Genomic DNA, 56,915 nt, shown 5'->3' with positions numbered 1-56,915 from the left:
GGAAACTGGCGTGACACCTGCAGTGATCCAACTGGCCGCCGAGGCCGCCGAACGACAGTCGGCGGAGGTGACCAACGTAGGCGCCCGCATCGCATGGGTGATCGGCCTGGTCGTCTTCATCGCGTTCGTGTACTGGCTGATGCGGCAGGGCTGGAAATGGCGGGGGGCCCTGCAGAACGATCTGCCCGAGCTCCCCGCCGCCCCCGACGGCCTCCCCGAGCACCGGCTGGCACTCACCGGCCGGTACCACGGGTCCACCACCGCCGGGCAGTGGCTCGACCGGATCGTCGCCCACGGCCTGGGCGTCCGCAGCCGCGTCGAGCTCACCCTCACCGACGCGGGCCTCGACGTGGTCCGACCGGGTGCGGGCGACTTCTTCGTACCGGCCGCGCAGCTGCGCGGCGCCCGCCTCGACAAGGGAATCGCGGGCAAGGTACTCACCGAGGGCGGTCTGCTCGTCGTCACATGGGCGCACGGCGACAAGCTGATCGACTCCGGATTCCGCTCCGACCGCGCGGCCGAACACGCCGCATGGGTCGAAGCGATCAACCTCATGAACCCATCCATCACGACGGAAGGCGCCGAACGATGACGACCTCCACCAGGGGAGCAGCCAAAGCTCCCGCCGTACTCGTCCTGGAGGACGGCCGCATCTTCCGCGGCCGCGCCTACGGCGCAGTGGGGGAGACCTTCGGCGAGGCCGTGTTCTCCACCGGCATGACCGGATACCAGGAGACCCTCACCGACCCGTCGTACCACCGCCAGGTCGTCGTCATGACCGCCCCGCACGTGGGCAACACCGGCGTCAACGACGAGGACCCCGAGTCCTCCCGCATCTGGGTCTCCGGCTACGTCGTGCGCGACCCCGCACGCGTCCCCTCCAACTGGCGCTCCCGCCGCACGCTGGACGAGGAGCTCGTCAAGCAGGGCGTCGTCGGCATCTGCGGCGTCGACACCCGCGCCCTGACCCGCCACCTGCGCGAGCGCGGCGCCATGCGCGTCGGCATCTTCTCCGGCGAGGCCTGGGTCGGCATCCGCGACGAGGCCCTGCTGGCCAAGGTCCGCTCCCAGCCCGAGATGAAGGGCGCGAACCTCTCCGCCGAGGTCGCCACCAAGGAGACGTACGTCGTCCCCGCGATCGGCGAGAAGCGCTTCACCGTCGCCGCCGTCGACCTCGGCATCAAGGGCATGACCCCCCACCGCATGGCCGAGCGCGGCATCGAGGTCCACGTGCTGCCCGCCACCGCCACCGTCGAGGACGTCTACGCCGTCAACCCCGACGGCGTGTTCTTCTCCAACGGCCCGGGCGACCCGGCCACCGCCGACGGCCCCGTCGCCGTCATGCAGGGCGTCCTGGAGCGCAAGACCCCGCTCTTCGGCATCTGCTTCGGCAACCAGATCCTCGGACGCGCCCTCGGCTTCGGCACCTACAAGCTGAAGTACGGCCACCGCGGCATCAACCAGCCCGTCCAGGACCGCACCACCGGCAAGGTCGAGGTCACCGCGCACAACCACGGCTTCGCCGTCGACGCGCCCCTCGACAGGGTCTCCGAGACCCCCTACGGCCGCGCCGAGGTCTCCCACGTCTGCCTGAACGACCAGGTCGTCGAAGGCCTCCAGCTGCTCGACCAGCCGGCGTTCTCCGTCCAGTACCACCCCGAAGCGGCCGCCGGCCCGCACGACGCCGCGTACCTCTTCGACCGTTTCGTCACCCTGATGGAGGCCGAGCGTGCCTAAGCGCACCGATATCCAGTCCGTCCTGGTCATCGGCTCCGGCCCGATCGTCATCGGCCAGGCCGCGGAGTTCGACTACTCCGGCACCCAGGCCTGCCGCGTCCTCAAGGCCGAGGGCCTGCGGGTCATCCTGGTCAACTCCAACCCGGCGACGATCATGACCGACCCGGAGATCGCCGACGCCACGTACGTCGAGCCGATCACCCCCGAATTCGTCGAGAAGATCATCGCCAAGGAGCGCCCCGACGCCCTCCTGCCCACCCTCGGCGGCCAGACCGCGCTCAACACCGCCATCTCCATGCACGAGCAGGGTGTGCTGGAGAAGTACGGCGTCGAGCTCATCGGCGCCAACGTCGAGGCCATCAACAAGGGCGAGGACCGCGACCTCTTCAAGGGCGTCGTCGAGGCCGTCAAGGCCAAGATCGGCTACGGCGAGTCCGCCCGCTCGGTCATCTGCCACTCGATGGACGACGTCCTCAAGGGCGTCGAGACCCTCGGCGGATACCCCGTCGTGGTGCGCCCCTCCTTCACCATGGGCGGCGCCGGCTCCGGCTTCGCCCACGACGAGGACGAGCTGCGCCGCATCGCCGGCCAGGGCCTCACGCTCTCCCCGACCACCGAGGTGCTCCTGGAGGAGTCCATCCTCGGCTGGAAGGAGTACGAGCTGGAGCTGATGCGCGACACCAAGGACAACGTGGTCGTCGTCTGCTCCATCGAGAACTTCGACCCGATGGGCGTCCACACCGGCGACTCCATCACCGTCGCCCCGGCCATGACGCTCACCGACCGCGAGTACCAGCGGCTGCGCGACATCGGCATCGCGATCATCCGCGAGGTCGGCGTCGACACCGGCGGCTGCAACATCCAGTTCGCGATCGACCCGGTCGACGGCCGCGTCATCGTCATCGAGATGAACCCCCGCGTCTCGCGCTCCTCGGCGCTCGCGTCGAAGGCCACCGGCTTCCCGATCGCCAAGATCGCCGCCAAGCTGGCCATCGGCTACACGCTCGACGAGGTCCCCAACGACATCACCGAGAAGACCCCGGCCTCCTTCGAGCCGACCCTCGACTACGTCGTCGTCAAGGCCCCGCGCTTCGCCTTCGAGAAGTTCCCGCTCGCCGACGCCACCCTCACCACGACCATGAAGTCGGTCGGCGAGGCCATGGCCATCGGCCGCAACTTCACCGAAGCCCTCCAGAAGGCCCTGCGCTCCCTGGAGAAGAAGGGCTCGCAGTTCACCTTCGTCGGCGAGCCCGGCGACAAGGACGAGCTTCTCGCCACCGCCGTCCGCCCCACCGACGGCCGCATCAACACCGTCATGCAGGCCATCCGCGCCGGCGCCACCCAGGAAGAGGTCTTCGAGTCCACGAAGATCGACCCCTGGTTCGTCGACCAGCTCTTCCTGATCAAGGAGATCGCCGACGAGCTCGCCGGCGCCGAGAAGCTGGAGCCCGAGCTGCTCGCCGAGGCCAAGCGCCACGGCTTCTCCGACGCCCAGATCGCCGAGATCCGCGGCCTGCGCGAGGACGTCGTCCGCGAGGTCCGCCACGCCCTCGGCGTCCGCCCGGTCTACAAGACGGTCGACACCTGCGCCGCCGAGTTCGCCGCGAAGACCCCGTACTTCTACTCCTCCTACGACGAGGAGTCCGAGGTCGCCCCGCGCACCAAGCCCGCGGTCATCATCCTGGGCTCCGGCCCTAACCGCATCGGCCAGGGCATCGAGTTCGACTACTCCTGCGTCCACGCCTCCTTCGCCCTCAGCGAGGCCGGCTACGAGACCGTGATGGTCAACTGCAACCCGGAGACCGTCTCCACCGACTACGACACCTCCGACCGCCTGTACTTCGAGCCGCTGACGCTCGAGGACGTGCTGGAGATCGTCCACGCGGAGTCCCTCGCCGGCCCCATCGCCGGCGTCGTCGTCCAGCTCGGCGGCCAGACCCCGCTCGGCCTCGCCCAGGCCCTCAAGGACAACGGCGTACCCGTCGTGGGCACCTCCCCGGAGGCCATCCACGCCGCCGAGGACCGCGGCGCCTTCGGCCGGGTCCTCGCCGAGGCCGGCCTGCCCGCCCCCAAGCACGGCACCGCCACCACCTTCGCCGGCGCGAAGGCGATCGCCGACGAGATCGGCTACCCGGTCCTCGTCCGGCCGTCCTACGTGCTCGGCGGCCGCGGCATGGAGATCGTCTACGACGAGGCCCGCCTGCAGTCGTACATCGCGGAATCCACCGAGATCTCCCCGACCCGCCCCGTGCTGGTCGACCGCTTCCTCGACGACGCCATCGAGATCGACGTCGACGCCCTCTACGACGGCAACGAACTCTACCTCGGCGGCGTCATGGAGCACATCGAGGAAGCCGGCATCCACTCCGGCGACTCCGCCTGCGCCCTGCCCCCGATCACCCTCGGCGGCTACGACATCAAGCGGCTGCGCGCCTCCACCGAGGCCATCGCCGGCGGCGTCGGCGTCCGCGGCCTGATCAACATCCAGTTCGCCATGGCCGGCGACATCCTCTACGTCCTGGAGGCCAACCCCCGCGCCTCCCGGACCGTCCCCTTCACCTCGAAGGCCACCGCCGTCCCGCTCGCGAAGGCCGCCGCCCGCATCTCCCTCGGCGCCACCATCGCCGAGCTGCGCGAGGAGGGCCTGCTGCCGAAGACCGGCGACGGCGGCACCCTGCCGATCGACGCGCCGATCTCCGTCAAGGAGGCCGTCATGCCGTGGTCGCGCTTCCGCGACATCCACGGCCGCGGCGTGGACACCGTCCTCGGCCCGGAGATGCGCTCCACCGGCGAGGTCATGGGCATCGACGCCGTCTTCGGCACCGCCTACGCCAAGTCCCAGGCCGGCGCCTACGGCCCGCTGCCCACCAAGGGCCGCGCCTTCATCTCCGTCGCCAACCGCGACAAGCGCTCGATGATCTTCCCGGCCCGCGAGCTCGTCGCCCACGGCTTCGAGCTGATGGCCACCTCCGGCACCGCCGAGGTCCTGCGCCGCAACGGCATCAACGTCACCGTCGTCCGCAAGCTCAGCGAGGGCGAGGGCCCGAACGGCGAGAAGACCATCGTCCAGCTCATCCACGACGGCCAGGTCGACCTCATCGTCAACACCCCCTACGGCACCGGCGGCCGCCTCGACGGCTACGAGATCCGCACGGCGGCCGTGGCCCGCGGAGTCCCGTGCCTGACCACGGTCCAGGCGCTCGCCGCCGCCGTCCAGGGCATCGACGCGCTCAACCGCGGCGACGTGGGCGTCCGCTCCCTCCAGGAGCACGCGGAGCACCTGACCGCGGCCCGCGACTAGTACCCGAACAGCCCGGACAGGGGGAGGGGGACACCGGTTCCATGAACGGGTGTCCCCCTCTTCACGAGCGCAGAGGGATCCTCTCGACGATGTACAAGATCTTCTTCAACCTGGTCTTCAAGCGGATGGACCCGGAAGCCGCCCACTACACGGCCTTCCGCTGGATCCGCCTCGCGGCCCGCACCCCCGTGCTGCGCACCTTCGTGGCGGCCGCCCTGGCCCCGCGGTACAAGGAACTGCGCACCGAGGCCCTCGGCCTGCGCATGCACGGCCCCTTCGGGCTCGCGGCCGGCTTCGACAAGAACGCCGTCGCCATCGACGGCATGTCGATGCTCGGCTTCGACCACATCGAGATCGGCACGGTCACCGCCGAGCCGCAGCCCGGCAACCCCAAGAAGCGGCTCTTCCGGCTCGTGCCGGACCGCGCCCTGATCAACCGGATGGGCTTCAACAACGAGGGCTCGGCGGCCGTCGCGGCCCGCCTGGCGGCCCGCCGGGCGCTCTTCCGGACCGTCGTCGGCGTCAACATCGGCAAGACCAAGGTCGTGCCCGAGGAGGAGGCCGTGGGCGACTACGTCACCTCCACCGAGCGTCTGGCCCGACACGCCGACTACCTCGTCGTCAACGTCTCCTCCCCGAACACCCCGGGCCTGCGCAACCTCCAGGCCACCGAGTCGCTGCGCCCCCTGCTGACGGCCGTGCGCGAGGCCGCGGACCGCACCGTCACCGACCGCCGGGTCCCCCTGCTGGTCAAGATCGCACCCGACCTCGCGGACGAGGACGTCGACGCCGTCGCCGACCTGGCCCTGGAGCTCGGCCTCGACGGCATCATCGCCACGAACACCACCATCGCGCGCGACGGCCTCGGCCTGAAGTCCGCCCCGTCCCTGGTCAAGGAGACCGGCGGGCTCTCCGGCGCGCCCGTCAAGGAACGCTCCCTGGAGGTCCTGCGCCGCCTGTACGCCCGCGTGGGCGACCGCATGGTGCTGGTGGGCGTCGGCGGCATCGAAAACGCCGAGGACGCCTGGCAGCGGATCCTGGCCGGCGCCACGCTGATCCAGGGCTACAGCGCCTTCATCTACGAGGGCCCCTGCTACGCCCGCGCCATCCACAAGGGCCTGGCCGCGCGCCTGGCCGCCAGCCCCTACGCGACGCTCGCCGACGCGGTGGGCGCCGAGACCCGAAAGGCCGCACAGTGACCCTGACCCCGTTCGGCACCCGCCTGCGCGCCGCGATGGACTCCCGCGGCCCGCTGTGCGTCGGCATCGACCCGCACGCCGCCCTGCTGGCGCAGTGGGGCCTGCAGGACGACATCGCCGGCCTGGAGCGCTTCTCCCGCACGGTCGTGGAGGCGCTCGCGGAGTCGGTGGCGGTCTTCAAGCCGCAGGCCGCCTTCTTCGAGCGGTTCGGCTCCAAGGGAGTCGCCGTCCTGGAGCAGACCGTGGCGGACGCCCGGGCGGCCGGGACCCTGGTCGTCATGGACGCCAAGCGGGGCGACATCGGCTCGACCATGGCCGCGTACGCCTCGGCCTTCCTGGACCCCGCCTCGCCGCTGTTCTCCGACGCACTGACGGTGTCCCCGTACCTGGGCTACGGCTCCCTGGCGCCGGCGGTGGACCTGGCCCGGGAGTCGGGCGCGGGCCTGTTCGTCCTGGCCCTGACGTCGAACCCGGAGGGGGCCGAGGTCCAGCGCGCGGTCCGCGAGGACGGCCGGACCATCGCGGCCACGATGCTGGCGCACCTGGCGGCGGAGAACGCGGACGCCTCCCCGATGGGATCCTTCGGTGCGGTGGTCGGCGCGACCCTGGGCGATCTGTCCTCCTTCGACCTGGACATCAACGGGCCGCTCCTGGCTCCCGGCATCGGCGCGCAGGGCGCGACCGCGGCGGACCTGCCGGCGGTCTTCGGCAAGGCCGTGCGCAACGTCGTCCCGAACGTCTCACGGGGCGTCCTGCGGCACGGCCCGGACGTCACGGCGCTGCGCGACGCGGCCCACCGCTTCTCCGACGAGATCCGCGAGGCCGTCTCCGCGTAAGGAGTGCCGCAAGGACCCCTGAGAGACCCCTGTGGGACCCCGCTCCGCATCCGCGCGGAGCGGGGTCTCGCACTTTCTGACGAAATTCGAACGCCCTTCACCGGACAAAACAGGGGTATTTTGTCCGTGATGTACGGTTCAGCAGAGGCTGACCAGGACTTTTCGTTCGTTCTCGCTGACTGGAGCGGTGTTGGCCGCTAGTCTCCGAGCAGAGTGAACGCGCAGCGAACGAGTTCCATCGCTGTTCGGGAGCTCGCCTGGTGTGGTGCCCTGGGGTTCCCCACCGGTCCGTATCCGACAGTTCGACATCCGAGGTGACGTAGGCGTGGCTCTTCCGCCCCTTACCCCTGAACAGCGCGCAGCCGCGCTCGAAAAGGCCGCCGCGGCTCGCCGGGAGCGGGCCGAGGTGAAGAATCGACTCAAGCACTCCGGCGCCTCGCTCCAAGAGGTCATCAAGACGGGCCAGGAGAACGACGTCATCGGCAAGATGAAGGTCTCCGCCCTGCTGGAGTCCCTGCCTGGCGTGGGCAAGGTGCGCGCCAAGCAGATCATGGAGCGTCTCGGCATCTCCGAGTCCCGGCGTGTCCGAGGTCTCGGTTCCAACCAGATCGCCTCTCTGGAGCGCGAGTTCGGCAGCACCGGCGCCTGAAGCGTCGACTGAAGTTCTCCCGGCGTTCTCAGGCAGTCCTGGGAACCTGGATAATCGCTCTATGGCAGCAGAGGTACGTCCGCGGCTGACCGTGCTCTCCGGCCCCTCAGGGGTCGGCAAGAGCACGGTCGTCGCGCATATGCGCAAGGTTCACCCCGAGGTCTGGCTCTCGGTGTCGGCCACCACCCGCAAGCCGCGGCCCGGTGAGCGACACGGAGTCCAGTACTTCTTCGTCAACGACGACGAGTTCGACAAGCTGATCGCCAATGGCGAGCTGCTGGAGTGGGCCGAGTTCGCGGGCAACCGCTACGGCACACCGCGCGGCGCGGTGCTGGAGCGCCTGGAAAACGGCGAGCCCGTACTGCTGGAGATCGACCTCCAGGGCGCACGGCTCGTCCGCGAGTCCATGCCCGAGGCCCAGCTGGTCTTCCTGGCCCCGCCGAGCTGGGAGGAGCTGGTCCGCCGGCTCACCGGCCGGGGCACCGAATCGGCCGAGGTGATCGAGCGCCGGCTCGGCGCTGCCACGATCGAACTCGCTGCCGAGTCGGAGTTCGACGTCACCCTGGTCAACACCTCCGTCGAGGACGTGGCACGTGAGCTGCTAGCCTTGATGGAAGTTGTCTGAATCGTCGGTCGATCTCCACCGAAGCGCCCGACCACAGACGGCCCAATCTTTCATCCATCTTCGGAAGGTAGAGCGTGTCCTCTTCCATCACTGCGCCCGAGGGCATCATCAACCCGCCGATCGACGAGCTGCTCGAGGCCACGGACTCGAAGTACAGCCTCGTGATCTACGCGGCCAAGCGCGCGCGTCAGATCAATGCGTACTACTCGCAGCTCGGTGAGGGCCTGCTCGAGTACGTCGGCCCGCTGGTGGACACCCACGTCCACGAGAAGCCGCTTTCGATCGCGCTGCGCGAGATCAACGCGGGTCTGCTGACCTCCGAGGCCATCGAGGCCCCGGCCCAGTAAGGCACCGAGAGTTTCCTTCACCACAGGCCCGGCAGAACATCTGCCGGGCCTGTGGTGTGTCATGGGTGGGTACGACGATCAGAGCCGGACGCGGCGGACGAGCCGAGAGTGTCAAAAGGGGTGTGCGCGGATGGGTAAGCCGAAGGTCGTGCTGGGTGTCAGCGGCGGGATCGCCGCCTACAAGGCGTGCGAGCTGCTGCGCCGGCTGACCGAGTCCGGACACGACGTGCGGGTGGTGCCCACGGCGTCCTCGCTGAACTTCGTCGGTGAGGCCACCTGGGCCGCCCTGTCCGGGAACCCGGCCTCCACCGAGGTGTGGGAGACCGTCCACGAGGTGCCCCACGTACGCATCGGCCAGGGCGCCGACCTCGTCGTCGTGGCCCCGGCCACCGCCGACATGCTGGCCAAGGCCGCCCACGGGCTCGCCGACGACCTGCTCACGAACACGCTGCTCACCGCCCGCTGTCCGGTGGTCTTCGCCCCGGCGATGCACACCGAGATGTGGGAGCACCCCGCCACCCAGGAGAACGTGGCCACGCTGCGCCGCCGCGGCGCCGTCGTCATCGAGCCCGCCGTCGGCCGGCTCACCGGCAAGGACACCGGCAAGGGGCGGCTGCCCGACCCGGAGGAGATCTTCGAGGTGTGCCGCCAGGTCCTGCGCCGCGGGGTGGCCGCCCCGGACCTCGCCGGCCGCCACGTCGTGATCAGCGCGGGCGGCACGCGCGAACCGCTGGACCCGGTGCGCTTCCTCGGGAACCGCTCCTCCGGCAAGCAGGGCTACGCGCTGGCCCGTACGGCCGTGGCCCGCGGGGCGCGGGTCACCCTGATCGCGGCCAACACGGCGCTGGCCGATCCCGCCGGGGTGGACGTCGTCCGCGTGGGGACGGCCGTACAGCTGCGGGAGGCCGTGCTCAAGGCGGCGTCGGACGCCGACGTCGTGGTCATGGCCGCGGCCGTGGCCGACTTCCGGCCCGCCGAGTACGCCGGCGGCAAGATCAAGAAGAAGGACGGCGAGGACCCGGCCCCGGTCGCGCTCGTGCGCAACCCGGACGTCCTCGCCGAGATCTCCGCCGACCGGGCCCGCGAGGGCCAGGTGGTCGTGGGCTTCGCCGCGGAGACCGACGACGTCCTCGACAACGGCCGGGCCAAGCTCCGCCGCAAGGGATGTGATCTTCTCGTCGTGAACGAGGTCGGCGAGACACGCACCTTTGGATCCGAGGAGAACGAGGCGATCATCCTCTCCTCGGACGGGTCGGAGATCCCGGTGCCCTACGGTCCGAAGGAAGCCCTGGCGGAAGCGGTATGGGACCAGGTTACGCGCCGGTATATGCCGCGACGCGCCTGAGCGGATTCCCCTTCACTCGGTCACCTCCGTACGTAAGAATGGGAGTGCCGCAGGTCACACGGCTCCCATAAGGCGAGACGGATGGTCCGGGCGACGGTGGCGACCGATAAACTGCACCAGGAACGTGATCGGGCGCAGCCCCCGATGTGGTTCCGCCAAATGATCAGCCAGCAGCCGCTGCAACCCCAGGGAGCGTTGTGTCCCGTCGTCTGTTCACCTCGGAGTCTGTGACCGAGGGCCACCCCGACAAGATCGCTGACCAGATCAGCGACACGATCCTCGACGCACTCCTCACCGAGGACCCGACCTCGCGCGTCGCCGTGGAGACCCTCATCACCACGGGTCTCGTGCACATCGCGGGTGAGGTGACGACGAAGGCCTACGCGCCGATCGCGCAGCTCGTCCGGGACAAGATCCTCGAGATCGGCTACGACTCCTCCAAGAAGGGCTTCGACGGCGCCTCCTGCGGCGTTTCGGTGTCCATCGGCGCCCAGTCCCCGGACATCGCGCAGGGCGTCGACACCGCCTACGAGAAGCGCGTCGAGGGCGACGAGGACGAGCTCGACAAGCAGGGCGCCGGCGACCAGGGCCTGATGTTCGGCTACGCCTGCGACGAGACCCCCGAGCTGATGCCGCTGCCGATCCACATCGCGCACCGGCTCTCGCGCCGCCTGTCCGAGGTCCGCAAGAACGGGACCATCCCGTACCTGCGCCCCGACGGCAAGACCCAGGTCACCATCGAGTACGACGGCGACAAGGCCGTCCGCCTCGACACGGTCGTGGTCTCCTCGCAGCACGCCTCCGACATCGACCTCGACTCGCTGCTCGCGCCCGACATCCGCGAGTTCGTCGTCGAGCACGTCCTGGCCCAGCTCGTCGAGGACGGCATCAAGCTCGACACCGAGGGCTACCGCCTGCTCGTGAACCCGACGGGCCGCTTCGAGATCGGCGGCCCGATGGGCGACGCCGGCCTGACCGGCCGCAAGATCATCATCGACACCTACGGCGGCATGGCCCGCCACGGTGGCGGCGCCTTCTCCGGCAAGGACCCGTCCAAGGTCGACCGCTCCGCCGCCTACGCCATGCGCTGGGTCGCCAAGAACGTGGTCGCCGCCGGCCTCGCCTCGCGCTGCGAGGTCCAGGTCGCGTACGCCATCGGCAAGGCCGAGCCCGTCGGTCTCTTCGTCGAGACCTTCGGCACCGCCAAGGTCGAGGTCCAGAAGATCGAGGACGCGATCGGCGAGGTCTTCGACCTGCGCCCGGCCGCGATCATCCGCGACCTGGACCTGCTGCGCCCGATCTACGCCCAGACCGCCGCCTACGGCCACTTCGGTCGCGAGCTGCCGGACTTCACCTGGGAGCGCACCGACCGCGTGGACGCCCTGCGCACCGCCGCCGGTCTGTAGGCACCGCTCGAAGGACACCGCGCGACGAGGCCCCGGACCCCACGGTCCGGGGCCTCGCCCGTACCCGCCCGCCCCGGTGGCGGCCCCGGCGGCCCCCCCCGCGTGTCAGTGCGGTTTGGTAAGAATGCTGGTGTGAGCAGCGCGAACGATTCCCCGCCGGAGCAGCTCGCGCTGATCCGGGAGATGGTCGCCGAGGCGAAGGCCAAGGCGCCCAAGGCGAAGCCGCGTACCTGGCGGGGCGCGGCCCTCGCCGAGGAGCTCCCCGTCGCCCGGGTCCTCGTGAACAAGGGCGTCCTCCACCTCGACCGGACCTTCGACTACGCCGTGCCCGCCGAGCTCTCCGAGGCCGCCCAGCCCGGCGTCCGCGTCCGCGTCCGCTTCGGCGCGGGCTCCCACCACGTACGGGGGGGCCGCCGCGAGGGCGGCAGCCTCATCGACGGGTTCATCGTCGAGCGCCGCGCAGAGTCCGACTACAACGGCGCCCTCGCCGCGCTCGCCCAGGTGGTCTCTCCCGAGGTGGTCCTCGGCCCCCGCATGCTCGCCCTCGCCCGGGCCGTCGCCGACCGGTACGCGGGCAGCCTCGCCGACGTGCTGCAACTCGCCCTGCCTCCGCGCAACGCCAAGGCCGAGGCCGAGCCCTCACCGCAGCCGCTGCCCCCGCCCGCCGCCCCCGAGCCCGCCGGCTGGGAGCGGTACGGAGCCGGCCCCGGCTTCCTGCGCGCCCTCGCCACCGGCGCCACTCCGCGCGCGGTGTGGACCGCGCTGCCCGGCCCCGGCTGGGCCGACGAACTCGCCCGGGCCATGGCCGCCACCCTCGCCTCGGGCCGCGGAGCCCTCGCCGTGCTCCCCGACGGCCGCACCGCAGGCCGGGTCGACGCCGCCCTCACCGCTCTGCTCGGCGAAGGACGCCACGCCCTGCTCACCGCCGAATCCGGCCCCGAGAAGCGCTACCGCCAGTGGCTCGCCGTCCACCGGGGCTCCGTCCGCGCCGTCATCGGCACCCGGGCCGCGATGTTCGCCCCCGTCCGCGACCTCGGACTGGTCGCGATCTGGGACGACGGCGACTCCAGCCACAGCGAGGACCGCGCCCCCTTCCCGCACGTGCGCGAGGTGCTCGAACTGCGCGCGGTCAGCGACGGCTGCGCGTTCCTCGCCGGCGGCACCAGCTGCACCGTCGAGGCCGCCCAGCTCGTGGAGTCGGGCTGGGCCCGGCCGCTCGTGGCGGCCCGCGAGACCGTACGGGCGACCGCGCCCCGGATCCGCACCGTCGGCGACGAACTCCTGGCCCGGGACGAGGCCGCCCGCGCCGCCCGGCTCCCCAGCCTGGCGTGGGAGACCGTACGGGAAGGGCTGAAGAGCGGGCCCGTCCTCGTCCAGGTGCCCCGCCGCGGCTATGTGCCCCGACTGGCGTGCGAACGGTGCCGGACCCCCGCCCGCTGCACCGCCTGCGCCGGACCCCTGGAAGCTCCCGACGAGCGGGACCTGACCTGCGGCTGGTGCGGCCGCGGCGAGGCGTCCTGGCACTGCGGGGAATGCGGGTCCTTCCGCCTGCGCGCCCAGGTCGTCGGCGCCCGGCGCACCGCCGAGGAACTGGGGCGGGCCTTCCCGGCCGTGCCCGTGCGCACCTCCGGCCGCGACCACGTGCTGGACGAGGTGCCGGACCGGCCGGCGCTCGTGGTGAGCACCCCCGGCGCCGAGCCGGTGGCGGCAGGTGCCGGGTACGCCGCGGCGCTGCTGCTCGACGGCTGGGCCATGCTGACCCGCCCCGACCTGCGGGCCGGCGAGGACGCGCTGCGGCGCTGGATCGCCGCCGCCTCCCTCGTCCGCGCGGACGGCCAGGTCGTGGTGGTCGCCGAGCCGACGCTGCGGCCCGTACAGGCCCTCGTCCGGTGGGATCCGGTGGGCCACGCCGTACGGGAGCTCGCGGAGCGGGCCCAGCTCGGTTTCCCGCCCGTCTCCCGGATGGCCGCCGTCGCCGGACCGGGCGAAGCGCTGGAGGCCTTCCTGGCCGGGGCCGGGCTGCCGGCCGACGCCGAGATCCTCGGCCCGGTACCGCTGCCCGGCCGGCGCGGGGAGCCCTCACCCGGGGAGCGGGTCCTGGTCCGGGTCCCGCCCGGCAGCGGAGCCGCCCTGGCAGCCGCCCTGAAATCCGCGCAGGCGGCGCGCCTGGCCCGCGGTGTCCCGGCGGCGGACGCGGTGCGGATCCGGATCGACCCGGCGGACATCGGCTGACGCCTGCGCACCTGTGGCGCACCTGTCGCGCAGCGTCCCCACCTGTCGTACCTGTCGCATCTGTCTCACCAGTCGCGCATGGTCCGCACCTGTCGCGCCCTGTTCCGCGCCTGCTCCACACCGAACGCCGAAGCCCCGGCGGGCACCCGTACGGGCGTCCCGGCCGGGGCGAATCCGGTGCTGCGGCCCGCTGCTCGCGGCCGTCGGGGGTCGGCGTCCCGGCGGCGGGACAGCGTCAGCCGTTGCGGGGACCGGGGAAGGCGGGGGAGCGCGGCGCGTCCCCCAGGACACGTCCGGGAGAGCCGCCGGCGGCGGCCTGCGCCTCCTCGCGCACGGGCTGCGGCGGCACCGACCGGGCTGCCGGGACGGTGGGCAGGGGCCCCAGGGTCCGCGTGGTCGTGCCCTCGGCCAGCGGCTCCGCGGCCTCAGCGGACTGCGCCCGCCGAGCACCGTAGCGGCGGTGCACGGCCTGCTTGGTGACACCGAGCGCCGAACCGACCGCGTCCCACGAGAATCCGAGCGAGCGGTCGAAGTCCACCGCGGCGGTGACCAGCGTCTCCACGCTGTCCCGGAGCTCCTGGGCGAGGCGGACGGTGGGCGCGGGCGCCCGGCCGTAGACGACGAAACCCGTGGAGGGACCCGAGCGACGCGGACGGTACACGTTGCCGAGCTGGGCGGTGAGCGTACGCAGGGCATCCACCTGCCGGCGAACCCGCTCGATGTCCCGCACCAGGAGGTGCAGGCTGGCCCGGGCTTGGGCGTCGTGGGTGGCGTGGTCGGCCATGAAGAAGCCTCTCGAACCGGTGCTGAAGGGCGGATCGGGCCGCAGACATCGTTCACACGCGGCCCGTTTCGGTCAATCTCTCTTGACCAACGCGCCACCCGTCGTGCAGGTCACGCTGTGGGGGCGTGTCGGCATATGCGAGTGGCGCGCGCGTGTACGCACGCCCCCTCGGCGCCACAGGTGGGGCGTCCGGCTGACGCCCCATAGACTGGTGCGCTGCTGACAGCCGACATAGCGAGGTAGGACCCCCAGTGAAGCTCGTCTTCGCAGGCACCCCCGAGGTCGCCGTACCCGCCCTGGACGCCCTGATCGCCTCCGGGCGGCACGAGGTCGCGGCCGTCGTCACCCGGCCCGACGCACCGGCCGGCCGCGGCCGGCGGCTCGTCGCCAGCCCGGTCGCCGAACGCGCCGAAGAGGCCGGCATCGAGGTCCTCAAGCCCACCCGGCCGCGCGACCCCGAGTTCCAGGCCCGGCTGCGCGACATCGCCCCCGACTGCTGCCCCGTCGTCGCCTACGGGGCCATCCTCCCCAAGAGCGCCCTCGACATCCCGCGCCACGGCTGGGTCAACCTGCACTTCTCGCTGCTGCCGTCCTGGCGCGGCGCCGCCCCCGTCCAGCACTCGATCATGGCGGGTGACCAGCTGACCGGCGCCTCCACCTTCCAGATCGAGGAAGGCCTCGACTCGGGCCCGGTCTACGGCGTCCTCACCGAGGAGATCCGGCCGACCGACAACAGCGGCGACCTGCTCACGCGGCTCGCCTTCGCCGGCGCCGGACTCCTGGCCGCCACCATGGACGGCATCGAGGACGGCACCCTGCGCGCCGTCGCCCAGCCCCTCGACGGGATCTCCCTCGCGCCCAAGATCACGGTGGAGGACGCCCGGATCGACTGGACGGCTCCCGCGATGCGCGTCGACCGCGTCGTGCGCGGCTGCACACCGGCCCCGGGCGCCTGGACCGTCTTCCGTGGGGAGCGGCTCAAGCTGATCTCCCTGGGCATGGTGGCCGACCGTACGGAGCTGGAGCCGGGCGCGCTGTCCGCCGCCAAGAACAACGTCCACGTCGGCACCGGCTCGCACGCCGTCGAGCTGCTCTGGGTCCAGCCGCAGGGCAAGAAGCCGATGCGCGCCGCGGACTGGGCGCGCGGCGTGCGGATCGCCCCCGGCGAGCGGCTCGGCGGAGCCGACGTAGGCTGAACGCAGCGGCCGTGCCGCAGACCCGCGCCACGGGCGGGGCCGCAGCGCCCGCGCCACCGGCAGCCGCACCACTCGCAGCACTCCCAGACCCGCACAGCCTGCGGCACCGCACCACTCGTAGCACTCGTAGCACTCGTACATCCGGAGCACCTTTCACGTGAGCGAACAGCCCCGCCAGCCCCGTCGCAAGCCCGCTCCCGCAGGAGCGGGCGGCAAGCAGGCCAAGCCGTACCGACGGCCTCAGAAGGACCCCGTCCGGATGCTGGCCTTCGAGGTGCTGCGGGCGGTGGACGAACGCGACGCCTACGCCAACCTCGTCCTGCCGCCGCTGCTCAGGAAGGCCCGCCAGGACGAGAGCTTCCAGGCGCGCGACGCGGCACTGGCCACCGAACTGGTCTACGGGACGCTGCGCCGCCAGGGCACCTACGACGCGGTCATCAAGGCCTGCATCGACCGCCCGCTGCGCGAGGTCGACCCGCCGGTCCTGGACGTCCTCTCCCTCGGCGCGCACCAACTGCTGGGCACCAGGATCCCCACCCACGCCGCCGTCTCGGCGAGCGTGGAGCTGGCCCGGGTGGTCCTGGGGGACGGGCGCGCCAAATTCGTCAACGCCGTGCTGCGCAAGATCGCCGCGCACGACCTCGAGGGCTGGCTGGAACGGGTCGCGCCGCCCTACGAGGACGACGCCGAGGAGCACCTCGCCATCTACCACTCGCACCCCAGGTGGGTCGTCAGCGCCCTGTGGGACGCGCTGGGCGGCGGACGCGCCGGGATCGAGGACCTGCTGGAGGCCGACAACGAGCGGCCCGAGGTGACGCTGGTCGCCCGGCCCGGCCGGTCCACGCCCCAGGAGCTGCTGGAGGCGGTCGGCGAGGAGTCGGCGCTGCCCGGCCGCTGGTCGCCGTACGCCGTCCGGATGGCCGAGGGCGGCGAACCGGGCGCGCTGGAGGCGGTCCGCGAGGGCCGCGCCGGCGTGCAGGACGAGGGCAGCCAGCTGGTGGCGATGGCCCTGGCGGCCGTGCCCGTCGAGGGCCGCGACGAGCGCTGGCTCGACGGCTGCGCCGGCCCGGGCGGCAAGGCGGCCCTGCTCGCCGCGCTCGCCGCCGAGCGCGGGGCGTTCCTGCTGGCCTCGGAGAAGCAGCCGCACCGGGCGCGCCTGGTGGAGCGGGCCCTCGCGGGCAACCCGGGCCCGTACCAGGTCATCACGGCGGACGGCACCCGCCCGGCGTGGCTGCCGGGCTCCTTCGACCGCGTCCTGATGGACGTGCCCTGCTCCGGCCTGGGCGCGCTGCGCCGCCGCCCGGAGGCCCGCTGGCGCCGCCGCCCGGAGGACCTGGAGGGCTTCGCGCCGCTCCAGCGCGGGCTGCTGCGGCAGGCACTGTCGGCGGTGCGGGTCGGCGGGGTCGTCGGCTACGCGACGTGCTCGCCGCACCTGGCGGAGACCCGGGTCGTGGTGGACGACGTCCTCAAGGGCCGCGGCTCCGGCAACGCGCCGGTGTCCGCCGAACTCATCGACGCCAGGCCCTTCATGGCGGGCGTCCCCGGTCTGGGCGACGGCCCGGACGTCCAGCTGTGGCCGCACCTGCACGGCACGGACGCGATGTACCTGGCCCTGCTGCGCCGCACGGCGTAGACCCCGCGGCACCGGCCGCCGCGAGCTGATCCCCCTCGACCGACTGCGGGCACGGAGTCTTCCGTGCCCGCAGTCGTTCCATCTGCACTTTCGGGCCCGGGGCAGATGCTCACGCGCCTGAGTACGCGTACTCATGAGCCGCGCTGCACAACGAAGTAGCGTTCCTGACCGGTGTGATCGACAGGAACGTTCGGGGGCTGCTCGCATTGAGCATGCACGTGGACCTGCCGGTCGACAGCGCAATCATGCTGGGCAGTCCGGGCGTGGGAGTGGACCACGCGAAGGACCTGAACATCCCACCCGACCGGATCTTCGCGGCCACGGCCGACCACGACCTCATCAACCTGGCCCCGCCGGTGGGCCGGGATCCGCTCAGCCCGAAAGCGTGGTGGGACACCTTCGACGACCACACGATCGTTCACGGGACCGACCCGACCACCGACGACTTCGGCGGCCAGGTCTTCGAGGTCCCCGACGGCAAGTGGCCGGTCGAGGACTGGGAAATGATGCCCGCGCACTCCCAGTACTGGGACGACAAGCCCCTCAGGAGCCTGGCAGGGATAGTCACCGGAGGAAAGCCGTGAAACTACGGAAGGCATTCTCGGTCGGCGCACTGCTCGCACTGACGGTCACGGTGACCGGGTGCGGGGGGTCGGGCAACGGAGAGAAGGCGAAGCAGGTCACCATGAACGAGCAGCAGGCCATCGACCGGGCGGAAGAGATCATCCGGCAGGCGGTGGACACCATGTCGCCCCAGCCGACGCTGGAGCGGTTCGGCCCCGCGACCATCGGTCCCTGCATCGCCAGGGACGACAGCCGCAATGACGACCGGCTGCAGGCGACTCTCTTCTACAAGCTCACCGGCGTTCCCGGGACCGACGCCAAGAACCTCGTGCTGCAGGCGCGGGACGCCTGGCTGAAGCAGGGCTACAAGTACAACTCCTCGAACGAGGAGGACATGTCCGGCCCCTTCCCCTGGGTGAGCATGCGTACGGAGCCGGACGACTTCTGGATGGAAGCCATCACCGGGGTCCTGGACCGCGCCAAGGGCGAGGGCCTCGCCACTCTCAAGGTGGTGTCGCCGTGCTTCCTCCCGCCGGGCAAGAGCAAGGCCTCGGGGGCGGCCCCGGCCGCTCCCGCCGAGTTCGAGACCCCGCCGGCGGGTGATCCCGCCACCCGCCGAGCCCTGGGCCACTCGAGCCGGATCTACGACGTGTTGCAGGTCGGATCGGCGCCCACGCAGCCCCGAGAAGGCCTCAGCACGGTCCGGGACGAGTCGGGCGCCTCGGTCCACCACGCCTGGTCCACCGTCCCGCTGCCGGAGGCCGAGAGGGCCGCCGCCGTCGGGCGCGCGCAGGAGTACTTCCGGAGCGCGGGATGGCGCGTTCGACCGATGTCGGCGCCTGCGGACGCCCCGGGCTTCGTCGCGGGCCACCCCGAAGAGCGCACGGTCGCGCAGGTCGCGGCCTCGGCCACCGGCGCGGTGCGCGTCGCGGTGACGACGCCCGCCGGCGGTCCGGCGCCCGCGGCGGCATGACGGCCGGCCCCGAACCTGTCCGTTCACCGCGACCTGGAGACTCAGGAGACTCACGCGGCCGCGCTGAAGGCCCGCCTCCGGCATCCGCGCTACCGGCAAGGACGTGCTCAACGCCTTCCAGGCGCTGGGCGGCGACTTGTGGCGCCGGGCACGGTGCACCGCATACGGGTGCTGGGGGTGGCCACTCCCGCCACCGGTGGCGGGAGTCACCAGCACGGTGGTTCCGGCGCGGGCACGGCGACGCTCGTCCGGCGGTAGTGGCCAAGGCACCGGTCAGCGCGACTCCACGGGTCACGACTCCGGTTCCGGTGACGCAAGCTACCCCCATGGCCCGGCCGGTCATGGGGCCTCGGCCCACGACCCCGCCGACCCCGGCACGCGGTAGGCAAGGAGGAGAACAGAGTGGTGATCCGCACTCAGTACTACGTCGAGGACGCCTTCGGGGCGCCGTCCTTCTCAGGCCCTGCCGAGCTGAACATCCTGGGGCAGTGGGTCACGGCCGACATCCAGCTCTCGCCGCTGTCCGTCTTGGAGGCGATCGACCTGGTTGCCGAGGCCAAGGCCAATCCGGGATTCACGCCGGAGGACCTGGACGGCAACGCGCACACCGTCACCATCAGCCCGCAAGGCGTGAGGGTGGAGAACTGTTTCGTCGAGCACGTTCAGGGCGAGTACGCGCTCGACGACGCGTTCCGCGTACTGGTCGACTTCTGGGACTACTGCTGCGTGGCGAATCCGGAGAAGGCCGACTTGCGTCGCCGCGAGTACGTTGAGGAGCACGGTCGCGATCCGCTGGCCGGTATTCGCGACTGCCTCGGAACGTGAAGATCCTCCCCCGACGCCCGCTCTGATCGCGACCGGGACGGGCGGCCCGGCGGCGGATGCAACGACGTCCCTGGTGAGGACCGATGTCGCGTTCGGGTGTCGGTGTAGGGGCTGTGCGACGCCCTCAGGCCGCGGGACGTTGGACGGGAAGGGGCGAATGGGCGAGCGATTCGAGTGCTTCGTCAGGAAATTTCCCGACCTCGCGGAAGGGCATGACACAAGCGGCTACCTCGGACCCACGCTGCTCCAATCCAACGACTGCAGATCGTCACCCCGCCGCACTGCCGCCTCTCCACGCCCACCCGCCTGCTGCTGCAGTCCATGCCCGCCCGGTGGGTGGTGCAGGACGAGCGCTGCGGCTACTACGACGGCCTCACGGGTGCCGTACTCACCTGGCAGGACGACGCCTTCTCCCCGGCCCGCGGGGAGAACGGCGAGACCCCGGTGGCGGACGCCTTCACGCAGGCCGGAGCCGGACCCACCGGTGAGCGTCAGCTCAGCGTCTCCTTCCGCACCCTGCACCGCCCCACGGCGGACCTGGTCCTCGGCGGCGCGCTGGAAGCCGCCTGGCAGGCGCTGACGGGCGGCCTGCCGGCCGGCTGGGGGGCCTCGGAGCCCGCCGGCCTGACCTGGTCGCGGCGCCAGCTGACCGAGCCGGCCTACGAGCGGGCCCCTCGGCCCACCTGGACCGTTGTCGTCGGCACGGAGGAGCTGGTGAGCCGGTACGGGCTCTCAAGACCATGCTGTGCCAGCTGCGCGAAGCCCGCCGGGACCTGAGCGCCCCGCCCCGCTACGAGCACCCGCCACTGCCGTACGCCTTCGTTCTCGGCCCGGCGCAGGTCCACGAGGCGGGGCGGGACACGGCAGCCGGTGCCGCCGGCCGGGGGAGGCGCGGCGACGGTGTCATGGACGGAACCGCGCCGAGCTCATTGCAAGAGAAGGTTAATTGTCCTGCGCGGTTACTTAAGCGTCGCTACGGGATCTTCGACTTGCGGGGTCGTGGCCGGAACCGGCCGCAGGCATGGCAGGCTTGGGGCATGGCCGCTCAGATTTATCCCAGCATCCTGTCCGCCGACTTCGCCCGTCTCGCCGAGGAGGCGAAGGCCGTCGAGGGGGCCGACTGGCTGCATGTCGACGTCATGGACAACCACTTCGTCCCGAACCTCACCCTCGGCATGCCGGTCGTGGAGTCCTTGAGCCGGGCCACGGACATCCCGCTGGACCTGCACCTGATGATCGAGAACCCGGACCGCTGGGCGCCGCAGTACGTGGAGGCCGGTGCGGGATCGGTCACCTTCCACGCCGAGGCCGCGGCGGCGCCCGTGCGCCTCGCGCGGGAGATCCGGGCGAAGGGGGCGCGGGCGTCCATGGCGCTCAAGCCCGCGACGCCGATCGAGCAGTACGAGGACATCCTCCCCGAGCTCGACATGCTGCTGATCATGACTGTCGAGCCCGGCTTCGGCGGCCAGCCCTTTCTGGACATCATGCTCCCCAAGATCCGCCGTACCCGGGAGCTGATCGCCAAGCACGGTCTGGAGCTGTGGCTGCAGGTCGACGGCGGGGTATCGGCCTCGACCATCGAGCGCTGCGCCGAGGCCGGCGCGGACGTCTTCGTGGCGGGCAGCGCGGTCTACGGGGCGGTCGATCCGGGGGCCGCCGTCCGCACGCTGCGTGACCAGGCGGGTGCGGCGATCGCGGCGGCGCCGTGGGCTTGCGACCACTGAGCCGAGCGTTGATGAACAGCTCGGTGAACGGGAGCTGTCCAGGCTGATCAACGGCCGTCGGATCTGACAGGATGAACGACGAGTCGAGAGTGTGAACACGAGAGTGTGAACAGCAGTGAGGAGAACGCGGTGTCTGCAATGTCGGCGGGACGGTCAGCCCTGCGGATGGGACCCGCGGAGCTGGTGCAGGCGGCGGCCATGGCGCGCCGCTTCTACCTGGAGGGCAAGTCCAAGATCCAGATCGCCGAGGAGTTCGGCGTGAGCCGCTTCAAGGTGGCCCGGGTCCTGGAAACCGCCCTCGAACGCGACCTCGTGCGCATCGAGATCCGGGTCCCGGCCGAGCTCGACGCGGAGCGGTCGGACGCGCTCCGGGCCCGGTACGGGCTCCGGCACGCCGTCGTGGTGGAGTCGCCGGCCGACGCCACCGAGGACGCCCCGGACCCGGAGAACCTGGGTGCCGTCGCCGCCGACCTGCTGGGTGAACTCGTCAGTGAAGGTGACGTGCTGGGCCTCGCGTGGGGCCGGTCCACCATCCACATGGCCGCCTCCCTGCACCGCCTGCCGCAGTGCACCGTGGTCCAGCTGACCGGCGTGTACGACGCGGGGACCGCGGAGCGCGGATCGGTGGAGGCCGTACGCAGGGCCGCGCAGGTGTCGGGCGGCGACGCGCACCCGATCTACGCGCCCATGCTGCTGCCCGACCCGGCGACCGCGGCCGCGCTGCGCAGCCAGACCGGGATCGCCCGCGCCTTCGACTACTTCGACAAGGTGACGGTCGCGGCCGTCTCCATCGGCTCGTGGGAGCCGGGCATCTCGACCGTCCACGACATGCTGACGGACGAGGAGCGGGCCCACTACGCCTCCCTCGGCGTCGCGGCGGAGATGTCCGCACACCTCTTCGACGCCGAGGGCCGGCGGGTCGGCCGGGACCTCGGCGAGAGGTGCATCACGGTCGAGGCGGACCGGCTGCGCCGGATCCCCGAGGTCGTGGCGATCGCGGGCGGGCTGCGCAAGGCCTCCGCGATCGGCGCGGTGCTGCGGTCGGGGCTGGTGACCAGCCTGGTCACGGACACGGCCGTCGCCGACTACCTGCTGACCGAGTCGGCTCCGGGGCTGCGGCCGGCACTGGACCGGGCCGACCCGGACGACCTGTAGGCCCCCTCGGCCGGGTCCCGCGCCGCGTACGGAGGGGCGCGGCCCGGGGGCCCGTGTCGCCCCGCGTCGTCGCTCCCGTGTGCGATCCGGGGCGGGTTCGGCGCGGGCGATGCACAGGCCGCGGAGGGCCGGTGGGGCGGATGGTGCCCGGATCGAGATCCGAAGGGTCGCCGCGCGGCGGCCCGCGGGGCGCATACTGAATCCAATGACAAAATCAGCAGTTCCTCGCCGCCATTTGCCGTCCAGCCCGTTCAAAGCCCCCGTGGAACAGCCCATCCGGCAGTTCAGCGTCGGCGATCGGGTCACTCACGACGAGCACGGCCTCGGCCGTGTCGTCGGAATCGAGGAGGGGATCGCCGTTCTCGTCGACTTCGGCTCGGTCCAGAAGCGCATCCTGAGCCCCTACAGCAAGATGGCCGCGCTCTGACGCGACCGAGCGATTCGCGGGCGAATCGGATATTTGACACCATCGGCGCATGATCTTCCGGAACGTGCCCCGATGGTTGGTGTGTTCACTGGGGGCTGTGTTCCTCTGTGTCGCGCTCGTCGCGACGGCGGGATGTGGTGCGCAGAAACCCGGCCCCGCCGTCGCCGGCGGCAGCACCGAGCTCAGTACGGCTCCCAGCGCCGTGCCCGACGCGGTTGCGGACTGGGCGCGCGGGATGGCCGTCGTACGGGTCGGCGCGCTGCCGCGGGAGGCGCGGGACGTCCTCGCGCTCGTCGACAGGGGCGGCCCGTACCCGTACCGGCAGGACGGCACCGTCTTCGGGAACTTCGAGAAGGTCCTGCCGCGCCAGAAGCGCGGCTACTACCACGAGTTCACGGTGCGCACGCGGGGGGAGCGGGACCGCGGGGCCCGGCGGATCGTGACGGGTGGGGGCGGGGAGTTCTACTACACGGACGACCACTACCAGACCTTCAAGGCGGTTCTCCGATGACCCTGTACCCGCAGCCGCTCGCTCCGGCGCTCGCCGCCGCCGAGGCCGCGGGCCGGACGGCCGTACGGCTGGACCTGGACGGCGTACGGGACCAGGCCGGGCTGATGGGCCGGTGCGGAGCCGCGCTGCGGCTGCCGGAGTGGTTCGGCGGGAACTGGGACGCGCTGGCCGATGTCCTGAAGGACCTGTCCTGGCTGCCGGACGCGGGGGCCGCGGGGCGGCTGGTCGCGGTGACCTCGTGGCAGGGGTACGCGGGGGCGCGGCCTGCGGAGTGGGAGACCTTCGTGGAGGTGCTGGAGGAGGCCGTGGACTTCTGGCGGGGGCGGCAGGACGGGGAGCCGGGGCTCACGGTGCTGCTGGCCGAGCCGGAGCCGACGCCAAAGTCCGGGCGCGGGCCGGCCGCCGGGGCTCCACCCCGGACCCCGCGCCTCAAGCGCCGGCGGGGCTGAGAGCGGGGCTTCGCCCCGGCCGCCCCCCGGCCCCCTTGCCCCCGGGGGCACGGGCCTCAAGCGCCGGCCGGGCTGGACGGTGCGGCGGGGCTGAGAGCCCGGGGCTCAGCCCCGGGCCCCGGACCGTCGGCCCCCCGGGCCTCAAGCGCCGGTCGGGCCGAGTGGTGCGCGGGGCTGAGGGCGCGCGGCTTCGCCCCGGCCCTGGACGGGGGCTCGGCTTGCCCGCCGTCCCGTTCCGTCGTCCTCAGTCCGCCTTCGGGATCCAGGGCGGGGTCTGGCCCCAGGACCAGACGGGGATCTTGGCCGCGTCGACCGGCGGGGGGTTGGGGCCGGAGTAGATCAGGGCCATGCGGGTGCCCCACTCGATGTAGTAGGCGAAGACCCCGCGGAACTCGGGGTCCGTCGGGAGGCCGACCTCGTCGGCCGTGTCCATGAGCAGGTCCACCCAGCGGCGGCGCTGCCGCTCGGTGATGGCCCGGCCCAGGTGCTTGGTGGCCATGTGCTGGTGGCCGCCGTGGTGGTCGGTGTAGTCCGCCGGGCCGCCGAAGACCTCCGACAGCCAGACCGCGACGTGCCGGGGGTGCTCCGCGTCCATGCCCGCGAACACCGGGGCCAGGACCTCGTCCTGGAGGGCGTGGGCGTAGAAGGCGTCGGTGAGGCGGTTCATCGCCTCCGCCCCGCCCATCCACTCGTAGATGGTCGGTGTGGTGCTCATCGCTGACCGGCGCCCTTTCCCGTGCCCACGACGCCCGTCACGAGGTAGTGCTGCATCTCCTCGATGGCCGTCACGTAGGGGCGGATCGCGGCGAAGAAGGCAGGGAAGTGCTCCCCCTTGCGGAAGCCTCCCAGATGGGCCTCGATCGAGGTCCAGCGGATCCGGAGGATGTAGCGCTCCTTCTCCTCCTCGCACCGGGCCAGTTCGTAGTCGATGCACTCGGGTGAGGCGGCCAGGGACTCGGCCGCCCGGGCGTACGCGTCCTCGAAGGCCTGCTGGTCGTCCAATGCGATCCGGTAGCGGATGTATTCGACGGTGGTCGTCATGGTGCGTACCTCTCCCTGGGTGTAGGTCTCGGCCAGCCTTACGCGATCACACGGCGCCGTGGGGCGGATTCGTCATTCGGACCCGGACTTCATGGAGTCGGTCGGGCCGGAGACGTCGGGGCCCTGCGCGCGGACCCGGCCGACCCGGTCCAGGGAGTCGCGCAGATCCGTCAGCCAGCTGTCGGTGTTGCGCCCGACCAGGCGGACACACCAGGCCAGTGCGTCGGCCCGGCTGCGGGCCACGCCGCCGGCGACCAGAGTGTCGAGGACCTGGCGCTCGGACTGGCGCAGACGGGTCATGACGGGGACGGCGAGGTGGGTGAAGAGGGTCGTCTCGTCCCCCACCCGTACGCCCCAGGCGACCTTGCGGCGGTAGAGCTCCTCGGCCTCGCGGGCCACTTCCATGCGCTGTTCGCGGGTGCGTATCCGGAACTCCCCGACCGACTCGGATGCCGGGATGACGCCGACGACCGTGATCTCCTCGCGGTCGACGGTGACCGAGTCCAGGGCCTCGTAGACGTCCACCGGCAGGCGCTCGGCGAACCACCCGCGGAGCTGTTCGCTCTGTTCGGCTGTAATCATGTAATCAACGTTGCATCCGCTGTGCCCTTGATCACAAGGGCACAGCGTTCGCTCTCAGCCCATCGAGCGGTAGCGGTGGATCAGTGAGACGGCCATCGCCCCCTCGCCCACGCCCGACGCCACCCGTTTGACCGAGTGGGCGCGGACGTCGCCCGCCGCGAAGACGCCGGGCACGCTCGTCTCCAGGGGGTAGGGGGCGCGTTCCAGGCTCCACTCGGCCGGGAGCTCGCCGCCGTTCGCGATCAGGTCCGACCCGGTGAGGACGAAGCCGTACTCGTCCCGCTCGACGACGCCCGCGAGCCAGTCGGTGTGCGGGCGGGCCCCGATGAAGGTGAACATGAAGCGCGCCGGGACCTCGGTGTCCCGGCCCGACTCCGCATCGTGGAGGGTCAGCCGCTCCAGGTGCTCCTCGCCGTCCAGCCGGACCACCGTGGTGCGCACCCTGACCTCGATGTTCGGGGTGCGCTCGATCTCGTCGACGAGGTAGCGGGACATGCTCGCGTCCAGGGAGGACGCGCGGACCAGGACCGTCACGCGGGCGGCGTACTTCGCGAAGTGCACGGCGGCCTGCCCCGCCGAGTTGGCGCCGCCGACGATGAAGACGTGCTGGGAGATGCAGGCCGAGCTCTCGGTGGTCGCCGCGCCGTAGTAGAGGCCGGCGCCCTCGAAGCGCTCGGCGCCCGGGGCGTCGAGCCGGTTGTACGAGACGCCGGTCGCGAGCAGGACCGTCTCGGCGGAGATCTCCGTGCCGTCGGCGAGGGTGAGGATCTTCGCGGGGTCGTCGCGGGTCAGCGAGACCACCTCCACCGGGTGCAGGATCTCGGCGCCGAACCGGGAGGCCTGGATGGTCGCACGGCGCGTCAGGTCGCCGCCCGAGAGACCCGAGGGGAAGCCGAGGTAGTTCTCGATCAGGCTGGAGGTGCCGGCCTGGCCGCCCGGGGCGCGGGAGTCCAGCATCAGGGTGGACAGGCCCTCGGACGCCGAGTAGACGCCGGCCGCCAGGCCCGCCGGGCCCGCGCCGACGATGACGCACTCGTAGTGCGGGCGCGAGGCGGTGGTGGCCAGGCCCAGGCGCTGGGCGAGCTGGGTGTCGGTCGGCGCCGAGAGCACCGACCCGTCCGGGAAGCGGACCAGCGGCAGGGCGCCGTCGGGCTGGGCGGCGATGAGGGTCAGCGCCTCCGGGTCCCGCTCGACGTTGAGGAAGCGGAACGGCTGGCCGTTGCGGGTGAAGAAGTCCCGTACGGCGTGGGTGCCGGGGGAGACCAGGTGGCCGGCGACGATGATCCCGTCGTAGGCGGGGCGGTAGGTCGCCAGCCAGTCCGAGAGCAGGTCGTCCAGGACGGGGAAGAGCCGCTCGTGCGGCGGGTCCCAGGGCTTGAGCAGGTAGTAGTCCAGCCGGACCCGGTTGATCGCGGTGATCGCCGCGTCGGTCTCGGCGTACGCGGTCAGCAGCACCCGGCGGGCGTCCGGGAAGCGGCTGACCGCCTCCAGCAGGAACTCGACGCCGGTGACGTCCGGCATGCGCTGGTCCACGAGGAACAGCGCCGGATCGTGGCCGCGCTCGTCGAGGGAGTCGAGGATCTTCAGGGCGTCGGCGGCCGAGGAGGCCCCGAGGACCCGGTAGCGGTCGCCGTAGGCGCTGCGCAGGTCGCGGCGGACGGCCCGCAGCACCTGCGGGTCGTCGTCGACGGCCAGGATCACCGGCTTGCGGCTCTCCGCGCGCTCGGCGGCGGCCGCGGACGAGGTTGCGGCCGCGGCAGGGGCGGCGGGTGCGGGGGAGCTCTCCCGGGCCGTGCTCATGCCGGGTCCAGCATCAGCTTGTCGGCGTAGCACCAGGCCCAGTCCTCGCCCGGCTCGTGGGAGGCCGCGATCGGATGCTCGGAGGTGCGGTAGTGCCGGGTGGCGTGACGGTTCTTCGACGAGTCGCAGCACCCGACGTGTCCGCAGCTCAGGCACAGCCTCAGGTGCACCCACGTGTCGCCGGCGACGAGGCACTCCTCGCAGCCCACCGCGGTGGGCTTCACCGGACGTATCTGATCGATGTGTGTGCACAAAAGGTCCATCGTCATCGTCGCCGTCCCTCTCCTCGTGCTCATGCTCGTCACAGCAACACGGCTCGCGCGCCCGCGGTTCACGGCGCGTCCAGACCTTAGGGCGGGCCCCGCGAAATGGTTCACCGATTCGGCCGAAGTCACTTAGTCCTGCGGCTACTTCATGACCTCCGCGAACGACTTCCTGAGGTGCCCCGGTCGGCTGCCCGGCTACCTCACGAAGTCGCATGCCAGCGCTTTGACGAAGGCTCGGGGCCCGGCCAGTGTGGGGGACGCCAACGACAACAGGCGGCGCCTGGAGGAATACGTGAGCAGAAAGATTCTGGTCATTGTCTCCGAACACGGTTACTGGGCCGAAGAACTGATAGGGCCCGTATCGAAGTTCGACGAGCGGGGCTACGAGGTCATATTCGCCACGCCGACCGGAAAGCGTGCGCACGCTCTCCCGCCGAGCCTCGACGCGAACTACATCGACCCCCCGCTCGGACGCTCGGTGACCACCGAGGAGAACGCCCGGCTGGGGCGCGAGTTCGAGCGGTCGAGCCGGCTGGACTCGCCGCTCGACATCGAGGCGTGGGTGCCCGAGCGCCCGTACACGAGCGACACGGCCTACCTGCCCAAGCTGGAGCAGTACCACCGTGATCTCGACAAACTCGACGCCGACATCGCCGGGTACGACGCGGTCCTCATCGTCGGAGGCAGCGGCCCGATCGCCGACCTCGCCAACAACGAGCGCGTGCACGCCCTGATCCTGGCCTTCCGGAAGGCCGGCAAGGTCGTGGCCGCCGAGTGCTACGGGGTCGCCTGCCTGGCCTTCGCCCGGGACTGGGACGACCGCAGGAGCATCATCTGGGGCAAGCACGTGACCGGCCACTGCAAGGAGTACGACTACAAGGACGGCACCGGATTCCTCGGTACCGACTTCAACATGGGCCCGCCGCCGTATCCGCTGGAATACATCCTGCGCGACGCGACGGGACCGCGCGGCGCCTACCACGGGAACTTCGGTAAGCCGGTCTCGGTGATCGTGGACTTCCCCTTCGTCACCGGACGTTCCACCCCCGACTCCTATCTGACGGGGCAGAAGATCGTGGAGGTCCTGGAGGACGGCCTCACCCGATACGGCTGGTAGTCCCGGAAACCGCCGGGATTTCGGACAGGCGAGGGGGAATTCATGGAAGCCACTCCCGGACGGGAAAGGCTGATCGAGCAGTTCAAGGCCGACGGCCTGAAGGTGATGTTCGGCAATCCCGGGACGGTCGAACAGGGATTCCTCGACGCGGTGGACGCGGCGGAGGACTTCCGCTACGTCCTCGCCCTCCAGGAGACCGTGGCCGCCGGCATCGCCGACGGGTACGCCCGGGCGACCGGCGGCGCGGCCCTGCTCCAGCTGCACTCCGGGGTGGGCCTCGGCAACGGCATCGGGATGCTCTACCAGTCGCTGCGCGGCCACACCCCGCTCGTCGTCGTCGCCGGCGACGCCGGGGTCCGCTACGACGCCATGGACGCGCAGATGGCGTCCGACCTGGTGGCCATGGCCCGGCCCGTCACCAAGTACGCGACCCGCGTCACCGACCCGCGCTCGGTGCTCCGCACCGTCCGCCGCGCCGTCAAGATCGCGCTCACCCCGCCCCGCGGGCCCGTGTTCGTCGCGCTGCCGATGGACGTGCTGGACGAGCTCAACTCCGAGCCCGTCCTGCCGGCCACGGTCCCGCTGACGGACGTGGCGCCCTCGCCGGCGTCGGTCGGCCGGGCGGCCGCGCTGCTCGCCTCCGCCGAGCGGCCGGTCGTCCTCGTCGGGGACGGGGTGGCGCTCTCCGGGGCGCAGCGCGAGCTCGCCGCCGTCGCCGAGCTGCTGGGCGCCGACGTCTACGAGGTCGACTCCTCCGAGGTGAACATCGCGGCCTCGCACCCGCTGCGGCGCGGCCAGACGGGCCACATGTTCGGCCCGCACAGCAAGGAGCTGGTCGCGGACGCCGACGGGGTGCTGATCGTCGGCACCTACGTCTTCCCGGAGGTGTTCCCCGAGCTGGAGAGCCCCTTCCGGGCCGGCGCGAAGGTCGTCCACATCGACCTGAACGCCTACGAGATCGCCAAGAACCACCCGGTGGACCTGGGCCTCGCCGCGGATCCGCGCCAGGCGCTGCGCGCGCTGGCCGGCGTACTGGAGCGGCAGCTGACCCCGCAGCGGCGGGCCGCCGCGGCCGCCCGGCTCGACGCACGGACCCGGGAGCGGGCCCGGTCGGCGGGGGCGCCCGCCGAGGACGACGGCACGCCGATGGCCGTCTTCCTGCGGACCCTGGCCGAGCGCACCGGCGGGGACCTGATCGTCTTCGACGAGGCGCTGACCACCTCGCCGCTGGTCACCCGCCACCTGCCGGCCGAGCGCCCCGGCGACTACCACCTGACCCGCGGCGGTTCGCTCGGCGTGGGCTTCCCCGGCGCGGTCGGCGCCAAGCTGGCCCGCCCGGACCGGCTCGTCGTGGGCTTCGCGGGCGACGGCGGGTCCATGTACACCTACCAGGCGCTGTGGACCGCGGCCCGGCACGGCATCGACGCCAAGTTCGTCGTCTGCAACAACCGCAAGTACCGGCTGCTGGACGACAACATCGCCCAGTACTGGCGGGAGCGGGACATCCCCGAGCACGGATTCCCGGGCTCCTTCGACCTCTCGCACCCCGAGATCGACTTCGCCGGGCTGGCCCGCTCGCTCGGCGCCGGCGGGATGCGCGTGGAGAAGCCGGACGAGGCGGTGGCCGCGGTGGGCCGGATGCTGTCCCACCCCGGACCGTTCCTCGTCGACGTGCAGATCTGACGCACCGGGACTCAAGGAAGCGCAACGGCTGCAACAGAGGCATCAGACGCGACAGACGCATCAGACGCGACAGGAGGAGACCGCATGCCCGCCGAGCGGCAGCTGACCGAGGACGCGATCCGCAGTTTCGCCGAGAACTGGTACGTGGCGCTGGACCAGCACGTGGGCCTGGCCGATGTGCTCGCCCTGATCACCGAGGACCTGGAGTTCAAGGTCCCCGAGGACACCTTCCTCGGACACGAGGGCTTCGGCCGCTGGTACGAGGCCGTCACCCACCGCTTCTTCGACGAGGTGCACACGGTCACGAAGGTGGAGCCCGTCATCGAGGGCGACCGGGCGGTCGTCCGGGTCCTCGTCAACTGGCAGGCCAAGATCTGGGACCCGCCGGCCGCCCGCAGCCAGTGGCTGGGCTTCGACGCGGACCAGACCTGGACGGTGGTCGCCGGCCCCGACGGACCGCTGATCAAGCAGTACACCGTCAACGACCTGGCCCCGATGCCCGGTTCCGGCTCCCTGTGACCGCGACCGCGACCGCGAACGTGAACGCGACCGCGGTGAAGGAGGACCGACGATGACCGAAGTGACGCGGGAGCGGGTCCGGGAGGCCTACGCGGCCCTCGGCTCCGGCGACCGGGCACGGATCCTGGAGTACTACTCCGAGGACCTGCGCTGGCTGGTGCCGGGCAACCACCCCCTGGCCGGCTGGTACGAGAGCCTGGACGCCTTCCTGGAGCTGATGGGCCAGACCCACAAGCTCACGGGCGGCACCTTCCGGATGGACCTGGAGGCGGTGCTGGTCGGCGAGGACTGCTCGGCGGACGTGTGCCGCAACGTCGCCCTGCGGGCCGGCGCGGCCGAGGTGAGCGGATCCCCGTACGAGCGGATGGACTACCCGGTCTTCCACTTCATGCGGTGGCGGGAGGGCCGGATCGTCGAGGGCCGCGACGGGCTCTTCGGGGACTCGGCGACCGCCTTCAGCCAGTTCTGGGCGCCGTTCGCGCCGGACGGAACCCGCAGGGACCGATAGGGGATGAGCGCGATGGACGCACGACAGATCCTGCAGAAGTACTACGAGTACGCCAACGCCGGGGACTGGGACCGCTGGTGCGACCTGTTCGCCGACGACCAGGTCATGGACGAGCAGCTGGCCGGCCACATCGAGGGCCTGGAGGTGCTCCGCTCGATGATGAAGGGCATGGGGACGATGTACCGGGTCTTCCGCAACGAGCCCGTGCACTTCCTCGTCGACGGGGAGAAGGCCGCGGCCGTCTCCCACCTGACCGCGGTCAGCGCCTCCGGCGAGCCCATCGAGGCCGAGGTCATGAACTTCTTCCGGATCGTGGACGGAAAGATCGCCTACATGGCGAACTACCACGACACGGTCCCCTTCCAGGTGCTGAGCCAGGACTGAGGGGGCAGGGGTGAGCGTGGAAGAGTACGACTACATCGTCGTGGGATCGGGCACCGCGGGCAGCGTGCTGGCGAACCGGCTCTCCGAGGACCCGGACGTCTCCGTCCTCGTCCTGGAGGCGGGCGGGTCCCGGATCCCGCCGGAGGTGGACGACCCGTCCTCCTGGTACAAGCTCCTCGGCGGGCCCGTGGACTGGGGCTACACCAGCACACCGCAGCCCGGGCTCGACGGCCGCCGTACCTACGAGCCGCGCGGGAAGGCCCCCGGCGGCAGCAGCAACCTCTACATCATGATGCACATCCGCGGCCACGCCTCGGACTTCGACAACTGGGCCTACCAGGGCGCGGCCGGCTGGGCGTACGAGGACGTGCTCCCGTACTTCGCCCTGCTGGAGGGCCAGGAGGACGTCACGGCCGCCACCACCGGCACCCGCGGCCCGCAGCGGGTCACCAACGCCGGGCTGCACGGCCCCAACCCGGTCTCCCGCGCCTTCATCGACGCGGCCGTCGAGCTGGGGCACGAGGAGATCGCGGACTTCAACACCGACGGGCCCCGGCGCGGCCTCTTCGGCACCGGCTGGCACCACATCGACGTGGCCGACGGCCGCCGCCAGGGCGCCCTGGCCGCCTATCTGGAGCCCGCGCTCGACCGGCCGAACCTGACCCTGCGCACCAACGCGCAGAGCAGCCGGCTGCTCCTCGACGGGGACACCTGCACGGGCGTCGAGTACGTCCAGCTCCGGCCGCCCGCGGAGTTCGCCGGCCGGACCGTACGGGACGGCCGCAGCAGCACCCCCGCGCCCGGGCTGCACACCGTACGGGCCCGGCGCGAGGTGGTCGTGGCCGCCGGGGCGATCGAGTCGCCGAAGCTGCTGCTGCTCTCCGGCATCGGACAACCGGAGCAGCTGCGCGAGCACGGCATCGAGGTCACCGCGGCCCTGCCCGGGGTCGGCGAGAACTTCCACAACCACGTCCTGACCGGGCTGATGGCCGAGGTCACCCAGGAGCTCCCGCCGCCCGCGCAGAACCTCTCCGAGAGCGCTCTGTTCCTGTCCTCGCAGCCGGGTCTGCCCGCCCCCGACCTGCAGATCGCCTTCGTCCACGTCCCGTTCGACGTGATCGTCGGCAAGGACCACCCGAACACGGTGTCCATCCTGCCCGGTGTCGTACGCCCGGTCTCGCGCGGCTGGATCAGGCTGGCGAGCGCCGACCCGCTGGCCCACCCGCTGATCAACCCGAACTACCTCGGCGACCGGTGGGACCTGGAACGCATGGTGCAGGGCGTCAAGATCGCCCGGGAGATCTTCGCGACCTCGGCGTTCTCGCCCTGGTACAAGCAGGAGCTGCAGCCCGGCCCCGGATACACCGGCGACGACGACCTGCGGACCTTCGTGAAGCAGAAGTCGGAGAGCTACCACCACCAGGCCGGCTCCTGCCGCATGGGCATCGACGACCTCGCCGTCGTCGACCCCGAGCTGAGGGTGCACGGCGTGCGCAACCTGCGCGTCGTGGACGCCAGCGTGATGCCCGCCGTCCCGTCGGGCAACTGCCACACCGCCATCGCGATGATCGCCGAGCGCGCGGCGGACTTCCTGAGGGGGACCTCCCGTGCCTGATGCCGTCCTGCGCGAGGGCGCCCTGTCCGGGACCCGGATCGCGGTCCTGGTCGAGAGCGACTACTACGAGCCGGAGATCTTCTACTACCAGCACCGGTTCGCGGAGGAGGGCGCCGAGGTCGACTTCCTGACCCGGCTGTGGGGCAACGACTCCCTCACCTTCACCGGACACGAGTACCGGGCGCCGTTCACCGTGGACCGGTCCCTGGAGGGGCTGGACGACGAGGAGCTGCGCCGGTACGCGGCGATCATCGTGCCCTCGGGCATGGTGGCCGACCGGCTGCGCTACACCGAGGACGTGGACGTCCTGGCCCCGGCGACCGAGCTGCTGCGCCGGGCCTTCGAGGAGCCGACGGTCCTCAAGGGGATCATCTGCCACGGCATGTGGCTGGCGTCCTCCATCCCGGACAAGATCCGCGGCCGCAAGGTGGTCTGCCACAACAACCTGATCGGCGACGTCCGCAACATGGGCGGGGAGTACGTCGACGAGGACGTGGTGGTCGACGCGGACCTGGTCACCGGACGCACCGGAGCACACCACCACCTGTTCGCCCGCCGGATCATCGAGCTGATCTCGGCCGGGCGGGGCCGGGGGGCCGGCTGATGGCCGCCGGGCTGCGGTGGTCCCACGTAGGCCTGAACTGCACGGACCAGAAGACCACCGAGGACTTCTACACCCGGTACTTCGGCTTCTCCCGGGCCCGGGTGGTCGACCTGGGGGAGGCGCAGATCGTGTTCCTGCGCAAGGGGGACGCCTACCTGGAGCTCTTCGCGGCCGGCGGGACCGAACCGGCCCGCCGGGCGGACGACGACGGGCCGCAGGCCCCGGGCCGGATGCGCCACCTGGCGTTCCAGACCGACAGCGTGGACGCGTTCCTGGCCGAGCTGGGCGACGCGGCGGAAGTGACCCTGGGGCCGCTGGACTTCGACGACTTCATCTGCGGCTGGCGGACCGTGTGGGTCCGCGACCCCGACGGGGTGATCGTCGAAGTGAGCCAGGGATACGAGGACGACAGCACTCACGACAAAGACGGTGCATGACATGGCGGACGCCGTGAGCTTCTCCTTCTCCGACACCATCGCGGGCTACGTCGTCCGCTTCGACTCCGGTACGCGCCTGCTGCGGCTGAAGACCTCCGACGGCCGCGAGTTCGACGTCTCGCTGGCCGGCGACCCCAGCGCCGAGCTGGTCCGCAACCTGGACGAGCCCTACATCGACGCCTCCGGGCACATCGACGAGATGCTCTCGCCGGGCCGGTTCCTCTTCGTCTACGGCGTCCACTACCCCGAGCACGGCGGCCGCTTCGAAGCCAAGCGCCTGGTGTTCCTGGGCCGCGGCGCCGAGGACTACCGCTTCGAGGAGGGCAGCTGGTGGATCAAGCAGATCGAGTCGCTGGCCGACTTCTACAAGCGGGCGCAGTTCGGCGACGGCCCGGTGGACTTCACCGAGTACCGCACCGAGATCCGGCTCGGCGGCGACAAGACCGCCAGCCACGTCCAGGAGACCGACACGATCTCCCGCCTGGTCTACGGCATGGCCTCGGCCTACCTGCTGACCGGGAAGGACGAGTACCTGGAGGTCGCCGAGCGCGGCACCGAGTACCTGCGCAAGCACATGCGGGTCGTGGACGGCGAGGAGGACGTGGTCTTCTGGTACCACGGCATCAGCGTCGACGGGGACAGCGAGCGCAAGCTGTTCACCTCGGAGTTCTCCGACGACTACGACGCGATCCCGATGTACGAGCAGATCTACGCGCTGGCCGGCCCCGTCCAGACCTACCGGGTCACCGGCGACGTCCGGATCAAGAACGACGCGGACGCCACGATCCGGCTGTTCGACAAGTTCTTCTTCGACCCGGAGCAGGGCGGCTACTACTCCCACATCGACCCGATCCTCTTCAGCGCGGACCACGAGTCCCTCGGTGAGAACGCCGAGCGCAAGAACTGGAACTCGGTCGGCGACCACGCCCCCGCCTACCTGATCAACCTGTACCTGGCGACGGGCGACCAGAAGTACGCCGACTTCCTCGAGTACACCTTCGACACGATCGCGGACAGGTTCCCGGACTACAAGAACAGCCCGTTCGTCCAGGAGCGCTTCTTCCGCGACTGGTCGCACGACAAGGCGCACAGCTGGCAGCAGGACCGCGCGGTCGTCGGCCACAACCTGAAGATCGCCTGGAACCTGATGCGGATGAACTCGCTCAAGGCCAAGCCGGCGTACGAGGAGCTCGCCCGGAAGATCGGCGAGATCATGCCGGCCGTCGGCAGCGACGTGCAGCGCGGCGGCTGGTACGACGTGGTGGAGCGCGTGAAGCAGGACGACCAGGAGACGTATCGTTTCGCCTGGCACGACCGCAAGGCCTGGTGGCAGCAGGAGCAGGCGATCCTCGCCTACCTCATCCTGAACGGCACGGTCGGCGGCGACGCGAACCTGCGCGAGGCCCGGCAGGCGCAGGCCTTCTACAACACCTTCTTCCTCGACCACGACGAGGGAGCCGTCTACTTCAACGTCCTCGCCAGCGGGACGCCCTACCTGCTCGGCACCGAGCGGCTCAAGGGCAGCCACTCGATGTCCATGTACCACTCGGCGGAGCTCTGCTACCTCGCCGCCGTCTACAACAACCTGCTCATCAACGGCCGGGAGATGGACTTCCACTTCCAGCCCGACCCGACCGGCCTGCCCGACCGCATCCTGCGCGTCTCGCCCGACCTGCTGCCCGCCGGCTCGGTGCGCATCGCGTCCGTGGAGATCGACGAGAAGCCGTACACCGACTTCGACGCGGAGGCGCTCACCGTGCGCCTGCCCGACGTCGAGAGCCGCGTCAAGGTGAAGGTCCGGCTGCGGCCGACGGCCAAGAAGTAGCGCTCAACGGGGGGCGCCCCAACCAGAGGGGAAGGCAATGACTCTCAACGTCAAGGAACGCCGGAACAAGACGGGCACCGTGCTCGTGGCCACCGGCGAGATCAACAGCGAGACGTCCGGCACGCTGCTGAAGTCCCTGCTGCCGCTGGTCCGCGAGGGCAAGCCGCTGCGGATCGACCTCACGGCGGTGACCTACGTCTCCAGCGCGGGCCTGCGCACCCTGCTCGTCGTCTACCGCGAGGCCCAGCACGCCGGCGTGGCCGTCACCCTCTACGGGGTGAGCGAGGAAGTCCGGTTCGTCATGTCGGCCACCGGCTTCCTCGACTTCTTCGAGACCGGCGAGGCCGCCGCGGCCGCCGCCAAGGCCAAGGCCGCGCGATGAGCGAGACCCGGTCCGAGCAGGTCCTGCGCGTCGACGCGTACCCGACCCACGAGGTGGGCGGGTACCGCGTCCGCGCGGGCAAACCGTTCCCCTTCGGGGCCAACGTGGTCCCCGGCGGGGTCAGCTTCTCCGTCTTCTCCGACCAGGCCACCTCCATGACCCTGGTCATCTACAAGCGCGGAGAGCCCGAGCCGATGGCCGAACTGGAGTTCCCCCAGGAATTCCGTACCGGCAGCGTGTTCGCCATGACCGTCTTCGGCCTCGACCACGAGAACATCGAATACGGCTACCGGGCCGACGGCCCCTACGACCCGGTCACCGGCCACCGCTTCGACGCCCGCCAGGTCCTCTCCGACCCCTACGCCCGGCTGATCGCCGGCCGGGACGTGTGGGGCGTGGAGCCGGACTACAGCCGCGGCTACCAGTACCGCTCCCGCGTCTGCCTCCAGGACTTCGACTGGGGCGACGACACCCCGCTGGGCATCCCCGCCGAGGACCTCGTCGTCTACGAGGCCCACGTGCGCGGCTTCACCCGGCACCCCAACTCGGGCGTCACCGCGCCCGGCACGTTCGCCGGGCTGCGCGAGAAGATCCCGTACCTCAAGGAGCTCGGGGTCAACTGCATCGAACTGCTCCCCGTGTTCGAGTTCGACGAGAGCGACAACCCCCGCTCCAACCCGGAGACGGGCGAGAAGCTCTTCGACTACTGGGGCTACAACACCGTCTCCTTCTTCGCGCCCAAGGCCGGCTACGCGGCCACCGGACGCTACGGGATGCAGGGCGACGAGTTCCGCACCCTGATCAAGGACCTGCACGCGGCCGGCATCGAGGTCATCCTCGACGTCGTCTTCAACCACACCGCCGAGGGCAACGAGCAGGGGCCGACGATCTCCTTCAAGGGGCTCGACAACGCCACCTACTACATGCTCACGCCCGAGGGCTACTACTTCAACTTCAGCGGCACCGGGAACACGGTCAACTGCAACCACCCCGTCGTACGCAACTTCGTCCTCGACTGCCTGCGCCACTGGGTCGCCGACTACCACATCGACGGATTCCGCTTCGACCTCGCCGCCATCCTCGGCCGGTCCCCGGACGGCACCCCGCTGCCCAACCCGCCGCTCCTGGAACTGCTCGCCTACGACCCGGTCCTGCGCCACACCAAGCTCATCGCCGAGGCCTGGGACGCCGGCGGCCTCTACGAGGTCGGCAACTTCCCGGCGTACGGCCGCTGGGCGGAGTGGAACGGCAAGTACCGCGACACCGTGCGCCGCTTCCTCAAGGGCGACCCCGGGGTCACCGGCGAACTGGCCACCCGCCTCGCCGGCTCGCCCGACCTCTACTCCAGCCGCGGCACCGCCGCCTCGGTCAACTTCCTGACCGCGCACGACGGCTTCTCCCTCGCCGACCTGGTCTCCTACAACGACAAGCACAACGAGGCCAACGGCGAGGGCAACAACGACGGCGCCAACGACAACAACAGCTGGAACTGCGGTGCCGAGGGTCCCACCGACGACCCGGAGATCAACGCCCTGCGCATGCGGCAGATGAAGAACGCCCTCGCCATCCTCCTCACCAGCCAGGGCATCCCGATGCTGCTCTCCGGCGACGAGGTCGGCAGGACCCAGCAGGGCAACAACAACACCTACTGCCAGGACAACGAACTGTCCTGGTTCGACTGGGACCAGGTCGACGACAACGCCGAACTGCTCCGCTTCACCCGGCAGATGATCGCCTTCCGAAAGCGCCACCGCGAGCTGCGCTCCACCTCCCACCCCACCGGACGGGTCCGCGAACACCTCGGCCTGCCCGACATCAGCTGGCACGGGGAGCGGGCCTGGCAGCCCGACTGGTCGGCGGAGAGCCGGCTGGTGGCGGTGGCCCGCTGCGGCGCCGGCGACGACGACGTGGTGTACGTGGCCATGAACGCGCACTGGGAGTCGCACGACCTGGAACTCCCGGCCCTGCCCGGCGGACGCAGCTGGCACCTGTTCGCCGACACCGGCGCCGAGGCGCCGTACGACATCCACACCCCGGGGGCCGAGCCGGAGCTGGACAACGCCGGCAAGTACCTGATCGGCCCGCGGTCGGTGGTGATCCTCGTGGGCCGCACCAACGATCCCGACGCATCCGACACGCCCTGACCGAAGGAGACCTGACATGCCGCTTTCCGTGTCCCTGAGCATCGAGGGCGACACCACCGTGATCGACCTGTCGGGCGAGCTGGACGCCAAGACCGCGCCGGACTTCCACCGCACCATCGAGAAGGCCGCCGGCCACGGCACCACCACCGTCGAGATCAGGATGGCCGGCGTCGGCTACATGGCCAGCGCCGGACTGCGCTCCCTGGTCTTCGCCCAGCAGAAGATCGCGGACCACGTCACCATCAAGGTGGTCGGTGCCATCGAGCCCGTCTCCCGGACCATCCGGACGGCCGGCCTCGACCGCAGCATCGTCCTCTCCGATGAGTGACGACCATGAGTGACATGGTCGAGCTGGCGAGGACGCCCGTCGTACTGGAGGTGCCCGCGACGGTGCAGGCACTGGGCGACATCGCCGCGTTCGTCCTGCGGCTGGCCGGCCGGGCGGGGCTCGACAAGCGGGCCTCCTACCGGCTCCGGCTGGCCGTCGACGAACTGGCCACGAACATCGTGATGCACGGGTACCGGGGCGGCGACGGACGGATCACCGTCCGCGGCCGCTCCGGCCCGGGCGGGGTGCAGATCGCCATCGAGGACTCCGCCCCCGCCTTCGATCCCGTCGCGGGCCGCCTGCCGCCCTGCCCCGGGGTCCCCCCGCAGGACCGGCGGATCGGCGGCCTCGGCATCCACCTCGCCCTGACCAGCGTGGACGAGTTCGCCTATGCGCACAGGAACGGCCGCAACATCAGCACGCTGACTGTGAAGGCTGAGGGGACGGACCCATGCCCTCCACGACCGTGATCATCCTCGACGCGCACCCGGCACCGCCGCCCGAACTGCTCGACGCCCTGCGGACGATGGACGCCTCCCTCGTCACCCGCACGCTGACGGAGCTGCGCGAAGGCCCGCTGGAGCTGCTTCCCGTCGCGGACGTGCTGCTCGCCCCGGCCGAGTCCGACGGGGAGGCCGTACGGATGGCCGTACGCCGGCTGCGCCGCTGGGCCGGGGCCCCCATCGTGGTGGTCTGGACCGTGACGGAGTTCGCCTCCCTGGAGGAGCACGTCCGGATCGGGCACGACTACCTCGTCCCACCCTTCCTCCCCGCCCTCGTCGGGGCCCGGCTGCACAGCTGCTCGGAGCGCGCCGGACTCGGCCGCACCCTGCGCGAGGCCGACGCCCGCGCCGAACTCATGGGCTACGAGAAGGAACTGGAGATCGGCCGCGAGATCCAGGCGGGCTTCCTGCCCGAATCGCTGCCCGTCCCCGACGGCTGGGAGATCGACGTACGCTTCCGGCCCGCCCGGCAGGTCGCCGGGGACTTCTACGACGTCTTCGAGCTCTCCCGCGGCCGCCGCCTCGCCTTCGTCGTCGCCGACGTCTGCGACAAGGGGGTCGGCGCCGCACTCTTCATGGCGCTCATCCGCTCCCTGCTCCGCCACACCGCACAGAACAGCGGACTGCAGCACCTCGTCGCCGCCGGCCGGGCCGGCGGCAGCCGGCGGATCCCGGTCGTCGGTGCGACACCGCTGCTCAACGCGGTCACCGCCACCAACGGCTACCTCACCAGCAACCACCTGCGGCAGGGCTACTTCGCCACCCTGTTCTTCGGGGTGCTGGACCCGCTCACCGGCAGCCTCGTCTACATCAACGGCGGCCACAACCCGCCCCTGCTGCGACCCGCCGACGGCAGCCCGCCCGCGGCCCTGGACATCACCGGACCGGCCGTCGGGGTCCTGCCCGACTGCGTCTACACGCTCGGCTACGCCCAGCTGGACCCGGGCGACACCCTCTTCGTGTTCACCGACGGAGTGCCCGAGGCCCGCTGCCCGAACGGCAGCTTCCTCGGCGACGAACGCATGCTGGAACTGCTCGCCGGACCACTGGCGAGCGGCAAGGACCTGGTGGACCGGATGGACCTGGCGGTCCGCGAGCACACCGGCACCGCCGAGCAGCACGACGACGTCACCATGCTCGCCCTGCACCGCCCGCGTACGGCGCGGGGGCCGTACGCGGAGGGCCCCGGCCATCAGGTGGTGGCCTAGATGGCCCGCACCATCGTGGTGCACTCGCACCGCGGCGGGACGGGCAAGTCCTCGGTCCTGGCCAACCTCGCGCTGCTCATCGCGGCCGGGGGACGCCGGGTGGGGGTGGTGGACACCGACATCCAGTCACCCACCCTGGACCTGCTGTTCCGGCTCGGCCCCGGACCCTCCCTGGCCGACTACCTGCTCGGCCGCTGCGAGATCGAGGCCGCCGCCCAGCCGGCCGGCGTGCCCGGGCTGTACGTCGTACCGGCCCGGACCGGGACGGCGGCCCTGCGGGAGCTCATGGCCGGCGGCTACGACGTGGGCCTGCTGCCGGAGGGCTTCGACCGGCTGGCCGAGCACTACGCGCTGGACGTGCTGCTGCTGGACACCCACGCCGGGCTCAACAACGAGTCGGTGACTGCGATGGCGAGCGCCGACGTGCTGATGATCATGGCCCGGGCGGACCGGATCGACCTCTCCGGGGTCGAGGAGACGATCGCCCTCGCCGGGCGCCTGGCCTGCAGGCGGACCCTGGTGCTGAGCATGGCACCCGCCGGCATCGACCGTGAGTCGGCCCGGCGGCGCTCCGAGGAGGTCTACGGCGCACCCGTGGCCGGAATCCTCCCCTACTCGCCGGAAATGGCCTCCCTGTACGGGGAGCGCATATTTGCAGAAGCCCATCCCGACCACCCCCTGGTCGGTGAATTCCGCACCATCATCTCGGCGTTGGACGCACGTGACGAAGTATCGCGGGCCTGACGTCACCCCCTTACGCCCCCTGCGGGGGGCGTGTTGAATCGGCAGCGAATCCAGAACAAGGAGAGAATCATGAAGATTCTCGTCGTCATGACGGCCAAGGCGACCCTGCACCTGCTGGACGGCGAACAGCATCCCTCGGGATTCTGGGCGGAGGAATTCGTCGTTCCCTTCTCGCTCTTCAAGGCGGCCGGCCACGACGTGGACGTGGCGACGATCGCAGGCCGCGCCCCCACGGTCGACCGGACGAGCATCGACCCCCAATTCCTCCAGTGGGTCCGCCCCCAGGGTTCCCCCGACGAGGACGCGGCCAACGCCGCCGCATACGTCCGGGTCATCGAGAACACCCCCCAGCTCAAGGCCCCCCTGGCGCTGGAGTCCCTCACCGAGAAGGACGTCGCCGACTACGACGGCGTCTACGTCAGCGGCGGCCACGGCGCGATCGGCGACCTGCCCAAGTCCGACGAACTCGCCCAGATCCTGCGCTGGGTCATCGCCCAGGACAAGCCCCTCGCCACCGTCTGCCACGGCCACACCTCGCTCCTCGCGCTGCGCGACGGCGAAGGCCGCTGGCCGTTCGAGGGCTACCGGATGACGGCCTTCTCCCACGACGAGGAACTGGTCACCAACATGGCCGGCCGGCTCCCGCTGATCCTGGAGGTCGAGCTGACCCGCCTCGGCGCCCGCTACGAGAAGGCCGACGCGATCTGGGACTCGCACGTGGTCGTCGACCGCAAGCTGACCACCGGCCAGAACCCCTACTCCTCCAAGGCCCTCGCGGAGACGTTCTTAGCCCAGCTCGCGAAGGGCTAGGGGGCGTCCGGCGGACCAGGGCCGGGCCCCGATCCGCCGGACACCCCCTCCCCGCCCGATTCGCAACCGACACCGGAAGGCAGCCATGACCAAGCGTGAGCTGAGCGGCCCGCCCCTCGCCAACCCCGGGAAACTGTTCATCGGCGGCACATGGGTCCCGGCCCTGGACGGCCGGACCGAGCCGGACGTCAGCCCCGTGGACGGACAGGAGATCGTGCCCGTCGCCCAGGCCGCCGCGGCCGACGCGGACGCGGCCGTCGCCGCCGCCCGCACGGCGTACGAGGAAGGCCCGTGGAGCAGACTGTCCGCCCAGGAGCGGGCGCTGCGGCTGAACCGGGTCGGTGAGCTCATCGAGCGCGACCTGGAGGAGATCGCCCTGCTGGAGACCGTGGACATGGGCAAGCCGTTCGCCTTCTCCAGCACGGTCGACGCCCCCATGGCCGCCCAGCTCATGCACTACTACGCCGGGGCCGTGACCCGCGTCGACGGCTCCTCACGCGCCCCGGCCGGCGGCCAGCTCGCCTACACCCTGCGCGAACCGCTGGGCGTGGTCTGCGCGATCACCCCGTTCAACTTCCCGCTGCTGCTGTCGATGACGAAGATCGCACCGGCGCTGGCGGCGGGCAACACGGTCGTCCACAAGCCCTCCCCGGCCACCCCGCTCACCGCACTGAAGATCGCCGAGCTCTTCCAGGAGGCGGAGATCCCCGACGGGGTGCTGAACGTGGTCACCGGCCCCGGCGTGGAGCTGGGGGAGACGCTTACCGACCACCCCGGCATCGACAAGATCGCCTTCACGGGATCCACCGTCGTCGGCCAGTCGATCATCCGCAGGGCGGCCGGCACCCTGAAGAAGGTCACGATGGAACTCGGCGGCAAGTCGGCCAACATCGTCTTCGCCGACGCCGACCTCGACGCCGCCGAGGAGCTCGCCTTCTTCGGCATCTACTACAACAAGGGCGAGATCTGCACCGCCGGATCCCGGCTGCTGCTCCAGCGCCCCATCCACGACGAGCTGGTCGAACGCCTCGTCCGCCGGGCAGCAGCCCTCAGGCCCGGCGACCCGCGCGACCCGGCCACCCTCTTCGGGCCCCTCGCCCACCGCGGCCAGTTCGACAAGGTCAGCTCGTACATCGAGATCGGCGAGAAGGAGGGCGCGGTCCTGCGGACCGGCGGCACCGGCTGGACCCCCGAGGGAGCCTCCGCCGAGGGCCTGTACTTCCTGCCGACCGTCTTCACCGGCGTCGACAACGGGATGCGCATCGCCCAGGAGGAGATCTTCGGCCCCGTCCTGTCGATCATCCCCTTCGACACCGAGGAGGACGCCGTGCGCATCGCCAACGACAGCGCGTACGGCCTCGCCGCCGGCGTCCACACCAAGGACCTGCGCCGCGCCCACCGCGTCGCCTCGCAGATCAAGGCCGGCACGGTCTGGGTCAACTGCTACAACCAGTACGACCCCGCGGTGCCCTACGGCGGCTACAAGGCCTCCGGATTCGGACGCGAGTGCGGCCCGGAGTCCCTCGAGAGCTACACCCAGACCAAGTCGGTCTGGATCGGCATGGACTGAGCGGGCCCGGACCGTAGCCCGAACACCCTTTTCCCGAGGAGCGTCAATGCGGACAGGCATCATCGGCACCGGGCGGATCGGCACGGTCCTCGCCAGGATCCTCGTGGCGGCGGGCCACCAGGTGGTCCTCGCCAATGCCCGGGGCCCGCAGACCCTCGGCCCGCTCGTGGCCGAGCTGGGAGCGGCGGCCTCGGCGGCGCACCCCGCCGAGGNNCGCGCCCGCCGACCTCGGCGGGCGCGGCTCCAGCGACCTGGTCGCCGAGTGGTACCCGGACGCGCAGGTCGTGAAATCACTGAACACCATGCATTTCGAAACCCTCGCCGTCGCGGGAACCGCACCCGGAGAGCGCCTGGCACATTTCACCGCGGGCGACGACGGAAAAGCGAAGGAAATCGTCGCGGGAATCATCGCGGATCTCGGATTCGCACCCGTCGACACAGGCCCGCTGCACTCCGGGGGAATTCTCCAGCAGCCCGGCGGGCCCCTCTTCAACCGGCCGCTCACGGAAGCGCAGGCGCTGGCATGGATATCACACTGAACGTGAACGGAAGACCCGAGCAGTTCTCCGCGCAGCCGAACGAACTGCTCGTCGAACGGCTCCGCGACGGCCTCGGCCTGACCGGCACCAAGGTCGGCTGCGACACCGGCCAGTGCGGCTCCTGCGTGGTCCGCCTGGACGGCCGGTCCGTCAAGAGCTGCCTGGTCCTGACCGCCGCCGCGGCCGGCGCCGAGGTCGCCACCATCGAAGGCGTCACCACCCGCGGCGGGGAACTCTCCACCCTCCAGGAGGCCCTGCGCCAGGAGCACGGCACCCAGTGCGGCTTCTGCACCCCCGGCATGGTCATGGCCCTCGGCGAGCTCGTCGACGCCGCCGCCGACGGCCCGGCCCCCACCGAGCCCGAGATCCGCGAGTGGCTCACCGGCAACCTGTGCCGCTGCACCGGCTACCACAGCGTCGTACGGGGCGTGCAGCGCGCCTGCGCGGCCGGCCGCGACGAGGTGCCCGCCGGCTCCGCCGCATCCACCGCAGCCGCCACGGAGGTGTGAGGGACATGACCACAGTGACGGGGGAGGCCCCCGCCGACCGGGGCGCCGTGCTCGGGCAGCCGCTGGACAGCCGCGAGGACCCGCAACTGCTGCGCGGCGAGGCCACGTACGTGGCGGACATCGACCTGCCGGGCACCGCGCACATGGCCATCCTGGGCAGCCCGGTGGCCCACGCGCGGATCCTGTCCATCGAGACCAAGGCGGCCGAGCAGCTGCCCGGTGTGCTGAAGGTGGCCACCGCGGCCGACTTCGCCGACGTCATGCCGCTGCCCTGCATCTGGATCCCCGGCGGCGTCGAGAGCCACTTCCCGCCGCACCCCTACGGACTTCCCGGCGCCCGCCCGGTCCTGACCGGCGACACCGTCCGCCACGTCGGCGACCCCATCGCCGCGGTCGTCGCCGAGACCCCCCGCCAGGCCGCCGCCGCGCTGGCCGCCATCGCCGTCGAGTACGAGCCGCTGCCCGTCGTCACCCGCGCCGACGAGGCCCTCGCCGACGGCGCGCCCCAGCTCCACGAGGCCGTCCCGGGCAACCTCAACGCGTACTGGACCTGCGGCGACAAGGACCGCACCGACGCGGCCATCGCCGCCGCCGAGGTCACCGTCGAACTCGACCTGGTCAACCAGCGCACCATCAACAGCCCCATCGAACCGCGCGGCGCGGTCGGCGACTACGACCCGGCCACCGGCGAGTACACCCTCTACGCCTCCACCCAGGGCCCGCACAACCACCGCTTCCTGCTCTCCGCGCTGGTCCTCGGCATCCCCTTCAACAAGCTCCGGGTGATCGCCCCGACGGTCGGCGGCAGCTTCGGCACCAAGGGCTACCTGTACCCCGACATGCCCCTGGTCCTGCTGCTCTCCAAGGCGCTCGGACGGCCCGTGAAATGGGTGGACACCCGCACCGGGCTGATGAACTCCACCGTCCAGGGCCGCGACCACCGCCAGCACGTCACCCTCGCCGGCACCCGCGACGGCCGCATCACCGCCGTGCGCTGCACCAGCTACGCCAACCTCGGCGCGTACCCCTCGACGATCGGCCCCGGCGTCGCCACCGCCCTGATGGGCCGCTCCATCAGCGGCATGTACGACATCGACGCCGCCTTCTGCGAGGTGTACGCCGCCTTCACCAACACCGTGCCCCTCGGCGCGCAGCGCGGCAGCGGACGCGCCGAGGCCGCCTTCCTCATGGAGCGGCTCGTCGACCGCTACGCCGGCGAGATCGGCATGGACCCTGCGGAGGTACGGCGCAGGAACCTGGTGCCGAAGGAGAAGTTCCCCTACGACAACGGCCTCGGCTGGACCTACGACTCCGGGGACTACCGGCGGAACTTCGACAAGGCCCTCGAACTGTCCGGCTACGCCGACATGCCCGCCCGCAAGGCCGAGGCCCGCGCCCGCGGCAAACGCCTCGGCGTCGGCATCGCCACCTACGTCGCGATCTGCGGCGTCGGCCCCTCGACCCGGATGTCGCAGGAAGGCATGCTCGGCGGCACCTGGGAGAGCGCCAACATCCGCGTCCACCCCACCGGCGAGGTCACCGTCACCGTCGGCTCCGCCTCCACCGGCCAGAGCCACGGCACCGTCTTCGCGCAGGTCGCCGCGGACGAGCTCGGCATCGACCCCGCGACCGTCCAGGTCCACGAGGGCGACACGCAGAAGGCCCCCTACGGACAGGGCACCTACGGCTCCCGCTCCTACAGCATGGCCGCGCCCGCCGTGGCCCTCACCGCCCGCAAGCTCAAGGCCAAACTGGTCAAGGCCGGCGCCGTCTTCCTGGGCGTGCCCGAGGACAAGGTCGTCTACGAGGGCGGCGCGATCCACGAAGAGGGCAACCCGCAGAACACCAAGACCTTCGCCGAACTGGCCATGGCCATGTGGTACGGCTGGGGCCTGCCCCCGGAGATCGAACCGGCGCTGGACGAGACCACCCACTTCGACCCGCCGGACTTCAACTACCCCTTCGGCACGCACGTGGCCGTCGTCGAGATCGACGAACTGACCGGCGAGACCGAAGTGGTCGCCTACACCGCCGTCGACGACGCCGGGAACATCGGCAACCCGAAGATCGTCCAGGGGCAGATCGAGGGCAGCATCGTGCACGGCCTCGGCCAGGCCCTCATGGAGGCCGCCGAATACGACGAGAACGGCCGCCTGATCAGCGCCGACCTCGGCCACTACGCCCTGCCGCGCGCGGCCGACGTGCCGTTCTTCGCGCTCGACAAGACCGTCACGCCCAGCCCGCACAACCCGCTCGGCGCCAAGGGAGCGGGCGAGATCGCCACCGTCCCGCCCGCCGCCGCCGTCGTCAACGCCGTCGTCGACGCCCTCGGCGACCTGGGCGTCCGGCACATCGACATGCCGCTCACCCCCGAGAAGGTCTGGCGCCGCCTGAGAGGGGAAGCCCAGTGATCCTCACCGAGTTCGACTACGCCCGCCCCGCCGCCCTCGACGAGGCGCTGGCCCTCCTCTCCGCGACCCGCGGCGCCCGGGTCCTGGCCGGCGGCCAGAGCCTGCTGCCCGACCTGCGCACCGGAGCCGACAGCGCCCGCCTGCTCGTCGACATCCGGCAGCTGGCCGAGCTGCGCGGCTCCACCCGCACCCCGGACGGCCGCCACCTGCGCATCGGCGCCCTCACCACCCTCGCCGACCTCGCCGCCGACCCGCTGGTCCTCGCCGAAGCACCGGAACTGGCCGCCGCGGCCCGCGCCAACGGCGACCCGCAGGTCCGCAACCTCGGTACCGTCGGCGGCAACCTGGCGGCCGCCGGGCGCGCCACCGACCTGCCGGTCGCCGCCGTCGCCGCCGACGCCGTCGTCGAACTGGCCGGCCCCGGCGGGCGCACCGGCCTCCCGGCCGAGGAGTTCGCCGCCGGCGCCCCGCCCGCCGGCCAGATCCTCACCGCGCTGCTCGTGCCCGCGGCCGGCGCGGCCGCCGCCTTCGAGAAGTCCGCCGACCGCGCCACCCGCTACCCCGTCTGCGCCGCCGCCGTACGCATCACCCCCGACGGGCCGCGCATCGCCGTCACCGGGGCCACCCCCCGGCCCCTGCGCCTGCGCCGGGTCGAGGACCGGCTGCGCGGGGGCCCGTACGCCACCGAAGCCGTACTCGCCGCCTTCCGCGCCGAACCCCGGGAGCTGTTCGTCCCCGGGCGCGGCACCTCGGCCGAATACCTCGGCCACCTCGCGGGAGTCCTCACCGCCCGAGCGCTGCAGAGGGCCGAGCGGGCCCTCGCCTGACCGACCGACCGACAGGGCCCGCCCGGGGCCCCTCACGGGGGAGTTGAGTGAAGCAGTGGCCGAACCGTCCCGAACGACCGCGGGGTCGACCGCGCCGCCGGCCGCCCACGCGGCCGGCGCGCCGCCCGGAGGCTCAGGCTTCTGGGTGGTGGCCGCCGTCCTCGTCCTGCTGATGCTCTCCTCCTCCGTGCCCTCCGCCCTCTACGTGCTCTACCAGCAGGAGTGGGGCCTGTCCTCCGGCACGATCACAGTGGTCTTCGCCCTGTACGCGGTCACCGTGCTGGCCGGGCTGCTGCTCTTCGGATCCCTCTCCGACACCCTGGGCCGGCGCCCCGTCCTGGGCGCCGGACTGGTCCTGGCGATCGTCTCGATGGCGCTGTTCGCCGCAGCGCAGGGACTCGGACTGCTCCTCGCCGCCCGCGCCGTGCAGGGGCTCGCCGTGGGCCTCGCCACCGGCGCGATGGGCGCGGCCCTGCTGGAACTCGGCCCCGCCTCCCGGCCCGCCCTCGGCGCGCAGGTCAACAGCGCCGGACCGACCGTGGGCATCGGGCTCGGCGGGATCGGGGCCGGACTGCTCGTCCAGTACGCGCCCGCACCGACCGTCCTGAGCTATCTGCTGCTCATCGTGGCCTTCGCCGTCACCCTGGTGGGCGTCGCCCGCATGCGAGAGAGCGCTCCCGGCGCCGGCGGCCGGCTGCGGGTGGTCCCCCACCGGATCCGCGTGCCGGCGGGTGCCCGGGGCCGCTTCCTGGTCCTCGTCTCCACCATCGTGGCCGTCTGGTCCGTGGGCGGCTTCTACCTCTCCCTCGGCCCGCACCTGGCCCTGTCCCTGCTCCGGTCCACGAACTACCTCGTCGGCGGGGCCACGGTCGCGCTGCTCGCCGGCGCCGCCACCGCCGCCCAGCTGGTGCTCGGCCGCACCGCGGCGCTGCGCACCGCCGTGCTGGGGCTGCTCGGCCTGCTCGCCGGCCTGGCGCTGGTGCTGCTCTCGCTGGGCCTCGGCTCGGCCCCCGTCTTCCTGGTGGCCACGGCCGTCCTCGGGAGCGGCTGGGGAGCCGCCTTCCTCGGCTCCTTCCGGGCGCTGAGCGGGCTGGCCGAACCGGCCCACCGCGGTGAACTGACCGCCGCCGTATACGTCTTCGCGTACCTCGCGATGAGCGTGCCGGCCGTGCTCGCCGGGATGCTCACCAACATCCACGGGCTGCACCGCACCTCGGTCGGCTTCATGGCCGCCGTCGCCGCGGTGTGCGCGGGAGCCCTGCTGGCCACCCTGCGCCTGGCCGCCCGTACCAAGGCCGAGGGGAGCACCGTATGACCGCACCAGGCATGACCAGGGCGGAGCTGCGCACCGCCCTGCGCGGACTGGAGGTCTTCGCGGGGATCACCGAGGACCAGCTGGACTGGCTGGTCTCGGTGTCCCGGCCGCAGGTCCTCTCCGACGGGGAGGTGCTCTTCCGGGACGGCGAGGAGGCGACCGGCTTCCACGTGCTGCTCTCGGGCGGGCTCGTCGTCACCAAGGTCGTCGACGGCCGGGAGGAGGTCCTGACCCGGCATTCCACCGAGGAGGAGAGCGCCGCCTCCGAGGACCACGACGGCAAGCCGCCGGCCGCCCACCGGTTCACCGGTGAACTGCCGCTGCTGACGGACGGCGCGTACGTGGCCACCGCCGCCGCGAGCGGGCCGTCGACCACGGTCGTGGCATACCCGAAGGAGGTCTTCTTCGAGATGCTCACGCGCTGCCACGGGGTGGCCGCCGTACTGATCCCCGTCCTGGCGTGGCGCATCAAGTCCTCCGAGGTGCAGGCCCGCAAGCGGGCCACCGTGGAGGCGCTGGGCACGCTGGCCGCCGGGCTCGCGCACGAGCTCAACAATCCGGCGGCCGCGGTGGCCCGGGCCGCGCAGGAACTGGCGCCCGCCCTGGACCGGCTCACCCGGACCGCCCAGGACTGGGGCGCGGCCGCCACCGCCGCCGAGCGCTCGGTCCTCGACCGGCTCACCGGGGAACTGGACGCGCTGCCGCCGCCGGCCACCACCGATCCGCTGGCCCAGGCCGACGCGGAGGAGGAGATCGCCGACTGGGCCGAAGGGGCCGGCGCCGAGCGCTCCGGCCTGCTCGGCTCGGGCGTCTCCGACCTCGGCCTGGAACTGGGCTGGCTCCTGGAGCGGATCGAGGGCGTCGGCAAGGAGTCCCTCGCCCGAGCCCTGGACCACCTGGCGGCGCTGCTGGAGGTCCGCTCGCTCGCCGCCGAGCTGCGGGCGGCGGGTCCGAGGATCTCCCAACTCGTCTCCGCCACCCGGGATTACGCCAATCTCGACCGGGCGCCCGAACAGCGCTTCCCGGTGACCGAGGGACTGGAGAACACGCTGGTCGTGCTGCGTGCCAAGCTCGACGGCATCAGCATCGTGCGTGCGTACGAGCCGGACCTGCCCGAACTGACGGGCTACCCGAGTGAGTTGAACCAGGTGTGGACCAACCTGGTCGACAACGCCGTCGAGGCCATGGAGGGCGCCGGCGTGCTCACGCTGAGCGCCCGGTCCGAGGGCGTCTGCATGGTCGTGGAGGTCGCCGACACCGGCCGGGGCATCCCCGCGGAGTCCCTGCCGCGGATCTTCGAACCCTTCTACACGACCAAGGACGTGGGCAAGGGCACCGGTCTGGGCCTGCACCTCAGCTACCGCATCGTGACCCAGCGCCACCGCGGGTCGCTCACCGCCCGCTCGCGTCCCGGCGAGACCCGGATGGTCGTGCGGCTGCCCTTCGCGGGCAGCGCCCAGTCCTGCGTCTCACCTGCGCGAACACCCGATACCGCACTGGAAACCGCACCTGCCGAGGGCACCTCTTCCCGTTGAAACGGAGTCGACATGGCCAAGTACGACATCTCCAAGCTGCACCCGGTGTTCGTCCGCCAGATGGAGGCGCTGGCCGCCCTGGACATCGAGGCGGTGATGAAGAACTACACCGACGACGCGGTGCTGCTGCGCTTCGAGGGGGTCTCGGTGGGCATCGAGGCGGTTCGCGAGACGTTCACCGGCTATCTCACCGTGAAGCCCACGCTGGTGGAACTCCAGGAGTACATCGAGACCGAGGACACCATCTTCTACCGGGCGATCATGAACCTGAACGGCGAACCGGAGCACGCGTTCGGGACACTCGTGGTCCGCGATGGCCGAATCTGGCGCCAGACCGCCGGATTCGGCGGCTGAGACCGGAAATCTGGGTAGCGTGTGCGGGGAGAGCGGTTGAACGCGCTCTCCCCGTATGCGCGGCCCACGGTGCGCACGTCGGGAAACGGTAAAGGGGAGGTCATGGAAAATGAAACCGGGCGGGTCGAGGCATTCAGTGATGGTGTATTTGCCATCATTATTACGATCCTCGTCCTGGAATTAAAGGTTCCGGAAGAAACCGGGTCGGCCTTCTGGCACGGAGTCCGTGAACAATGGCCCCATTACGCCGCCTATGTGGTGAGCTTCCTCATCATCGGCGTGATGTGGGTGAACCACCACACCATCTTCAGTCACCTCAAGCGGGTGGACCGCCCTCTGTTGTTCCTGAACCTCATGGTGCTGATGGTGGTCTCGGTGATCCCGTACACCACCAACGTGCTCGCCGAGCACCTCATCGACGGCGGCGACGCCAACCCGGCCGCGGTCCTCTACAGCCTCGTCACCGTGGCCTACGCCTTGGCGTTCCTGCTGTTCTGGTGGTACGTGACCCGGGTGGGGCACCTCTTCCACGAACAGGTGGACAAGGCCGGCGCACGGGCCACCCGGATGCGTTTCGGCCTCGGCGCCATCGCCTACCCCTGCACGGTCGTCCTGGCCTTCTTCTCCGCACCTCTCACGCTTGTCGCACACTTCCTGATCGCGATCTACTATGCGGCGAACCAGATCCCCATCCCCCTCGTGGTAGAGGAAGAGCGGCTCGAATCTGCCAGCGACCTCAGGAAGTAGCCGCAGGGGCCTACGGCCGTTCTCGGCGGTCAAGTAGGGTATTGGATCTAGCTGGTCGCGGGGGAGGCCCAGATGGCTCGCGCAGTCCTGCCGGAGGATTCCGTCGAGGAAGTCTCCGAATTGATCGATGTCATGATCTCTCTTCTCTTTGAGTCCTTACCCCGGCGGGACCAGCGAAACTGGGCCCGCGTTTACCTGAACGGCCTCGTGCGGACCAACGGGAAGAAAACAATCCGTAACATCGCCGGAACCGGAGCCAGTTCGGTCGAGCAGAGCCTCCAGCAGTTCATCAGCAAGTCCCCCTGGGACTGGACGCCCGTACGGCGCTCCCTCGCCCAGCACCTCGAACGCACGGCCCAGCGCCCGCTGGCCTGGGTGCTCCAGCCCATGGTCATCGAGAAGGCCGGCGACCGCTCGGTCGGCGTCGGCCGGCAGTTCGTCCCCCAGCTCGGCCGCACCGCCAACTGCCAGCAGGCCGGCGGGATCTGGCTCGCCTCCAGCGAAGCCAGCTTCCCCGTCGAATGGACCCTCACCCTCCCCGGACCCTGGACCAGCGAGCTCATGCGCCGCCGACGGGCCGGCATCCCGGACACCGCCCGCTCCCTCACCCCCGCCCAGGACGCCGTGCACGCCGTCCAGCGGATGGCCGCCACCTGGCAACTCCAGCGCCGGCCCGTGGTGATGGAGGTCGCCAACTGCGACCTGGCCCAGAGCATCGACTCCTTCGCCCTCCAGGACATCCCGTTCGTCTTCAAGGTCGACGGCTCGCTGCCCGTCTCCTTCGGCGGTGCGGGCCGCCACAAACCCGGCCCGCACACCGCACCCGCACGCGAACTCATCGACTCCCTGCGCTCCCAGCGCCGCGTCGTCGAATGGACCCGGCACGGCCGCGCCGAGGGAGCGGTGACCCTGCTGACCTCGGCCCCGATCTTCGCGACCCCCTACGAGGACCGCCCCGCGCCCGCCTCGCCCACCCCGCTGCTGCTGTTCGGGGCCTGGACCGAAACGGCCCTGCTCCCCTCCGAGTTCTGGATCACCAACATAGGGGACCGGCCGCTCGCCCAGCTCTTCCTGCTCGCCAAACTCACCGACCGGGTCTCCCTGGACTTCACCGAGACCTGCGAACCGGTCGGGATCCGCGACTTCGAAGGACGCTCCTTCCGCGGCTGGCACCACCACGCCACCCTGGCCAGCGTCGCCCACGCAGCGAAACTGCTCGGCGCACGCCCGCACGCCCGCGACCGGTACCCCGGCCCCGCCCGCCCCGCACCCATGACCCGGCCGGCCGCGCTCGCGCCCCGGCCCGCCGCAGCCCGACCGGCCACCCCGGCCGTGCTGCCGCCGCACCCGCACCTGCCCGGACAGACCCCGCGCCGCGAATACATCCGCTGATGCTCGACATCGCCGAGGAGCTACGCGCGTGGTGCGCCGCCCGCCGGGAATTCGCACTGGCCACCGTGGTCGCCGTCAGCGGCAGCGCGCCGCGCGGCCCCGGAGCCTCGCTCGCCGTCGACGACCGGGGCACCGCACTCGGCTCCATCTCCGGGGGCTGCGTGGAATCCGCCGTCCACGAGCTCTGCCTCGACGCGATCGCCTCGGGCCGGGGCGGCCTGCACCGCTTCGGCTACAGCGACGACGACGCCTTCGCCGTCGGCCTGACCTGCGGCGGAGTCCTCGACGTCCTGGTCACCCCGGTGCGCGGCAGCGACCCGGTGCGGCCCGTGCTCGGCTCGGTCCTCGACGCCGCCGCCGACGGCACCCGGGCCGCGCTCGCCCGAGTGGTGTCCGGCCCGCCGCGCCAGCTCGGCCGGGCGCTCGCCGTCCACGCCGACGGCTCCTACGAGGGCGGGCTCGCCGGCGGCACCGCCCTCGACCGGGCAGCCGCCGGCCGGGCCCGGGCCCTGCTCCTCGCCGGGCGCACCGGCACCACCGAGCTCTCCGCCGCCGGCGGGCCCTGCGGGGAGCCCCTGACGCTGCTCGTCGAGTCCGCCGCCGAACCTCCCCGGCTGCTCGTCTACGGGGCGATCGACTTCGCCGCCGCCCTGGCCCGGATCGGCGCCTTCCTCGGCCACCGTGTCACCGTGTGCGACGCCCGGGCCGTCTTCGCCACCCCCGCGCGCTTCCCCGACGCCCACGAGGTGGTCGTCGACTGGCCGCACCGCCATCTGGCCGCACAGTGGGAGGCGGGCCGGCTGGACGCCCGTACCGCCGTCTGCGTCCTCACCCACGACGCGAAATTCGACGTACCGCTGCTGGAGCTGGCCCTGCGGCTGCCGCTGGGCTACGTCGGCGCCATGGGCTCGCGGCGCACCCACGCGGAACGCCTCGGACGGCTGCGCGACGAAGGGGTGACGGACTCCGCCCTGGCCCGGCTGCGCTCACCCATCGGCCTCGACCTCGGCGGCGCCACCCCCGAGGAGACCGCCCTGGCCATCGCCGCCGAGTTCACGGCCTTCCGGCACGGCGGAACCGCGCTCCCGCTGACCGGCGGCGCGGCCCCCATCCACCGAAGACCGGTACCCGCCCCCGCCACGCGCCGCGCGGCCCCGGCCGCCCTCAGCCCGCCCCGCCCGTGACGTGCTCCACGACGCGGTGGAATTCGGCGGTCGGGGAGAAATCGACGTACTCCGTGTCGGCGAGCGCCACGGGGACGTGCCCGGGGCCCCAGTAGAAGGCCTGCCCCTCCTCGTAGACCTCCTCCCCGTCGGCGGTCCGCATCAACAGCCGGCCCTTGAGGAGGTAGCCCCAGTGCGGGCACGGGCACATGTCGCCGGGAAGCCCCTTGAGGGCCTCCGTGAGATCGGTGCCCTGCGGGAGCCGGAAGAATCCGACGGTGAGGTCGCCGCCGAGCTCCCGGACCCGCACCTCCAGCCCGTCGCCCTCCATCGCCACGGGTGCCTCGTCCCGCGTCGTCGCCGCCATGGGTCCTCCAGCGCTGCTCGGCCCGGACGCCCCGGGACCTGTCCCGACCCTTCCACTGTGGCCCGGACGGGTGCATCCTGCCCCTCAGGGAACGGGCGGCCGCACCCCCGCGGGACCAAGGTCCCGTAGGAACCCACAACGCGGGCCCGCACTGCCTTGGACGATCGGCCCGGGCGGTGTGAAGGCCAGGTCGTGGGAGAATGAAGTACGTGCGTTTCCTCGGCTGCACCCCCTGTCGAGGTACCTCCGATTGACTGGGATGTTCAGCACGTGCGTTTCCTCAATGACCTGAAGCCGCCGTACGACCTGACGTACGACGATGTGTTCATGGTGCCGAGCCGCTCCGCGGTCGGTTCCCGCCAGGGCGTCGACCTCTCCTCGCCCGACGGGACCGGCACCACCATTCCCCTGGTCGTGGCGAACATGACCGCGATCGCCGGCCGCCGGATGGCCGAGACCGTCGCCCGCCGCGGCGGCATCGTCGTCATCCCCCAGGACATTCCGATCGAGGTCGTCACCGACGTCATCTCCTGGGTGAAGACCCGCCACCTCGTGCTCGACACCCCGATCACGCTGGCGCCCACCCAGACCGTCGCGGACGCACTGTCCCTGCTGCCCAAGCGCGCCCACGGCGCCGGCGTCGTCGTCGACGACGAGGGCCGCCCGGTCGGCGTCGTCACCGAGCACGACCTGAGCGGCGTCGACCGCTTCACCCAGCTCTCCGAGGTCATGTCGAAGGAGCTGCTGCTCATCGACGCCGACATCGACCCCCGCGAGGCCTTCAACCAGCTCGACGCCGGCCACCGCAAGCTGGCCCCGGCCGTCGACAAGGACGGCAAGCTCGTCGGCATCCTCACCCGCAAGGGCGCCCTGCGCGCGACCCTCTACACCCCGGCCACCGACGCCGACGGCAAGCTGCGCATCGCGGCCGCCATCGGCATCAACGGCGACTTCGTGGCCAAGGCCAAGCAGCTCCTCGACGCGGGCGTGGACACGCTCGTCATCGACACGGCCCACGGCCACCAGGAGTCGATGATCAACGCGATCAAGGCCGTCCGCGCCCTGGACCCGCAGGTCCCGATCGTGGCCGGCAACATCGTCGCCGCCGAGGGCGTCAAGGACCTCATCGACGCCGGCGCGGACATCATCAAGGTCGGTGTGGGCCCCGGCGCCATGTGCACCACCCGCATGATGACCGGCGTGGGCCGCCCGCAGTTCTCCGCGGTGCTGGAGTGCGCCGCGGAGGCCAAGAAGTACGGCAAGCACGTCTGGGCCGACGGCGGCGTCCGCCACCCGCGCGACGTGGCGATGGCGCTGGCCGCCGGCGCCTCCAACGTCATGATCGGCTCCTGGTTCGCCGGTACGTACGAGTCCCCGGGCGACCTCCAGCAGTCCGCCGAGGGCCGCCTCTACAAGGAGTCCTTCGGCATGGCCTCCGCCCGCGCGGTGCAGAACCGCACGAGCGAGGAGTCGGCCTACGACCGCGCCCGCAAGGGCCTGTTCGAGGAGGGCATCTCCACCTCGCGCATGTTCCTCGACCCGGCCCGCCCGGGCGTCGAGGACCTGATCGACTCGATCATCGCGGGCGTCCGCTCCTCCTGTACCTACGCCGGTGCCGGCTCCCTCGCGGAGTTCGAGGAGAAGGCCGTGGTCGGCATCCAGTCCGCCGCGGGCTACGCCGAGGGCAAGCCGCTGCACGCCAGCTGGAACTAGCCTCTCGGGGGACACCCTTCCCGCGGCCCCCGGGCTCCGTCCACCACGGACGGGC

58 protein-coding genes and 2 pseudogenes (1 of these 60 running past the window's edge) are annotated in these 56,915 nt (G+C 71.5%); 53 read left to right on the top strand and 7 right to left on the bottom strand.

Annotation, left to right across the window (positions count from 1 at the left end; all coding sequences use genetic code 11):
- The 12 genes from AVW11_RS18615 to AVW11_RS18560 form a co-directional block, all read left to right on the top strand.
- On the top strand, positions 1-14 hold the end of the coding sequence (locus AVW11_RS18615; RefSeq protein WP_060178502.1) for a dihydroorotase. Its footprint begins 1,273 nt before the window's first position; 14 of the gene's 1,287 nt are visible here — the last part of the coding sequence; its start codon lies beyond the left edge, outside the window; its stop codon occupies positions 12-14.
- On the top strand, positions 11-592 hold the full coding sequence (locus AVW11_RS18610) for a PH-like domain-containing protein (RefSeq protein WP_030841537.1): 582 nt from the start codon (positions 11-13) through the stop codon (positions 590-592). The genes AVW11_RS18615 and AVW11_RS18610 overlap by 4 nt, the downstream gene beginning before the upstream one ends.
- Positions 589-1,737 carry a glutamine-hydrolyzing carbamoyl-phosphate synthase small subunit gene (gene carA, locus AVW11_RS18605; protein WP_076044805.1) on the top strand — a complete coding sequence of 383 codons (1,149 nt, stop codon included), beginning with the start codon at positions 589-591 and terminating at the stop codon, positions 1,735-1,737. Before AVW11_RS18610 ends, carA begins: the two co-directional genes overlap by 4 nt.
- A complete protein-coding gene (gene carB, locus AVW11_RS18600) occupies positions 1,730-5,038 on the top strand; it encodes a carbamoyl-phosphate synthase large subunit (RefSeq protein WP_076044803.1) in 3,309 nt (1,102 codons plus the stop codon). The genes carA and carB overlap by 8 nt, the downstream gene beginning before the upstream one ends.
- Positions 5,039-5,127: 89 nt before the next feature.
- Positions 5,128-6,237, top strand: a complete 1,110-nt coding sequence (locus tag AVW11_RS18595; protein WP_076044801.1) for a quinone-dependent dihydroorotate dehydrogenase — start codon at positions 5,128-5,130, stop codon at positions 6,235-6,237.
- Positions 6,234-7,073: an orotidine-5'-phosphate decarboxylase gene (gene pyrF / locus AVW11_RS18590; protein WP_076044799.1), complete on the top strand. Its 840-nt coding sequence runs from the start codon at positions 6,234-6,236 to the stop codon at positions 7,071-7,073. Before AVW11_RS18595 ends, pyrF begins: the two co-directional genes overlap by 4 nt.
- A gap of 325 nt (positions 7,074-7,398) precedes the next feature.
- Positions 7,399-7,722 carry an integration host factor gene (locus AVW11_RS18585; protein WP_030008746.1) on the top strand — a complete coding sequence of 108 codons (324 nt, stop codon included), beginning with the start codon at positions 7,399-7,401 and terminating at the stop codon, positions 7,720-7,722.
- A gap of 61 nt (positions 7,723-7,783) precedes the next feature.
- Positions 7,784-8,347 carry a guanylate kinase gene (gmk, locus tag AVW11_RS18580; RefSeq protein ID WP_030841523.1) on the top strand — a complete coding sequence of 188 codons (564 nt, stop codon included), beginning with the start codon at positions 7,784-7,786 and terminating at the stop codon, positions 8,345-8,347.
- Between the two features lie 74 nt (positions 8,348-8,421).
- Positions 8,422-8,694, top strand: a complete 273-nt coding sequence (gene rpoZ / locus AVW11_RS18575) for a DNA-directed RNA polymerase subunit omega (protein WP_004948662.1) — start codon at positions 8,422-8,424, stop codon at positions 8,692-8,694.
- Between the two features lie 130 nt (positions 8,695-8,824).
- On the top strand, positions 8,825-10,039 hold the full coding sequence (gene coaBC / locus AVW11_RS18570) for a bifunctional phosphopantothenoylcysteine decarboxylase/phosphopantothenate--cysteine ligase CoaBC (RefSeq protein WP_076044797.1): 1,215 nt from the start codon (positions 8,825-8,827) through the stop codon (positions 10,037-10,039).
- 197 nt (positions 10,040-10,236) lie between these two features.
- On the top strand, positions 10,237-11,445 hold the full coding sequence (gene metK, locus AVW11_RS18565; RefSeq protein ID WP_030841517.1) for a methionine adenosyltransferase: 1,209 nt from the start codon (positions 10,237-10,239) through the stop codon (positions 11,443-11,445).
- A gap of 132 nt (positions 11,446-11,577) precedes the next feature.
- Complete coding sequence (locus AVW11_RS18560; RefSeq protein WP_030841512.1) at positions 11,578-13,677, top strand: primosomal protein N'; 2,100 nt, start codon at positions 11,578-11,580, stop codon at positions 13,675-13,677.
- A 235-nt stretch (positions 13,678-13,912) separates the two neighbouring features.
- Here AVW11_RS18560 and AVW11_RS18555 read toward each other — a convergent pair whose 3' ends face one another.
- Positions 13,913-14,461, bottom strand: a complete 549-nt coding sequence (locus AVW11_RS18555; protein WP_060178497.1) for a hypothetical protein — start codon at positions 14,459-14,461, stop codon at positions 13,913-13,915.
- A 251-nt stretch (positions 14,462-14,712) separates the two neighbouring features.
- Here AVW11_RS18555 and fmt point away from each other — a divergent pair, with 251 nt between their 5' ends.
- The 12 genes and pseudogenes from fmt to AVW11_RS18500 all read left to right on the top strand — a co-directional run bounded on the left by fmt (position 14,713) and on the right by AVW11_RS18500 (position 23,918).
- Positions 14,713-15,657 (top strand): methionyl-tRNA formyltransferase, encoded by a 945-nt coding sequence (gene fmt, locus AVW11_RS18550; protein WP_060178496.1) that lies wholly within the window; start codon positions 14,713-14,715, stop codon positions 15,655-15,657.
- A gap of 157 nt (positions 15,658-15,814) precedes the next feature.
- Positions 15,815-17,290, top strand: a complete 1,476-nt coding sequence (locus AVW11_RS18545) for an RsmB/NOP family class I SAM-dependent RNA methyltransferase (RefSeq protein WP_060178495.1) — start codon at positions 15,815-15,817, stop codon at positions 17,288-17,290.
- A 173-nt stretch (positions 17,291-17,463) separates the two neighbouring features.
- Positions 17,464-17,874: an alpha/beta hydrolase gene (locus AVW11_RS18540; RefSeq protein WP_225884665.1), complete on the top strand. Its 411-nt coding sequence runs from the start codon at positions 17,464-17,466 to the stop codon at positions 17,872-17,874.
- Entirely contained in the window at positions 17,871-18,827 is a 957-nt protein-coding gene (locus tag AVW11_RS18535) for a hypothetical protein (RefSeq protein ID WP_076044793.1), read from the top strand. Before AVW11_RS18540 ends, AVW11_RS18535 begins: the two co-directional genes overlap by 4 nt.
- Before the next feature lie 402 nt (positions 18,828-19,229).
- Positions 19,230-19,652 (top strand): hypothetical protein, encoded by a 423-nt coding sequence (locus AVW11_RS18530; protein WP_076044791.1) that lies wholly within the window; start codon positions 19,230-19,232, stop codon positions 19,650-19,652.
- Between the two features lie 249 nt (positions 19,653-19,901).
- Positions 19,902-20,429, top strand: coding sequence for a DUF6177 family protein (locus tag AVW11_RS18525; protein WP_338058865.1), 528 nt, complete (start codon positions 19,902-19,904; stop codon positions 20,427-20,429).
- Positions 20,393-20,473 (top strand): annotated as a pseudogene (locus AVW11_RS38990) (hypothetical protein); the annotation flags it as partial. The gene AVW11_RS18525 and the pseudogene AVW11_RS38990, both read left to right, overlap by 37 nt.
- A 216-nt stretch (positions 20,474-20,689) precedes the next feature.
- On the top strand, positions 20,690-21,376 hold the full coding sequence (rpe, locus tag AVW11_RS18520) for a ribulose-phosphate 3-epimerase (protein WP_030841864.1): 687 nt from the start codon (positions 20,690-20,692) through the stop codon (positions 21,374-21,376).
- A gap of 138 nt (positions 21,377-21,514) precedes the next feature.
- On the top strand, positions 21,515-22,531 hold the full coding sequence (locus AVW11_RS18515) for a sugar-binding transcriptional regulator (RefSeq protein ID WP_030841494.1): 1,017 nt from the start codon (positions 21,515-21,517) through the stop codon (positions 22,529-22,531).
- Between the two features lie 205 nt (positions 22,532-22,736).
- Positions 22,737-22,958 (top strand): CarD family transcriptional regulator, encoded by a 222-nt coding sequence (locus AVW11_RS18510; protein WP_030841491.1) that lies wholly within the window; start codon positions 22,737-22,739, stop codon positions 22,956-22,958.
- 49 nt (positions 22,959-23,007) lie between these two features.
- Positions 23,008-23,469, top strand: coding sequence for a guanyl-specific ribonuclease (locus tag AVW11_RS18505; protein ID WP_076044787.1), 462 nt, complete (start codon positions 23,008-23,010; stop codon positions 23,467-23,469).
- Entirely contained in the window at positions 23,466-23,918 is a 453-nt protein-coding gene (locus AVW11_RS18500; protein ID WP_076044785.1) for a barstar family protein, read from the top strand. Before AVW11_RS18505 ends, AVW11_RS18500 begins: the two co-directional genes overlap by 4 nt.
- Positions 23,919-24,162: 244 nt before the next feature.
- Here the strand turns inward: AVW11_RS18500 and AVW11_RS39115 are convergent, their stop codons facing one another.
- From AVW11_RS39115 to AVW11_RS18480, 5 genes are all read right to left on the bottom strand, one after another.
- A complete protein-coding gene (locus AVW11_RS39115) occupies positions 24,163-24,633 on the bottom strand; it encodes a group II truncated hemoglobin (RefSeq protein ID WP_030841483.1) in 471 nt (156 codons plus the stop codon).
- Complete coding sequence (locus AVW11_RS39110) at positions 24,630-24,959, bottom strand: putative quinol monooxygenase (RefSeq protein WP_060178492.1); 330 nt, start codon at positions 24,957-24,959, stop codon at positions 24,630-24,632. The genes AVW11_RS39115 and AVW11_RS39110 overlap by 4 nt, the downstream gene beginning before the upstream one ends.
- Before the next feature lie 72 nt (positions 24,960-25,031).
- The gene (locus AVW11_RS18490; RefSeq protein WP_060178491.1) at positions 25,032-25,541 is read right to left on the bottom strand and encodes a hypothetical protein; all 510 of its coding nucleotides are present in this window, start codon (positions 25,539-25,541) and stop codon (positions 25,032-25,034) included.
- A 54-nt stretch (positions 25,542-25,595) separates the two neighbouring features.
- Positions 25,596-27,341 carry an FAD-dependent oxidoreductase gene (locus AVW11_RS18485; RefSeq protein ID WP_060178490.1) on the bottom strand — a complete coding sequence of 582 codons (1,746 nt, stop codon included), beginning with the start codon at positions 27,339-27,341 and terminating at the stop codon, positions 25,596-25,598.
- Positions 27,338-27,604 carry a UBP-type zinc finger domain-containing protein gene (locus tag AVW11_RS18480; RefSeq protein ID WP_030841476.1) on the bottom strand — a complete coding sequence of 89 codons (267 nt, stop codon included), beginning with the start codon at positions 27,602-27,604 and terminating at the stop codon, positions 27,338-27,340. Before AVW11_RS18480 ends, AVW11_RS18485 begins: the two co-directional genes overlap by 4 nt.
- Positions 27,605-27,899: 295 nt before the next feature.
- On the opposite strand from AVW11_RS18480, the gene AVW11_RS18475 reads away from it, so the two are divergent.
- The 28 genes and pseudogenes from AVW11_RS18475 to AVW11_RS18345 all read left to right on the top strand — a co-directional run bounded on the left by AVW11_RS18475 (position 27,900) and on the right by AVW11_RS18345 (position 54,801).
- Positions 27,900-28,724, top strand: a complete 825-nt coding sequence (locus tag AVW11_RS18475; RefSeq protein WP_030841474.1) for a type 1 glutamine amidotransferase domain-containing protein — start codon at positions 27,900-27,902, stop codon at positions 28,722-28,724.
- Positions 28,725-28,766: 42 nt separating this feature from the next.
- Entirely contained in the window at positions 28,767-30,407 is a 1,641-nt protein-coding gene (locus AVW11_RS18470) for a thiamine pyrophosphate-binding protein (protein WP_060178489.1), read from the top strand.
- Between the two features lie 84 nt (positions 30,408-30,491).
- Complete coding sequence (locus AVW11_RS18465) at positions 30,492-30,926, top strand: nuclear transport factor 2 family protein (protein WP_030830307.1); 435 nt, start codon at positions 30,492-30,494, stop codon at positions 30,924-30,926.
- A 52-nt stretch (positions 30,927-30,978) separates the two neighbouring features.
- Entirely contained in the window at positions 30,979-31,434 is a 456-nt protein-coding gene (locus AVW11_RS18460) for a nuclear transport factor 2 family protein (protein ID WP_030841468.1), read from the top strand.
- 12 nt (positions 31,435-31,446) lie between these two features.
- Positions 31,447-31,818 (top strand): nuclear transport factor 2 family protein, encoded by a 372-nt coding sequence (locus tag AVW11_RS18455; RefSeq protein WP_030656295.1) that lies wholly within the window; start codon positions 31,447-31,449, stop codon positions 31,816-31,818.
- Between the two features lie 10 nt (positions 31,819-31,828).
- Positions 31,829-33,433, top strand: a complete 1,605-nt coding sequence (locus AVW11_RS18450; RefSeq protein ID WP_030841465.1) for a GMC family oxidoreductase — start codon at positions 31,829-31,831, stop codon at positions 33,431-33,433.
- On the top strand, positions 33,426-34,037 hold the full coding sequence (locus tag AVW11_RS18445) for a DJ-1/PfpI family protein (protein ID WP_030841463.1): 612 nt from the start codon (positions 33,426-33,428) through the stop codon (positions 34,035-34,037). The genes AVW11_RS18450 and AVW11_RS18445 overlap by 8 nt, the downstream gene beginning before the upstream one ends.
- Positions 34,037-34,474 (top strand): VOC family protein, encoded by a 438-nt coding sequence (locus AVW11_RS18440; protein WP_060178487.1) that lies wholly within the window; start codon positions 34,037-34,039, stop codon positions 34,472-34,474. Before AVW11_RS18445 ends, AVW11_RS18440 begins: the two co-directional genes overlap by 1 nt.
- Position 34,475: 1 nt before the next feature.
- The gene (locus AVW11_RS18435) at positions 34,476-36,299 is read left to right on the top strand and encodes an AGE family epimerase/isomerase (RefSeq protein ID WP_030841459.1); all 1,824 of its coding nucleotides are present in this window, start codon (positions 34,476-34,478) and stop codon (positions 36,297-36,299) included.
- A gap of 37 nt (positions 36,300-36,336) precedes the next feature.
- Positions 36,337-36,681 (top strand): STAS domain-containing protein, encoded by a 345-nt coding sequence (locus AVW11_RS18430; RefSeq protein ID WP_030841457.1) that lies wholly within the window; start codon positions 36,337-36,339, stop codon positions 36,679-36,681.
- The gene (gene glgX, locus AVW11_RS18425; protein WP_030841455.1) at positions 36,678-38,825 is read left to right on the top strand and encodes a glycogen debranching protein GlgX; all 2,148 of its coding nucleotides are present in this window, start codon (positions 36,678-36,680) and stop codon (positions 38,823-38,825) included. Before AVW11_RS18430 ends, glgX begins: the two co-directional genes overlap by 4 nt.
- 16 nt (positions 38,826-38,841) lie before the next feature.
- Positions 38,842-39,153, top strand: a complete 312-nt coding sequence (locus AVW11_RS18420) for an STAS domain-containing protein (protein WP_030841453.1) — start codon at positions 38,842-38,844, stop codon at positions 39,151-39,153.
- Positions 39,154-39,158: 5 nt separating this feature from the next.
- Complete coding sequence (locus tag AVW11_RS18415) at positions 39,159-39,623, top strand: ATP-binding protein (protein ID WP_234330906.1); 465 nt, start codon at positions 39,159-39,161, stop codon at positions 39,621-39,623.
- On the top strand, positions 39,605-40,864 hold the full coding sequence (locus AVW11_RS18410) for a PP2C family protein-serine/threonine phosphatase (RefSeq protein ID WP_060178486.1): 1,260 nt from the start codon (positions 39,605-39,607) through the stop codon (positions 40,862-40,864). Before AVW11_RS18415 ends, AVW11_RS18410 begins: the two co-directional genes overlap by 19 nt.
- A complete protein-coding gene (locus tag AVW11_RS18405) occupies positions 40,865-41,608 on the top strand; it encodes a MinD/ParA family ATP-binding protein (protein ID WP_030841446.1) in 744 nt (247 codons plus the stop codon).
- Positions 41,609-41,677: 69 nt separating this feature from the next.
- A complete protein-coding gene (locus AVW11_RS18400; protein WP_060178485.1) occupies positions 41,678-42,418 on the top strand; it encodes a type 1 glutamine amidotransferase domain-containing protein in 741 nt (246 codons plus the stop codon).
- A gap of 85 nt (positions 42,419-42,503) precedes the next feature.
- Positions 42,504-43,988, top strand: a complete 1,485-nt coding sequence (locus tag AVW11_RS18395) for an aldehyde dehydrogenase family protein (protein WP_030841440.1) — start codon at positions 42,504-42,506, stop codon at positions 43,986-43,988.
- Positions 43,989-44,034: 46 nt separating this feature from the next.
- Positions 44,035-44,130: pseudogene (locus AVW11_RS38460) on the top strand (NAD(P)-binding domain-containing protein); the annotation flags it as partial.
- A 142-nt stretch (positions 44,131-44,272) separates the two neighbouring features.
- Positions 44,273-44,527 carry an NAD(P)-binding domain-containing protein gene (locus tag AVW11_RS38455; protein WP_240528210.1) on the top strand — a complete coding sequence of 85 codons (255 nt, stop codon included), beginning with the start codon at positions 44,273-44,275 and terminating at the stop codon, positions 44,525-44,527.
- Positions 44,512-45,036: a (2Fe-2S)-binding protein gene (locus AVW11_RS18385; RefSeq protein ID WP_076044783.1), complete on the top strand. Its 525-nt coding sequence runs from the start codon at positions 44,512-44,514 to the stop codon at positions 45,034-45,036. Before AVW11_RS38455 ends, AVW11_RS18385 begins: the two co-directional genes overlap by 16 nt.
- A 5-nt stretch (positions 45,037-45,041) precedes the next feature.
- Positions 45,042-47,447, top strand: a complete 2,406-nt coding sequence (locus tag AVW11_RS18380; protein ID WP_076044781.1) for a xanthine dehydrogenase family protein molybdopterin-binding subunit — start codon at positions 45,042-45,044, stop codon at positions 47,445-47,447.
- Positions 47,444-48,274 (top strand): FAD binding domain-containing protein, encoded by an 831-nt coding sequence (locus tag AVW11_RS37430; RefSeq protein WP_060178483.1) that lies wholly within the window; start codon positions 47,444-47,446, stop codon positions 48,272-48,274. Before AVW11_RS18380 ends, AVW11_RS37430 begins: the two co-directional genes overlap by 4 nt.
- A 55-nt stretch (positions 48,275-48,329) precedes the next feature.
- A complete protein-coding gene (locus AVW11_RS18370; protein WP_079250673.1) occupies positions 48,330-49,589 on the top strand; it encodes an MFS transporter in 1,260 nt (419 codons plus the stop codon).
- Positions 49,586-51,124: an ATP-binding protein gene (locus tag AVW11_RS18365; RefSeq protein WP_051699607.1), complete on the top strand. Its 1,539-nt coding sequence runs from the start codon at positions 49,586-49,588 to the stop codon at positions 51,122-51,124. The genes AVW11_RS18370 and AVW11_RS18365 overlap by 4 nt, the downstream gene beginning before the upstream one ends.
- 12 nt (positions 51,125-51,136) lie before the next feature.
- On the top strand, positions 51,137-51,478 hold the full coding sequence (locus tag AVW11_RS18360; protein WP_030656331.1) for a nuclear transport factor 2 family protein: 342 nt from the start codon (positions 51,137-51,139) through the stop codon (positions 51,476-51,478).
- A gap of 36 nt (positions 51,479-51,514) precedes the next feature.
- The gene (locus AVW11_RS18355; protein ID WP_225884662.1) at positions 51,515-52,225 is read left to right on the top strand and encodes a TMEM175 family protein; all 711 of its coding nucleotides are present in this window, start codon (positions 51,515-51,517) and stop codon (positions 52,223-52,225) included.
- Positions 52,226-52,297: 72 nt separating this feature from the next.
- Positions 52,298-53,617, top strand: a complete 1,320-nt coding sequence (locus tag AVW11_RS18350; RefSeq protein ID WP_076044778.1) for an IS701 family transposase — start codon at positions 52,298-52,300, stop codon at positions 53,615-53,617.
- A complete protein-coding gene (locus AVW11_RS18345) occupies positions 53,617-54,801 on the top strand; it encodes an XdhC family protein (RefSeq protein WP_060178480.1) in 1,185 nt (394 codons plus the stop codon). Before AVW11_RS18350 ends, AVW11_RS18345 begins: the two co-directional genes overlap by 1 nt.
- Here the strand turns inward: AVW11_RS18345 and AVW11_RS18340 are convergent.
- Positions 54,782-55,147 (bottom strand): cupin domain-containing protein, encoded by a 366-nt coding sequence (locus AVW11_RS18340; RefSeq protein WP_030841409.1) that lies wholly within the window; start codon positions 55,145-55,147, stop codon positions 54,782-54,784. The genes AVW11_RS18345 and AVW11_RS18340 overlap by 20 nt on opposite strands.
- A 249-nt stretch (positions 55,148-55,396) precedes the next feature.
- Here AVW11_RS18340 and AVW11_RS18335 point away from each other — a divergent pair, with 249 nt between their 5' ends.
- Positions 55,397-56,860, top strand: a complete 1,464-nt coding sequence (locus tag AVW11_RS18335; RefSeq protein ID WP_051699603.1) for a GuaB1 family IMP dehydrogenase-related protein — start codon at positions 55,397-55,399, stop codon at positions 56,858-56,860.
- Positions 56,861-56,915: the final 55 nt, after the last annotated feature.

It is taken from the genome of Streptomyces amritsarensis (genome assembly GCF_001953875.1).
Taxonomy (GTDB): domain Bacteria; phylum Actinomycetota; class Actinomycetes; order Streptomycetales; family Streptomycetaceae; genus Streptomyces; species Streptomyces amritsarensis.
This window is presented reverse-complemented; position numbering and strand designations above follow the sequence as displayed.

Bases quoted from the DNA above. Each gene is read 5' to 3' on its own strand.
- AVW11_RS18395 (WP_030841440.1), top strand. From the start codon at position 42,504: ATGACCAAGCGTGAGCTGAGCGGCCCGCCCCTCGCCAACCCCGGGAAA.
- AVW11_RS18440 (WP_060178487.1), top strand. From the start codon at position 34,037: ATGGCCGCCGGGCTGCGGTGGTCCCACGTAGGCCTGAACTGCACGGAC.
- AVW11_RS39115 (WP_030841483.1), bottom strand. From the start codon at position 24,633: ATGAGCACCACACCGACCATCTACGAGTGGATGGGCGGGGCGGAGGCG.
- AVW11_RS18500 (WP_076044785.1), top strand. From the start codon at position 23,466: ATGACCCTGTACCCGCAGCCGCTCGCTCCGGCGCTCGCCGCCGCCGAG.
- AVW11_RS18555 (WP_060178497.1), bottom strand. From the start codon at position 14,461: ATGGCCGACCACGCCACCCACGACGCCCAAGCCCGGGCCAGCCTGCAC.
- carA (WP_076044805.1), top strand. From the start codon at position 589: ATGACGACCTCCACCAGGGGAGCAGCCAAAGCTCCCGCCGTACTCGTC.
- AVW11_RS18470 (WP_060178489.1), top strand. From the start codon at position 28,767: ATGGAAGCCACTCCCGGACGGGAAAGGCTGATCGAGCAGTTCAAGGCC.
- AVW11_RS18380 (WP_076044781.1), top strand. From the start codon at position 45,042: ATGACCACAGTGACGGGGGAGGCCCCCGCCGACCGGGGCGCCGTGCTC.
- AVW11_RS18505 (WP_076044787.1), top strand. From the start codon at position 23,008: ATGATCTTCCGGAACGTGCCCCGATGGTTGGTGTGTTCACTGGGGGCT.
- AVW11_RS18410 (WP_060178486.1), top strand. From the start codon at position 39,605: ATGCCCTCCACGACCGTGATCATCCTCGACGCGCACCCGGCACCGCCG.
- AVW11_RS18405 (WP_030841446.1), top strand. From the start codon at position 40,865: ATGGCCCGCACCATCGTGGTGCACTCGCACCGCGGCGGGACGGGCAAG.
- AVW11_RS18465 (WP_030830307.1), top strand. From the start codon at position 30,492: ATGCCCGCCGAGCGGCAGCTGACCGAGGACGCGATCCGCAGTTTCGCC.
- AVW11_RS18340 (WP_030841409.1), bottom strand. From the start codon at position 55,147: ATGGCGGCGACGACGCGGGACGAGGCACCCGTGGCGATGGAGGGCGAC.
- AVW11_RS18460 (WP_030841468.1), top strand. From the start codon at position 30,979: ATGACCGAAGTGACGCGGGAGCGGGTCCGGGAGGCCTACGCGGCCCTC.
- gmk (WP_030841523.1), top strand. From the start codon at position 7,784: ATGGCAGCAGAGGTACGTCCGCGGCTGACCGTGCTCTCCGGCCCCTCA.
- AVW11_RS18345 (WP_060178480.1), top strand. From the start codon at position 53,617: ATGCTCGACATCGCCGAGGAGCTACGCGCGTGGTGCGCCGCCCGCCGG.
- AVW11_RS18350 (WP_076044778.1), top strand. From the start codon at position 52,298: ATGGCTCGCGCAGTCCTGCCGGAGGATTCCGTCGAGGAAGTCTCCGAA.
- AVW11_RS18400 (WP_060178485.1), top strand. From the start codon at position 41,678: ATGAAGATTCTCGTCGTCATGACGGCCAAGGCGACCCTGCACCTGCTG.
- AVW11_RS18435 (WP_030841459.1), top strand. From the start codon at position 34,476: ATGGCGGACGCCGTGAGCTTCTCCTTCTCCGACACCATCGCGGGCTAC.
- AVW11_RS18385 (WP_076044783.1), top strand. From the start codon at position 44,512: ATGGATATCACACTGAACGTGAACGGAAGACCCGAGCAGTTCTCCGCG.
- AVW11_RS18415 (WP_234330906.1), top strand. From the start codon at position 39,159: ATGAGTGACATGGTCGAGCTGGCGAGGACGCCCGTCGTACTGGAGGTG.
- AVW11_RS18485 (WP_060178490.1), bottom strand. From the start codon at position 27,341: ATGAGCACGGCCCGGGAGAGCTCCCCCGCACCCGCCGCCCCTGCCGCG.
- rpe (WP_030841864.1), top strand. From the start codon at position 20,690: ATGGCCGCTCAGATTTATCCCAGCATCCTGTCCGCCGACTTCGCCCGT.
- coaBC (WP_076044797.1), top strand. From the start codon at position 8,825: ATGGGTAAGCCGAAGGTCGTGCTGGGTGTCAGCGGCGGGATCGCCGCC.
- AVW11_RS18430 (WP_030841457.1), top strand. From the start codon at position 36,337: ATGACTCTCAACGTCAAGGAACGCCGGAACAAGACGGGCACCGTGCTC.
- AVW11_RS18420 (WP_030841453.1), top strand. From the start codon at position 38,842: ATGCCGCTTTCCGTGTCCCTGAGCATCGAGGGCGACACCACCGTGATC.
- AVW11_RS18360 (WP_030656331.1), top strand. From the start codon at position 51,137: ATGGCCAAGTACGACATCTCCAAGCTGCACCCGGTGTTCGTCCGCCAG.
- AVW11_RS18480 (WP_030841476.1), bottom strand. From the start codon at position 27,604: ATGGACCTTTTGTGCACACACATCGATCAGATACGTCCGGTGAAGCCC.
- AVW11_RS18515 (WP_030841494.1), top strand. From the start codon at position 21,515: ATGTCGGCGGGACGGTCAGCCCTGCGGATGGGACCCGCGGAGCTGGTG.
- AVW11_RS18490 (WP_060178491.1), bottom strand. From the start codon at position 25,541: ATGATTACAGCCGAACAGAGCGAACAGCTCCGCGGGTGGTTCGCCGAG.
- AVW11_RS18365 (WP_051699607.1), top strand. From the start codon at position 49,586: ATGACCGCACCAGGCATGACCAGGGCGGAGCTGCGCACCGCCCTGCGC.
- AVW11_RS39110 (WP_060178492.1), bottom strand. From the start codon at position 24,959: ATGACGACCACCGTCGAATACATCCGCTACCGGATCGCATTGGACGAC.
- AVW11_RS18455 (WP_030656295.1), top strand. From the start codon at position 31,447: ATGGACGCACGACAGATCCTGCAGAAGTACTACGAGTACGCCAACGCC.
- AVW11_RS18510 (WP_030841491.1), top strand. From the start codon at position 22,737: ATGACAAAATCAGCAGTTCCTCGCCGCCATTTGCCGTCCAGCCCGTTC.
- AVW11_RS18595 (WP_076044801.1), top strand. From the start codon at position 5,128: ATGTACAAGATCTTCTTCAACCTGGTCTTCAAGCGGATGGACCCGGAA.
- glgX (WP_030841455.1), top strand. From the start codon at position 36,678: ATGAGCGAGACCCGGTCCGAGCAGGTCCTGCGCGTCGACGCGTACCCG.